This is a genomic window from Scandinavium sp., assembly GCF_036271055.1.
Lineage (GTDB): Bacteria > Pseudomonadota > Gammaproteobacteria > Enterobacterales > Enterobacteriaceae > Scandinavium.
Genome location: NZ_DATBBJ010000080.1, coordinates 1 through 57,671 on the forward strand (window position 1 = coordinate 1; position 57,671 = coordinate 57,671).

Sequence of the window (57,671 nt, forward strand, 5' to 3'; positions counted from 1 at the left end):
CAGAGTCTGGCAGTAGTCGCACAGCGCTTCGGCATCCGGTTCGAAAAATTGTTGCGGATCGGGGAGTGTTTCAACGGTGAAACGCGCAATCAAATGCGGCGGGATAGGCTCGTTGAGCGTCGGACGCAGCAGCGCCAGACAGGCCCCGATCCGGCCCAATAGTGCCAACTTACAGACCGGATCCTCACAGTCAATCAGGGTTTCAGCAAAGCGATCGCAGCAATCGGCCAGATCGGTAAAATCTGTTGCGGCGCTAAAGGGGATGGTGAGTACGTCGCGGTCTTGTGTAAGGCTTGAAGTCATAAGGCGACCTCCGGAGAAAGAGATTTATGACCGCCACAGAGAGGCTAATCTCACGGGTGGCGGGCCGAACGAGGTTAGCCTTACTGGAATCTCCGACCCAGCGCGTCTTACGACGCCCTCGCCCGGCTCACCATAGAAGTGCAGCCGTGCGCACGACACAAAAAAGCGCTAACGCGCCATTGTGTCGTCGAAGATTTTATATCAGGAGGCTAATCCCGACACCTGATTTTGCAGGTGCGAAAGAAGAATACGGCGATAACCGGATATCGACAAGGGTTATTCCCGGAAGGAGGTTCTCATTTTGGGATGTAACTGGGTTTAGGTGTTACATCATTTAAATCAATGAGTTGTGAGTTGTTATTTGGTTTGCTAATGACCTAAAAAGAAGGTGGATGTTTAGCTGTAAAAGAGCTTGTCTGACCGCTAAGAGCGAGGAGCGGATCTTGAAATGTGGTCTCTGCTATGCGGATTTTTATTATTCTTGCTTCACTGGCGGTAGAGATATCCTCGCCTCCGAAATCAATTTCCCCACTGCTTCAAGAGGTATATTCTCTTCGTAGCAGGTCAAAAAGTATTCATATGTAACGTCAGAATAGAAAATTTCAGCAACTTGCCGTAAAGGAGATGTCTCACAAACAGATAATTCCAGATACATGCCATCACGTAGCACATCGCTTCCACGCCTTAGTTCAAACTTAATCTTAGACATATACGAATTTCTTCTTTTCAACGACGCAAAAAAATTATTTCTTTAAAAGCAATTTACTCAGGATGTGGCGGGATAATATTCCGATAACGTTAGTTTGAACTACAAAGCCATTACATGGGTAATCCTGAAATCGTTATGACGCGCTAGCGTACGCTTTTGGCACGGAGCGGACAAGCTAATGTAGATAAAGGTCAGCTTTGAGCCAGAAATGAAAATAACCCCTTACCTTAGATGTAATACCAAGCGGTTAAGAGCTTTAATAAATATGAATTCATATTATGTTTAGAAAGAAAACGAAGGAATCAGGGTTTCTGCCCTAATCTGCTTTATCAGGGGCCCGAATTATCGAGCCTCATTTCATTAACTGACAAGCGTTATGCTTTAGATAGCCTTTTTTATTAACTTCTTAAGATCTTCTTTTGATGGCTGTTCTTTAAGCCTATGAATCATAGCATGACAGTTGGGGCATACAGTAATCAAATCATACTCAGGATCTACATTATATTCTTTATCTATTGTATGAAGTGGTTTCAAGTGATGTACGTGTATGAAACCAACGCCAATTTCGCCATAGACATCCTCAAAACTCATATCACAAATAAAACAATTCATCCCGTGAATTTCAATTGCTTTATTTCTTGCATCTCGGTCTCTTTCGTATGAATTGACAACAACTTGTTTTTTTGCACCCTCAATATATGCGGAGGGGTTGACTATTTCCTCTGGATAAGAAAAATAATCTTGTTTTCTGTTAACAAATTTTAAATATCGTCTCAATGCTGTACCACAGTTATTCACAAAACTATCCGCATAATACCCTCCTGACATTTTGTCAATAATGTTGGAAACTTTTTCCTCAGAAGAAATCGTGCTTCTATTTATATCTATCTGGAGATGTTTTGATACAGAAATCAAATAACGTCTGTAGCTATTTGCACTTTGCCGTTGTAAACCATTGGATACCAAGAAATCTATATAATCAAATTCATGCTCAACCATAAAACCCCCGAGAAATAGTAATCTTAGGCAGATTTAACAAATATTAATCCTTGTACAAAACTGTCATGCTTTTTGAACGCACAGTCACAGGGGCTGATCCTACCATAAGATTAGAACATGCAACTTCCGCTTTTGGCACCAGGCAGACATAACGCCTTTAGATATCAGGCCAAGCACTACGCATAGTGTGTCTCACCCGCAAATCCCGCTCATCCAGCCCAGCAAACCTATTCCCTTAGCCTGTAGCTCCATCCTCACAACTATCGATTGCCAGCTACGCCCGGCAGCACAATCACCGCCGGGCATTGTTGCGTCAGAACGTTTCCCAGTTTTCACCGCTGTCCGTCGCGGCGGCTTTGCGCAACGTTGGGGCCGGAGATGGGGTTTTCAATGCAGAGGTTTCACGTTTCGCTGTACGCTGCGACTGCTGAATATGAAACACCGCCACCGCCTGCGTCAGACGACTCGCCTGCTCTTCCAGCGCTGCCGCCGCAGAAGCAGATTCTTCCACCAGCGAGGCGTTCTGCTGCGTCACACGGTCCATCTCTGCCACCGCCAGGCCCACCTGATCGATACCACGGCTTTGCTCATCAGAAGCCGATGCGATTTCCCCCATAATGTCCGTCACGCGCGTCACCGCATTGACGATCTCATCCATGGTTTCACCCGCGCTTTCAACCAGCGTCGAGCCGATATCCACACGGCTGACAGAGTCTTCAATCAGGCTCTTGATCTCGCGTGCCGCCTGAGCGCTGCGCTGCGCAAGGTTACGCACTTCACCCGCCACGACCGCAAAACCACGGCCCTGCTCGCCTGCACGTGCCGCTTCGACTGCCGCGTTCAGCGCCAGAATATTGGTCTGGAAGGCAATGCCGTCGATTACGCTGATAATGTCAGCAATTTTCTGCGAACTGCTGGTAATGTCGCGCATAGTCTGCACAACGTTATCCACCACTTTACCGCCCTTCTGCGCGGTTTCTGACGCGCTCAGCGCCAGATGGCTCGCCTGACGGGCGTTTTCGGCGTTCTGTTTCACCGTCGCGGTCAGCTCTTCCATGCTGGCGGCGGTTTCTTCCAGCGAAGCCGCCTGCTGTTCAGTACGGGAAGAGAGATCGTTGTTACCCATCGCGATTTCACTCGCGCCGCTGTAAATCGCGTCTGCGCCGTTACGCACTTCGCCAACGGTACGCACCAGCTCACCCTGCATATGACGCAGAGAATCAGCCAGTTGACCCATTTCATTGCTGCCGTGTACATCGATAGGTTTCACCAGATCGCCACCCGCGATGTGACGAATGCTGTCGATCACGCGAGACAACGGCTGGATCAGTGCTTTGTGGATCCCCATCCACACCGCCACGATCACCGCCAGCACCGCAATCAGCACACTGACCAGCACCCAGATGGCCTGGTTGTAGGAGCTGCTGTTGTCTTCCACCGCCAGTTCATAAAGATGATCGTTGAGCGTCAGATAATTGACGTAGGCTTTTTCAAACCCATCCTGATAACCCTGGGTTGGCTGATCGAAGAAGTCGTTGATTTTGCCTGCACCCAAAAGCTGAATAAGCTCCGCCAGCGCGCCGTGGTAAATATCGTAGTTACGCTTGATCTCAAGTACCGCCGCTTCGCTCTGGCGTGGATCGCGTGGCAGCGCTTCATATTCAGCCCAGCGCTTTTCCGCTTCATCCAGCGATTTGCTGGCGATTTGCATCAGATCGGTAACCGTTGCGCCGCTACCAATATGATTCTGATCCATCATGTAACGGATCCCGGCACGGTTGAGGGTGTTACGGGTTTGCAGCAATGCCACCCAACTGCCATTCAGCGTGGATTGCTGCTGGCGAATGGTTTGCAGAACGGTGAAGTTTTCTTTGTCGTGTTTCAGCGCGTTAAAGAACAGGCCGCCGGATGTCAGTTGTAGCAGGCCAAATAAGACCAAAACCAGCACGAGGCTGGTGATAATTTTGATACGGTTTAACATTTTTTCTCTTTCCATTGGGAAGTTGATAGTTAATTCGGCCTGAAAAGGGAAAACTTTAAAGAAATTGAAGGGCCATCACGAAGAAATACCGCATATTCAGTTGCGCGATTGAACGCGAACGTCTACGCCCGTGTCGGGCTGCGGTATCCACGGATTTGTGGTACAAAGTACCATTCTTAATCAATTCAGTGATACTGCCCATGGCCTGGACAATCGACATCATCTCCTGCATCACCGATCGCTTTATGGCGCTGACCGCCACCGAAAAGCGGATCGCCCAGTTTATTCTCGACGATGTTGCCAGCGCCGCAGAGTTGCCGATTGCCGAGCTGGCGCGGCTGACCAATACCAGTCAGGCTTCCGTCACCCGTTTTGCCCGTGCGCTTGGCTGCAAAGATGTGCGTGATTTAAAGCTGAAACTGGCGCAGTCGATGGCCGTTGGGCAACGTTTTATTCTCGATGTGCCAGATCTGGAAGGCGTTCAGGGAATTTACGAATCGATTATCAACGTGCTGGAAACCAACCGCCGCGCGCTTAACGCCACTTCCCTTAATCAGGCGGTAGACTGGCTCAGCAACGCCCGACAAATTCTCGCCATTGGCATGGGCGGCGGTTCAACGATTTGCGCCCAGGAAATGCAGTATCGCCTGTTCCGGCTTGGCCTGCCGGTGGTGAGCCAGAACGATGGCCTGCTGGTGCGAATGATGTGTTCATCGGTGACGCCGCAGGATGTGGTCGTGGCGCTGTCATTGGGCGGGTTTACACCAGAAATTACCGAAAGCGCAGCTATTGCACGTCAGTACGGCGCGAAAGTGATTGCCATTACGCCTGAAAACACGCCACTCGCAGAACACGCTGAACTGGTGCTGCCGCTGCTGGTGCAAGAAAACGACTACATCTTTAAACCAAGCACTTCACGCTACGCGATGCTGGCAATGGTAGATGTTCTCGCCACTGAACTGGCAATGGCGAACAAGGCACAAGCAAAAGACAGGATGCGCCGCATTAAACTGGTGCTGGACAGCCATCGCGGCGGCGCAGACCGCCAACCGCTTGGTGATTAATAATGTCTTATATTCTTGAAGCGTTATAACAGGTCACATCGACTTCAACTTTACAGTCGACCACCAAATCCGCCACGCAACAAATACGTGCCGGTGGATATTCGCCAAAGAATTCACGGAAGACTTTGTTAAACGACTGGAAATAGCGCGAATCGGTGAGGATCACTTTGACGTGCACCACGTCCGCCAGGGTGTAACCCGCTTCGGTCATGATGTCGACGCAGTTCTGGATCGCAATACGCGACTGGTCAACAATGCCGCCTTCAACGACTTCGCCGTCTTTCATTGGCGTCTGGCCGGACACATACAGCCAGCCACCGGCTTCTACTGCGCGGGCAAACGGCAGATGCTGTCCACCCGTGCCGGTTCCACCTTCCACGCCGTAACGTTTAATGCTCATACTTACTCCTTAACAGTGTCCTGACGTCGCAGGAATCGCCCCGCGCGTCCGATAATACGTTTATCACTACCATAACTCATTACGCCGTTGACCATCACCGCCTCAATGCCCGCCGCCGGTTGTTTCGGGTCGGAAAAGCTGGCAACGTCGCGCACCGTCAGTGGGTCAAACAGCACCAAATCGGCGTAGTAACCCACTTTCACCAGCCCGCGCTGTGGGAGCTGAAAACGCGCCGCCGACAAACCAGTCATCTTGTGTACCGCCTGAGTCAGTGGGAAGAGTTGCTCATCTCGACAGTAATGCCCGAGCACGCGCGGGAACGCCCCCCACAGACGCGGATGCGGCATCGGGTCATTCGGCAAGCCGTCTGAACCAATCATCGTCACCGGATAGCGCATTACCCGGCGCACATCCTGCTCGTCCATGTTGTAGTAAATGGCCCCCGCAGGCATCAGCAACGCACCGGCTTCCTGTAGCGTCATCTGCCAGCTTTCGGCAATCTGTTGTAGCGTTTGCCCGGCGACTTCCGGATGCGGCTCCGACCAAGTGATCACAATGTCGAATTCGTCGGTGATTTGTTTCATATCGAGCGTCGATGAGCTCGCCGAATAAGGGTAGCAATCGCAGGAAATATCCTGGTGGTGGCGCATCTTGTCAAAGAACGCCAATGTCTCCCTGGTTCGCCCCCAGTTTTTCGCCCCGGCGCATTTGTGGTGCGACACCACCACAGGCACTTTACCGTGGCGGCCGATGCGAAACGCTTCGTCGAGCGCCTCAAGAATGGGTTCAAATTCAGAGCGCAGATGCGTGGTGTAAATCCCCTTCTCCACCGCCAGTTCTTCTGCAAGCGCCATCACCTCTTCGGTGGAGGCTTGATTGGCACTGGAGTAGGCCAGCCCGGTGCTCAGCCCGAGCGCGCCCTGTTGTAATGCTTCCCGCAACTGCCCCCGCATTCCGGCGATTTCACTTTCCGTCGCCGTGCGGAAGAGGTCATCCATATGGTTATTACGCAGCGCGGTGTGACCAATCAGTGTGCCGACATTCACCGAAGGGCGCGCCTCTTCCACCGCGTGGGCGTAGGCTTCCACTGTGGGATAAATAAAGTGCGGTTTCTCACCCAGCAGGTTCATCGGGTCCGGTACGTCGCCTTTCATGGTTGCGGTCGCCGCGCTGATCCCACAGTTGCCGACAATCACCGTGGTGATGCCCTGGCTGATTTTCGGCAGGTATTCAGGGATGCGGATCACGTTGATATCGTCGTGGGTATGCACATCGATAAAGCCAGGCGACAGCACGCGCCCTTCACCGTCAACGGTGTGTTTCGCCTCAACGCTTAACGCCGGGGCGATCGCCACAATGCGCTCGCCTTCTACCGCCACATCGGCGTGGTATTGCGGTCCGCCGCTGCCGTCCACCACGGTGACATTTTTAAACAGCCAGTCCACCTTCATAACGCCTCACTTTGATTCTGTTCTGCGGACAAGTTAACCATTTACAAGCCACAAAAACAGTGAAAAACTACGCAAAGAAGCTAACAAAAAATGATACTTTTATTCACATCCAGCCTTAAAATTATAAAATATCATTATATTTCACAAGATTATCAGTGATACAAAAACACAACAACTTGCCTACCCGATAAGGAACGTGAAATGAAATACCACTCCGATACGGTTGTCCCTCACAAATCTGCGATCCTCTTTTCCCCTGCCAACGTGCTGGCAGAAGACGTGTGTTTACCCGCCGCCGTCATCAAAAAATCAGCCCTGGAAAACAACATTCGCTGGATGCAGCGCTATGCGGACGCACGCGGTGTGTCACTTGCCCCGCACGGTAAAACCACCATGACGCCGTGGATTTTTCAGGCGCAGCAGCAGGCCGGTTCATGGGCGATTGGCGTCGGCAGCGCCTGGCAAGCCAGCGCGGCGATGGCGAGCGGCGTGAAGCGCGTGCTGATGGTCAATCAGCTTGTCGGTAAAGCGAATATGCAGGTCGTCGCCCAACTGAAACAGCACTACCGCGACACCGATTTTGTTTGCTGCGTCGACAGCGAAGCCAACGCCAGCACGCTCTCTGCTTTCTTCGCCGCGCAGAATTTGGTGCTGGATGTGATGGTCGAGCTCGGCGTGCCTGGCGGGCGCTGCGGCTGTCGTACCACTGAGCAAGGGCTAGCGCTGGCACAAAAAATTGCAGAATTGCCAGGCTTACGCCTGCGTGGGCTGGAGCTGTACGAAGGTGTGTTGCACGGCGATAACCCGCAGCCGCAGGTGGAAGCGCTGCTGCGAGACGCGGCAAAACTGGCCTGTGAAATGGAACGCTACGTCGACGGTGAATTTATTCTGACCGGCGCAGGCACCGTCTGGTATGACGTGGTGTGCAATATCTGGCTGGCGGCTGAAAAACCGCAACAGTGCCGGATCGTCATTCGCCCAGGTTGCTATATCACGCATGACGCGGGAATTTACGACGAAGCCCAACACCAACTGAAAGCCCGCGATAATGTGGCCTGCGATTTGGGCGGTGACCTGGCTTCCGCGCTGGAACTGGTCGCGATGGTGCAGTCAGTCCCGGAAGCCGACCGCGCGGTGGTCAATTTCGGCAAGCGCGACAGCGCCTTCGACGCAGGATTGCCGCAGCCTGTCGCCCATTATCGTCACGGCGAATCGCTGCCGCTCACGCGAGGTGCTATCACCAGCACCGGGATCATGGACCAGCACTGCATGCTGAAACTCGCGGCGGGCAGCGACGTGCAGGTTGGCGATATTCTGGTGTTCGGTACCTCACATCCGTGCCTGACGTTTGATAAATGGAAAACGCTGTTACTGGTGGATGACGCCTACAACGTGCTGGAAGAGCTGGATACGCTGTTCTGATCCTGTGCAATTGCCCGGCGGCACTGCGTTTGCCGGGCCTACAAAACCTGTTTCATCACGTAGGTCCGGTAAGCGCAGCGCCACCGGGCGATGTTTTTCTCTTGTGACCTCAATCACATATTCACTCCCCTTTCGCCGCTCCACAAACCGCTCATTCCAACAAAATACCGCTTAACCGCTTATACAACCGCTCACGGATTTTCGTCCTTCTTCGCGCGCATGGCTCTGGCACCATAGCCGCAGCATCAATACCTCCAGTTGCACTACCAACACTTAACTCATTCTTATAAACGCCAGGTTTTTAACTATGGATATGAAGAAACTTCTCAAACATGTGCCGTGGGTCATCATCGGGATCATCGGGGCATTCTGCCTGTCGGTGGTTGCCCTACGCCGCGGCGAGCACGTCAGCGCCCTGTGGATCGTGGTCGCCTCGGTCTCGGTGTATCTGGTGGCCTATCGCTACTACAGCCTCTACATCGCTCAAAAAGTGATGAAGCTCGATGGAACCCGCGCCACACCTGCGGTTATCAACAACGACGGGCTGAACTACGTGCCGACCAACCGCTACGTGCTGTTTGGTCACCACTTTGCGGCCATCGCAGGTGCTGGTCCGCTGGTCGGCCCAGTGCTGGCAGCACAAATGGGTTACCTGCCTGGCACCTTGTGGCTGCTGGCGGGCGTGGTGCTCGCCGGGGCGGTGCAGGACTTTATGGTGCTGTTTATCTCCTCGCGCCGTAACGGTTCGTCGCTCGGCGAAATGGTGAAAGAGGAAATGGGCCGCATACCGGGTTCGATTGCGTTATTCGGCTGCTTCCTGATTATGATCATCATCCTCGCGGTGCTGGCACTGATCGTGGTGAAAGCGCTAGCCGAAAGCCCGTGGGGTGTGTTTACCGTCTGCTCTACCGTGCCGATTGCGCTGTTTATGGGCATTTACATGCGCTTCCTGCGTCCAGGCCGTGTGGGTGAAGTGTCGGTTATCGGTATCATCTTATTAGTCGCCTCCATTTGGTTCGGCGGTGTGATTGCTCACGACCCGTACTGGGGCCCGGCGCTGACCTTTAAAGACACCACCATCACCTTCGCGCTGATTGGCTACGCGTTTATCTCCGCGCTGCTACCGGTGTGGCTGATTCTGGCGCCGCGCGACTATCTCGCGACTTTCCTGAAAATCGGCGTGATTGTCGGCCTGGCGCTGGGGATCGTCATCCTCAATCCGGAACTGAAAATGCCTGCCGTGACGCAGTACATCGACGGTACTGGTCCGCTGTGGAAAGGCGCGATGTTCCCGTTCCTGTTCATCACCATCGCCTGTGGCGCGGTGTCTGGCTTCCATGCGCTGATTGCTTCCGGCACCACGCCGAAGCTGCTGGCGAACGAGAAAGACGCGCGTCTGATTGGTTATGGCGCCATGCTGATGGAGTCCTTCGTGGCGATCATGGCGCTGGTAGCGGCGTCTATCATCGAGCCGGGTCTCTACTTCGCAATGAACACGCCACCAGCAGGTCTTGGCATCACCATGCCGAACCTGCATGAGATGGGCGGCGAAAACGCGGCAATGATCATGGCGCAGTTGAAAGATGCCAGCATCCACGCGGCGGCGACCGTCAGCTCCTGGGGCTTCGTGATTTCGCCTGAGCAAATCATGCAGACCGCGAAAGATATCGGCGAACCGTCGATTCTGAATCGTGCCGGTGGCGCGCCTACGCTTGCCGTCGGTATCGCACATGTATTCCACAAAGTGCTGCCGTGGGCCGATATGGGCTTCTGGTATCACTTCGGCATTCTGTTCGAAGCGCTGTTTATCCTCACAGCACTTGACGCGGGTACGCGTGCGGGTCGCTTCATGCTGCAGGATTTGCTCGGTAACTTCGTGCCATTCCTCAAGAAAACGGACTCGTTCATCGCGGGTGTAGCAGGAACGGCTGGTTGTGTAGGCCTGTGGGGTTATCTGCTGTATCAGGGCGTTGTTGACCCACTCGGCGGCGTGAAAAGCCTGTGGCCGCTGTTCGGTATCTCTAACCAGATGTTGGCCGCCGTGGCGCTGGTGCTAGGCACCGTCGTACTGGTGAAAATGAAGCGCACCAAATACATCTGGGTAACGGTGGTTCCGGCGCTGTGGCTGCTGCTGTGTACCAGTTGGGCGCTTGGCCTGAAACTGTTCAGCACCAACCCACAGCTGGAAGGCTTCCTGTTCATGGCGAAGCAGTACAAAGAGAAAATCGCCGCTGGTGGCGGGGATCTCACCGCGCAACAGATTGCCAACATGAACCATATCGTGGTGAACAACTACACCAACGCAGGCTTGAGTATTCTGTTCCTGGTGGTGGTGTACAGCATCATCTTCTACGGCATTAAAACCTGGATGAAGGCGCGCGCCATCGACGCGCGTACCGACAAAGAGACGCCGTACGTGCCGGTGCCTGAAGGCGGCGTGAAGACCTCTTCACACCATTAATAATGACCAGCCCCGCACCTGCGGGGCTTTATTCTTATCAGGGTGAGCAATGTTTGGTAACTTAGGGCAGGCCAAAAAATATCTCGGTCAGGCGGCAAAGATGCTGATTGGCATCCCGGATTACGACAACTACGTCGAACATATGCAGACCAACCATCCGGATAAGCCGTACATGACCTACGAAGAATTCTTCCGCGAGCGCCAACAGGCACGCTACGGCGGCGGTGGAGAAGGCGGCATACGCTGCTGCTAAAGGAGAAACGATGACCCCGATTGCAGTCACTTTACTGACCGGTTTTCTCGGCGCAGGCAAAACCACCCTGCTGCGCCACATTCTCAACGCACAGCACGGTTTAAAAATCGCCGTCATCGAAAACGAATTCGGCGAAGTCTCGATCGATACCCAATTGGTGGGCGATCGCGCCACGCAGATCAAAACCCTGACCAACGGCTGCATCTGTTGCAGCAAATCCAACGAGCTGGAAGACGCGTTGTTGGATCTTCTCGATGCCCGCGATCGCGGTGACATTGAGTTCGACAGATTAATTATCGAATGCACCGGCATGGCCGATCCCGGCCCGATCGTGCAGACCTTTTTCTCCCACGAGATCCTCTGCGAACGCTACCTGCTCGACGGTGTGATCGCCCTCGTCGATGCCGTTCACGCCGACGATCAGATGAATCAGTTCACCCTCGCGCAATCGCAAGTGGGTTATGCGGATCGTATTTTGCTGACCAAAACCGACGTCGCAGGCGACAGCGAAAAACTGTGTGAACGTCTGAACCGCATCAACGCGCGCGCACCGATCCACACCGTCACCCACGGTGATATCGACCTGGCGCTGCTGTTCAACACCAACGGTTTCATGCTGGAAGAAAACGTCATTCAGCCAAAGCCACGCTTCCATTTTATGGCGGACAAGCAAAACGACATCTCGTCGATTGTGGTCGAACTGGATTATCCCGTCGACATAAGTGACGTGTCGCGGGTGATGGAAAATCTGTTGCTTGATTTCGCCGACAAACTGTTGCGATACAAAGGAATGCTGTGGATTGATGGTGAACCGAATCGCCTGCTGTTCCAGGGCGTACAGCGCCTTTACAGTGCCGACTGGGACCGCCCGTGGGGCGATGAAACCCCGCACAGCGTGCTGGTGTTTATCGGCGTGCAGCTACCGGAAGAGGAAATTCGTGCGGCTTTTGCGGGGTTGAAACGCTAGAAAAATCCCCCTCTCCTCAGCGAGGAGAGGATTCGGGAGAAATGCGTTTAATCAAAGAGTTCGGCGTGAGTACCGAGATCGGTAAAAATAACCAGATGTTTACTCACATCAATTTTGTAGATCAGTAGGTAATCTCCGCCGATATGAAGCTCGCGGTAACCCTGCATATCACCGCCCAGGGCATGATCGCAGAATTCTGCAGGTAAAGGTTGAGTAGAAAGGATTTGCGCTATGACAGCAACTGCCTGATGCATATCCCGACGACCCGCTCTGTTATACCTTTCCCAGGCTTTCACGAAAGACTTTGTATAATCAGAGCGATAAGGAAGCGGTGCCCGCTTAGCTTTTTCCGTCATTTAAGCTGTCCATTAGCTCATCAACACCGTCGAAGCGTCCGTTCTGGTGCATCATCATCTCATCAGTCTCCTTCATGGCTCTGCGCAATCTCGCTGTCGGTTGGCGCTTAACCTCGAAAGGGATCCCCTCGTTTTGTACAATTTGCTCCGCAAACAGTCGAATCGCCGTGCTCCAGTTAAGACCAATGCTGTCCAGCACCGAGCCTGCACGCGCTTTTAGTTCACTATCAATACGCGATCGGATAATGGAATCCATCCTTCCCTCCTTTACTTTTGTAGCTACATTGTAGCCACAAAAATGCTCACCGCCCAGACAATTGATGAGAAAATGCCCACTTTAAATTTGCTAAAGGCGCAGCGTCGTGGGGATTACCATGGCAACTGTAGGCCCGATAAGCACAGCGCCATCGGGCATTTTTGTTTAGCACTAGAGTAAAGACTCAGGCAACGTCACTACCCACAGCTCGCTGTCCGACTCTGGTTTTTCCAGTGGTTTCACGCCGATCGTTGTGGCAACCACCTTGTCATCTACGGTCAATTTGCCCTGTTCATTCACCCGATAATCTTTCAGCTTTTTCCCTTCGACCGGGTTTTGCAGCGTCGTTTTCACGCCGAAGTCGTTATCGTTTGCCACCGCCAGCGTTTTGCCATCGATCAGCGCCAGACCTTCCGCTTTTTCCTGCTGCCAGCCGAGTTTACGAAGATCGACTGCCAGGGTTTTACTGGCAAGCGTGATCCCGCGCTGCGCCAGTTTCTGTGCGTCATCGAACTCCGGATACTCGCCGGGTTTATCGAACGCAGAAAGATCGGTAGCCTTGCTCAAATCCACTTTGTAGATGTTATTGCGCATGACGTCATTTTTATCGCCGCCCTGTTCGATCAGCAGAATATGATCGTTATCCAGCGCCACGATATCGCCAATTTTGGCATCGCTGTTTTTGCTGTAAACGTCGTCAATTGGGTAGCCATACATCGCCGTCTTGCCGCTAACTGGATCGAAACTCACCAGGCGGGTAAACACCGCTTTCTTCTTACTTTTACCGTCTATATCGAGCGTGCTTTGCACCGCCGCGATAATGCGCCCATCGGGTAGGCGGGTTATCCCCTCAAAGCCACGGTTTGGCTGACGCCACTGGATGATATTTGGTAGACCACCGGCAATGGATTTCTCGCCATCAGCCGCCTGCGGGCCATGCATCGCGAGGATCTTACCGCTGTTGTCGATATTGATGATGAACGGGCCGTATTCGTCACACAGCCAGTAACCGCCCTTGCCGTCCGGCGTGATGCCTTCCACGTCCAGCCCACGGTTATCGCCGGTCAGCTTCTGCAAAGTGTCGCTGAACGCCACTTCGTTCGTCGAGCCAATCACGCCACTTTGCAGCGGTAAACCATTGATATTGCCTTTGTCATCATGCAAAGGGCGGACGTTGCTGGCCTCAGCTTTGCCGTTTTCGACACGCAGAGAAACCAGCAGCGGTGCAAATTCCGGGGTCACAAAAATCTTCGCTTCCTGCTTGCCGATACTCGGCGAATCGGCATTCGGGCCGCGATCAGTCACTGTCGCAAACGTCAGCGCATCGCCCTGTTTACCGGTAAACAGCAGGCCGGAGCCAACCCCCACCGGCAATCCATTAGGAAACGCACTGGCAAAAGCGCCGTTGTAATTGATATGCGAGCCTTCCGGGAAACTCACCACATAGCGCTCGGCGGTGGGTTCAGCGGCAAGTACGGAGAAGGAAAGTGCACTGCTGATGACCAGAGGGAGAAGTTTGATTTTCATGTTGTTAGCACCTTTTTATGAGTGCGTAACACCATAAAAATGGAAAATGACAGAGAGATGACATAATGGTGACGGTTGTTGCTCTCATAACAATCCAGCCCCCTATCTCAGCTAAACCCCATCACATTTCTCCCATGCTAATTTCACCATCACTCCTCCTGCCTAACCGCTAATTCTTGAATTTTCATTGCTCAACCTGTCAATGACTCATAAAAAGCTATCAGTAAACGCGACGAATAATCGCCCCTCACCGTCCGATGAACCATTCAGGGCTATAGTAAACAAATCCCTTTTGATTCACAGGACGTTGGCATGGACCAGGCGGCACTGGCGACGGCAACAACTAGCGGGCACAAATCGCCGAAGACATTTTTGCTGGCAGGGAGCGCGCTCGGCGTGGTATTTGGCGATATCGGCACCAGCCCGCTGTATACCCTGAAAACCGTGATTCTGCTTTCCGGCAACAGCCCTACGCCGGACATTATTCTCGGCCTGCTGTCGCTGATTATCTGGACGCTGATCCTCATCACCTCAATCAAATACGCCGCGTTTGCGATGCGTATTGATAACCGTGGTGAGGGCGGGATCATGGCGCTGATGTCGCTGTTGCAGCATAACGGTAAAGGTCGCGGGCTGATCATTTTCGCCGGGCTGCTGGGCGCGGCGCTGATCTATGGCGATGGGGCGATTACACCCGCAATTTCCGTGCTGTCGGCGCTGGAGGGATTAAAGATCGTCTTCCCCGAAGGCCAACATCTGATCCTGCCGGGCACCGTCGCGATTCTGATTGCGCTGTTCGCCATTCAACCGTTTGGCACGGCCAAAATCGGCATCGTGTTTGGCCCAATCATGACGTTGTGGTTCGTGACTATCGCCGCACTCGGCATTTGGGGCATCGCCCAACATCCGGCGGTGTTGATGGCGATAAATCCCTATTACGGCGTGCATTTTTTGCTGTCGAACGGCTTCGTCAGTTTTCTGGTGCTCGGCGGCGTATTTTTATGCGTGACCGGGGCCGAAGCGCTGTACGCCGACATGGGCCATTTCGGCAAAAAACCTATCTGGATGGCGTGGTTTGGCCTGGTGTTTCCGAGCCTGGTGCTCAACTACGCCGGGCAATCCGCGCTGCTGCTTTCGGGTGCCGATATCAGCCACAACATCTTTTTCCGCCTTTGCCCGTCCGCGCTGCAAATTCCGTTGGTCATTCTGGCAACGCTTGCCACCATCATCGCCAGTCAGGCGATCATTACCGGCGCGTTCTCGATGACTCGCCAGACCATTCAACTTGGCTGGCTGCCGCGCCTGCTGATTAAGCAAACGGCAGAGGACAATTACGGCCAGATTTATATTGGCATCGTGAACTGGCTGTTGATGATCGCGACGGTGTTTCTGGCGGTGTTCTTTAAATCGTCCGATAACCTGGCCGCCGCCTACGGCATCGCGGTATCGCTGACTATGTTGATGACCTCCGGCCTGCTATACGTGGCGATGCGGCGGATTTGGCACTGGAACCGCACCGCCAGCGCGCTGGTTGCTCTTTTGTTCCTGACCATCGACACCTGTTTCCTGATCGCCAATCTGATCAAGGTGCTGGAGGGCGGTTATATTCCACTGCTGTTGGCCGCCGTGATTTGCTCGGTGATGGTTATCTGGCATCGCGGCCACGCCGCCACGCTGCGTTCGCTGAACGATATCGGCATGGATGTGGAGACGTTCTTCGACAAGCTGCACGAAAATAAGATCCCGCGCGGTCCCGGCTCAGCAGTGTTTTTAACCCGCTCGCAAAGCGGCGTACCTCCGGTGATGCGCTGGCACGTCATCCGTAATCGTGCTCTGCAACAGCAGGTGCTGGCGCTGACTGTCACCATTCTCAACGTGCCGCACATTGCTAATGTAAACCGGCTGGTTATCCGCAAATCGGCACCGGATTACTGGCGCGCAGTGGCCTATTACGGCTTTATGGAACGCCCGAACATTCCGGCTTTGCAACACGAAATCAGCAAACGGAACTGCCCGTTTGAACTGGCTGACGCGACCTATTATTTGGGTCATGAAACCATCGTCGGGCGCGAGGACGGGCAAGGCATCGCCAAATGGCAGCGCCGCTGTTTTGCTTTTATGGCGCGCAATTGCACGCACGCGACGCACTACTATCATCTGCCTGGTGATCAGGTGGTGGAAATCAGCCGCCGGGTGGCGATTTAACGCGCAACCTTTGCACTTCACCGCCGTCCCGCTCTATGCTTAAGGCATGGATAAAGTCACTGAACTCAAACGCGCCAAATTGCTGGCGCTCTCATTACTGCTGGTTGCGGCAGTTATTTTCATCACCACGCTGTTCCTGCCACCTGTGCCGTGGGTCGGGGCGTTAAAGGCCATTTCCGAAGCGGCGATGGTCGGGGCGCTGGCCGATTGGTTTGCCGTGGTGGCACTGTTTCGCCGCGTTCCGTTGCCGTTTATTTCTCGCCATACGGCGATTATTCCGCGTAATAAAGACCGGATTGGCGATAATCTCGGCCATTTCGTGCAGGAGAAATTTCTCGATACGCAGTCGCTGGTGAATCTTATCCAGAAGCATGAACCGGCATTGATGATCGGCGAGTGGTTCAGCAAGCCTGACAACGCGCAGCGCGTGGGCCAGCATTTGATTAAGGTGATGAGCGGTTTCCTTGAACTGACCGACGACTCACGTATTCAGGGGCTGCTCAAACGCGCCGTACACAAGGCAATAGATAAAGTTGATTTGACCGGCACCAGTGCGCTGATGCTGGAAAGCATGACCAAAAATAACCGTCATCAGAAACTGCTGGATGCGCTCATTGCACAGCTCATCGCCCTGCTCCAGCGCGAAAGCAGCCGCGAGTTTATTGCCCGGCAAATCATTCACTGGCTGGAGAAAGAACATCCACTAAAAGCCAAAGTGCTGCCGACCGAATGGCTGGGCGAACACAGCGCAGAGATGGTCACCGAAGCGGTGAATACGCTGCTCGATGACGTCAGCCAGGACAGCGCGCACCAAGTGCGTCATGCCTTTGATAAAGCCGTGATGAAGCTTATCGATAATCTGAAAGCCGACCCGGAAATGACCGAGAAAGCTGAGAACATCAAGCGCTACCTGAAAAATGACGAAGCGTTTAACCGTTATCTCGGCGAAATGTGGGCGGATTTACGTCAGTGGCTGAAAGACGATCTGCAAACGGAAGACTCGCGAACGCAGAAACGCATCGCGGAAGCCGGGCTGTGGTTAGGTGAAACGCTGGTCGCTGATAGCGCCTTACGCGCCTCGCTCAACGGGCATCTGGAACAAGCCGCACGCCGTGTGGCACCTGATTTTTCCGCGTTCCTGACGCGCCATATCAGCGACACGGTAAAAAGCTGGGATGCGCGGGATATGTCGCGCCAAATTGAGCTGAATATCGGTAAAGACCTGCAATTCATTCGCATCAACGGCACGCTGGTTGGCGGCACTATCGGCTTGATCCTGTGGCTCCTGTCGCAACTTCCGGCGGTGGTGATGCCGCTGTTTCGCTAAGATTAATAATGGGATATTTCAGGAAGGAGCTTCACGCTTTTTTTTGAAAGTCAGTTGCAGCAAACAGACATAACGGTAGACTTCTTTCCGTGGAGTTTGATTGCCAGAGTACATGCAACATCCAGGGCTAAATTCCCCAGGATGGACAGGCCGCTAACCTGTCAGCATGATGAAAAAGCCGCTCGTTTGAAGCTAATGCCGATCGTTTAAGCGTACTTGAACGATCCTGCCAGTAAGAGACAATCCGGAGTCAGCCCCTGACTCCGGATTTTTTTATGTCTGAACACGATATGGATTTCGTTGTTAATGCCTTCTCGTCTGAGATGAGTGCCTTTTCCCGCTCCATTGAACCTGAGTGGATCCACCAGGCGCTTGCTGCCTGTCAAAAAGCCAGCATTCGTCGCCGTCGTCTCCCCGCAGAACAGGCCGTCTGGCTCATTCTGATGATGGGACTTTTGCGCGATTTATCCATTAAAGATGTCTGTCACCACCTTGATCTTGTCCTTCAGCCTGATGACGCTTATCGCAGCCTTGCCCCCAGCGTACTCACCGCTGCGCGCCGGCGTCTGGGCGAGGCCCCACTTCGCTACCTCTTTCATGCCTGTAATGAAGCCTGGATCCCTGCTGCTCTGGGGAATGATACTTTTCATGGACTTCATATTCTGAGTGTCGATGGCACACTTTTTCGGACACCTGACTCGCCCGAGAATGCAACTGCCTTCGGTTTTATCGAACCCTCCACGGGGGCTTTTCCACAACTCCGTATGGTCGGGCTGATGGCAACCCATTCTCATATGCTTCTGGACGCTGCATTTGGTGGTGTGGCCGAAGGTGAGTTAACGCTGGCTCACCGTCTTATTTCTTCTGCTCCTGACCACACTCTGACGCTATTTGATCGCTGCTATTTCAGTGCCGCTTTTTTCCTTGAATGGCAGCAGGCTGGTACCGCCACGCACTGGCTGACGCCTGTTAAGAGCAAGCTTCGTTATGAAGTTATCGAGCGATACAGTGATTACGACATGTTAATTGAGATGCCGGTTTCTCCGCAGGCCCGCAAGGCTGCACCGCATCTCCCGGCAGTCTGGCGGGCACGGATGGTGAGCTACATCAGTGGCGGAGGTAAGGGAAAAATCACGGGCTTTTTAACTTCTATGACAGATCCTGTTGCCTGGCCGCTGGAGGATTTACTGCGAATTTACTGGACGCGTTGGGAAGTCGAGTTGGGGTACGGGGAGCTGAAACGGCGACAACTGAAAGGAGAGGTCACACTAAGAAGTCGCTTCCCGGAGGGCGTGAAACAGGAGTTATGGGGAGTACTTCTGTCATATAACCTTCTGAGAAAAGAGATGACAGATATTGCAGCAGAAGCGGGAGTGGCCCCGACACGAATAAGCTTCCTTGCGGCGTTAAATATCCTGGTATCTCAGGTGCGTGTATGTGGTAAAGGTGCGACGGGCAATATCCCTAAGCACCTGAAAGCCATGAGGGAAAATGTCAAAGCCTTCGTTCTTCCGGAAAAAAGAAAGCACCGACGATATGATCGTGCAGTGCTTTATATTCCACCTAAATATCCGTTCAGCTACAAGCTCCGGGAGCTTAAGTGAACGGCATTAGCTCGTTTGAAGCGGCTTTTTTGTGCCTGTCATTTGGCAATACAAAACCCGGCACGAGCCGGGTTCAGGGTTAGCAGTAGTCATCGCGTCGAAGGCCGACATCTTTTAGTTGTTCATCACTGAGCTTGTCCAAAGCCCGACGCGTTTGCCGCGCACGCCAGGTTTGCATCACCCAACGCCCCATCAAAACATAGAATTTAAACGGTGCTTTCGCACGATTCTCATGAAATTCCATTAGCCACCTCCGCACGCTATCGATGCTGACATCATCGCCGGGAACAGGCTTTACAATACAGACTCAAATAGTACTTTTCTTTAACATACAGATTGGTTAAAACGGGTTCTGCACGGCGTTTTTTACGCCGATCTGTACTGGTTCACGTATCTGTATGGTGAAGAAAAGGGATACAGCCATGACACGCTATCAGCATCTGGCGAATCTGCTCGCCGAACGCATCGAACAAGGGCTGTATCGCCAGGGGGAAAAATTACCGTCAGTGCGCGCCCTCAGCCAGGAACACGGCGTCAGTATCAGCACCGTGCAGCAGGCTTATCAGACGCTGGAAAATCTCCAGCTCATCACCCCGCAACCACGTTCCGGCTATTTCATCGCGCCGCGCAAGGCCCAACCGCCAGTGCCTGCGATGTCCCGCCCGGCGCAGCGTCCGGTGGATATTACCCATTGGGATCAAGTGCTCACGCTTCTGGATGCTCGCAGCGATAAATCGATCACCGCTTTTGGCGGCGGCGCACCGGATGTCAGCCAGCCCAGCCTAAAACCTCTTTGGCGCGAAATGAGTCGTGTGGTGCAGCACAATACCGCCGAAGTGCTGAGCTATGACGAAATTTCCGGCCGCCGCGAACTACGTGAACAGATAGCCCGCCTGATGCTCGACAGCGAAACGCTGGCGACTGCCGATGACATTATCATCACCAACGGCTGCCATGCGGCGCTCTCTATCGCCCTGCTGGCCGTGTGCGAGCCGGGAGATATCGTCGCCGTCGAGTCGCCCTCTTATTACGGCACGATGCAATTGCTGCGCGGATTCGGTATCAAAGCCATTGAAATCCCAACCGATCCACAAACCGGAATCAGTATCGAAGCGCTGGAAATGGCGCTGGAACAATGGCCGATCAAAGGGGTGATCCTCGTACCGAACTGCAATAATCCACTCGGTTTCATTATGCCTGATGCCCGTAAACGCCAGGTGCTGTCGCTGGCGCAACGCTACGACATCGCGATTTTTGAGGACGATATTTACGGTGAACTGGCGAATGACTATCCGCGCCCGAGAACTATCAAATCCTGGGATATTGATGGTCGCGTATTGCTTTGCAGCTCCTTTACCAAAACCGTCGCCCCCGGTTTGCGCGTGGGCTGGATGGTGCCGGGCCGCTATTATGACCGCGTGCTACACATGAAATACGCCGCCAGTGCCACCAACGTGCCCGCCACTCAAATGGCTGTGGCGGCGTTCGTGCGTGAAGGGCATTACCATCGACACGTGCGCAGAATGCGGCAAATTTATCAAAGCAATATGGAAACCTACACCTGCTGGATCCGCCAGTATTTCCCCTGTGGGATCTGCGTTACGCGCCCTCAGGGCGGTTATATGCTGTGGGTTGAACTGCCAGAAATCGTTGATATGGTTTGTGTGGCCAAACAGCTGTGTGAGCTGAAAATCCAGGTCGCGCCCGGCTCTCTGTTTTCAGCGGCAGGGAAATACCGCAACTGCCTGCGTATCAACTGCGCACTGCCGCCGAACGAAAAGCATCGCGAAGTGATGGAAAAGCTCGGCGAGGCGATTCGGGTGGCGATGGAGTGATCCACAAGAGCATTCAGTCAAAAAACACCATGCCTGCATACGGGTTTTCCCGGCAGGCCGCCAAACGCTGCGCAAGACTGCCGACATGGATTTCGAGCTTATGCCCGTCTGGATCGAGGAAATAGTACGACTCCCCTTCGCTCTTATTCGCTTTCCACACCACCACCTCATGGGCCGCCAACCGCGCGGCAAAACCGTCAAATTCAGCAGACGAAATCGTGAACGCATAGTGGGTGTAATCCTGCTTATCAGTCACCACGCGGTCCACCGACAGGCACAGCCACAAATCACCACAGCTAAAATACGCCCCGTTATCCCAGCGCGCATGCAACCGCAAACCTAAAATGCGCTGATAAAAATCGGTACTACGTTCAAGCTCGGTCACCGCGAGCGTCAGGTGGTTTAGGCCAGTCAGCATACAATCGTTACTCATCAATGCGCTTAAAAACGCAGAGTAGCAGGCTTGATCACAACCTGAATAGCACAAGGTTTCAGCCTGTGATTTCCCGCTGCATACTGGGGGGAATCATTGATAGGGAGGCAAAATGAAGATTGCACATGTGGCGCTGTGGACCCGTGATTTGGACGCGCAAGCGGCATTCTGGCAGCGTTATTTCGACGGCAGGCCGAATCAAAAATACCTCAGCAAAAACCGCCCGGGGTTTGCGTCTTATTTCATCACGCTGACGGATGGCCCGACGATTGAACTGATGACGCTGCCTGAACTGCCGGACGCACCGGACAACCGCGAGTTCTGCGGCTGGGCGCATATCGCGCTGAACGTGGGTGATAAACAGGCGGTTGATGCACTTTCAGCGAAAGCGCAGGAAGAAGGGATCCTGAAAAGCGGCCCGCGTATGACCGGCGATGGCTATTACGAAGCGATTATCCTCGATCCTGACGGCAACATGATCGAAATTGTGGCGGGTTGAAGGGATAGGTCTGATTTATCCTCACTATCCCTTGTTTCCTTTCTGGGGGAATTATTCATTTCCCCAGCGATTGAGGAATTCAGCGATATCGTCGATACGCTGCGGCTTGATACCCGCGTCGGTGGCAAGCTCAAGCTGCGTGCTTTCACTGATTTCTTCGCCACTCATTAAGCGGGTGATCAGCCCCTGGAAGTAACGCGCCAGCGAATCACGCTCGTCATCAGCCACCGGCTCTGCCGCTTCGGTCATGTATTCATCAACGATGTCATAAAACTTCAATGGGATTTCATTGCTCATAGGTCACTCTCTTCGCGTTTCTGTGCAGGACACGCCGTCTGGCGGATTCGCGCATCTTCTCATGATTGGGGTGTGGGGGGGAGTTTTTTGGGGGATGTTGGGGGACTTATGAAGTCGCGCTACGATATGTGGGTGCCGGACGTTTTCATAGTGCATTGCTGAATTGCTGAATAATAGCGTTATAAAAAATATTTATTGCAGTTCGAGATGGTTGAATCATTCGATGATGCAACACTCGATACCGCATCAGAAACGGAAGAAGTGCGCTTAGGGAGATCCGAAATCTCTGCAGGAATAAGGATTATGCCAATCCCATAGCCATACACCTTATTGATTGGTGCCAACGATCGATGTCGTGAAACTGATCTATAAAAACGATTATCTTTCCTGCGCCCAGGCTAGTTATCCTTATCTTTTACAGCTTGCAATAAAGCCTTTAATTACGGTTGGTTACCCAGCCGGGGCTTGTTGCGCCCCTTTTCCATGTAAGCCAAATCATGAGGTCATAAAGGCGCGGAAAGATGAAGAGATGTGCACGATGCAACAAAAAAAGAAGCGTCCTTGAGCGGTGGCTCTCACTCGATAATGAATTCTGCGACGAATGATTATTTGATAGCGACCAGGAAATTAGGGAAAAACGGGTTATCCCAATTAGACGTCAGAAAAATAATAACGAAAGGAAATCGTAGTTCAACATGAAGAATAAAATCGACGTCAGTGTCATTATCCCTGCGTACAACACCGCAGCGACCATTAGTTGTTTAGTTAATAAAATTCTCAGCGAAACTCGCGTTGCTATTGAGCTTATTATCGTCAACGATGGTTCTACCGATAATACCGGCAACATTCTACGTCAAATCAGCGACGACAGGCTTATCCTTATCGAGCAGACCAATCAAGGCGTCTACGCTGCGCGCAATGCAGCCTTAGCTATTCATCGGGGAGAGTGGGTGGTTTTCCTTGATGCCGACGACGATATTGCAGACGATTTTATTGAAACACGATGGCAGACTGCAGTAGCGGCATGTGCCGATGTGATGATTTTCAACGCCTGGCATTGTAAGTCAGGCCACAACCGAAAAGCTGTGCACCGCAAGCAGCCATATGGACAAACTCTGTCCGGCCATGACTGGATACGATACTGCGTGATCCACCGTGAGTGGCCGCATTACCTCTGGCTACAAATAGTTCGGTCATCCTATATAAAGCAACAGTCCCTGCGCTTCCAGGCAGGCAAGAGCCATAAAGATATTCTCTGGACGGTTCATCTCGCGGCAAGCAATGGCCGGTTCTGCATATTGGATGTTAATGATTATATCTATATCAGCAACACAGCCTCTATCACGCATCGGCCTGATTACTACGATATTCGGGCAATGAGCTATGTTGATGTGATCGCGGAGATCATCCGGTTAGCGGAACAAGAACAAAACAAAAAAATAAAGGCGTTTTTGTACAGACATGCACTAGTGGAAGCGCGTCATTTTTTGGGGTTGTACCGCAATCGGGTTCAGGATAAATCGGGCGTGGGAACCAGCTTCAAAGCGTGCATTTCGTTCGCCAGTTTATCCAGAGGCATTAGCAGTTTTAGCGATGTGTTTTTCTTTATTAAGCTGATGGGTAAGCTGTTTTGATGTGATGTGGCGTTGAGAGTTTTAATGGGCGATTTCGCGATAAATGCCTTAATAATGACGAAAAACCAAGCGACATGTGTAACGGGCTACTTCGAGATTCGCATCCAGATAATTCGCCCACCACTGTAACATTAACTTTCGCTCTTACACCTGCCCCAGCGCGTCAAGTACTCCCCTGCTACAGCGGCTGAATGGTGAACATCTCTCAGGCCATTCAGAACCCGTCAAAGATAAAATCGAGAGCATTTTTGATGGTTTGCCTGTGGGAACGAACATCTATCACCGCATCCCCAATCTGCGAAAGCCTGATACTCGCCATTTCGTGCGTCATCACCAGATAATCATTCCCTTCCACATTCAGAGTGGGTGTCAGGCGCTTAACGGGATTTGTTACCAGTTTGCTCACAGGAAACAATGGGATAACTATGCGAGTATGCAGCTCATCAATAATATCGCTCTGCACATCAAGTAAATAGGGATAAGCCTTGCTGTTTCCTTTATTGCGATAAACCACATATTGCATGGTTAAAACGTCCTGTAATCGTCCGACAAAAGGCCATGCTCATCAGTAATACGATTGAGCTCCTGCAAACCCGCTCTGTTTTCAGCTTTCCAGCGTTCAACGCCTGTGGCACTGATTTCCTCTTTCAGTGCCGCGGTAAGCACCGCAGACAGATTGATACCTGCATCACGGGCCTGCTGAAGCAGTGCAGGCTCCAGCGTGACGCTGACTGTCTTTTTATGTCGTACACTCATGCCCGGCATAAAGCCTCCTTAAATTACACGTGTAGTAAACACATGTATCTAGTATGGAGAAGATTTAAGCAAATGGCAATGAGCCACTGTTATCGAGACAACGTCGATGATTCCGATAAATCAGAACATTTTGTCTCGGTTAAATGGCTTGAATCTTGCGGCGAACAAGAGGCAGTGAGCGAGGTTGGTTTCTTCGGTAATCGCAACACGGTGTGTAGGCCGACATCACCAAGGTGGCGACATACCATTGAGATGCTGAAGCGATATTTCGGAAACTGGAGCGTCGAATTTTAATGAGAGAAAAAGCGCGAAAAACCTTGCAAACACTGAATTCCAGACACAAAAAAAGCCGCTCGTGAGCGACTTGATTGTATCTGCATGGTGCGAAGGCCGGACTCGAATTTCACACCCAACAGACTGATATCAATGTGGTTTATAAGCAGGGATAATTAGTTATACCCGCACTTGTACCCACAAGTTAAAATCCGTATAAAAAATAGACATCGCGAGTGGGTATAAAACCATACCAGTAGAACACTGATATGGCTGTCGAAGCAAGATTCAGGCAGGAACGTTTTCTTCAGAGGCAACAACTCCCTCAGGGCAAAGTCAGCTGTCGGTGTAAAACGAACACTCACTGTTACTATGCTAGTTCCCATGGCAAATCTCTGCGTCTATTAACTGGTTTCAGAGTGCCCCCGTTTCTCAATTGTTGAGCGGCCCAACGAATGTCATATTGCCACGTATACAACATATCGCCGGAATCCCTAAGCTCAGCCTCGTAGCTGTCCCATACATACTTTGAGACTTCACGTGGCCAAGCACTACCGCCCCGTTTCTGAAGACACTCGATGATCCATTGTTTCATGCTTTCCCTAGTTACCGTCATATACCCTAGCCTTCACTCGTTGTTCGATATATCACAATACTAGCATTGACTACTTCTGGCACAGGGCGGACATTCTGACTGAACCGAAGGTCCGCTTTGAGCGAGAAGCGGAAGTTCGCAATTGTTCTCACACCTGGTTAAGACATTACTAACATCACGCCGTATGTCAATCAACGGGGAGCAGGTCAAACTTGCTTTCGAGCATTCAATATAACATCATAATTTATTTACAAAAAGCGCACGATGATAGGCGAGATGAGCCTTAAGTGGGCGATCCATTCGTGCCTCCGGCAATCTCATTAATTTACCCTGTAAATGACCGTACTCACTGTTTAGTAACCCAGGGTCGAGGCTAACCCTAAAGTTCTGCTCTATCCAAAGCAGCCCTTTGTCAAATAGCGTGTGTATATCGGTCCTGAGAAGTATTCCGTGCATGGCCTTACAATGCTGGGCACCTGAATAAGGAATTATATGAGCGGCCTCAAGTAATTCAGCGATCGCACAGTCGGTAACTGCACATGCTCGATTGTAGGCATCCAGTAGTCTTTTCCTAAAGATAGGCTGACCTTCACGATCCACAATTTCCCTCAGCACTCTTGCACGCATATCCTCCAGTTTTAACTCAGGACAATCAGTACATTCATGCAAAATCCTTAACCTCTCTAGGAAAGTAGGTTTTACAATCTCTACTGGCGTTTTTCCGTCATCGCCAATATCCCAGACACCGTGTATGTTTGGATCATAAAGAACATAGCGGGTCGCCCTCCCTTTTCCGGTGCGGAAGAGCTTGTCCATATAATGCCCCTGATCGCTAACCATGCTGGTACGGGATGCACGATATCGTGCACGCTGATTATCATTGACGGTGAGCGCCTGGAATTGTGATCGAATTTCATTCAACTTTAGCGGGGCGTTGCTAAAATCAAGCCATTCAATGACCTGTGGAATCGAAACTTCCCCCAGTTGTGTAACGGCATAAACAACTCGGCGTAGCTGTGGCTCTAAAAATTCCGCGGGTATAATATTAAGGCAACTATCTGCTTTCTCCGTGCTTTCAAAATCGTGGTACAGCTTCCATTCAATTCTCTGTCTTCCATAAGTACTTAGACCTGCCCTCGCGGGTTCCCGTAGCTTCATCTCCTGCAAGAGTTCCTGTCTTTCAGGAACGCGGCCTAAACGCTCATACAGCTCATCACAGCAATCCCATATTGCTCTCACCAGGGGACCGTTTGGATATCCTTTCTGCCTCATACTCATCGTATAAACCTGTATGATCTGATAAAAGCCAGTTGTTATTAACCTTTCTACTCAGAGTGAAAAGTTGCGATAGAGTTGAAAGGACTATGATATTAGATTCGAAACGCTAGATATGGTGTATGCCAAGAGAGAGCGGTATTTATAGTCACAGGAGTTGTTTCTCTGAAGTGTAACATCTAATGTTTTGAAAACAAATCTACTATAGTAAAGGCATGAAATTATTAAAGTAGCGCCTTAATTGTATTAAATAGTTTTGCTAGGTAGAGCATTATGACAGGCGTTGCGCTAGCAATTGCTGCTATCGCAGCTAATGCTGTAGCCCTAACTGTACCAGATTGGAGCTTGCTGATTTCTGCATGCCTTCGTGACTGTGTGGAGTATTCGCCGAGTGTTGTAAAAGCTTTACCTGTCGGTCTATAGCCACCATGTTCACCTTTTTTCAGCTCTCCATCCAATACAAAGGATTCGAGTACAAGCTCGAGTTCACGTTTCATTTCTCCTTTCCTCGGATGCAGTTCCCAGCGGAAACTATGGATACGGGTTGCAATTTTTGGTAGGCCATGGTGACTTCCGTCTTTCATATACAGCTCAATAACAGCGTTGAGCACATCCATGCGATCGTTAACACGTCGTTCTTGCTCGTTATACCTTTTCTGTTGCTTCTCTTCCTTCTTGCGGTCTTTCCTTATATCATTGAGGAACTTTCGGCTGGCGACTTTTTCAAGATGATTTAGATCGTTAAAATCAATTCGGTAACCCTGAAAGTAATGTGTACCATATACTTGTTCAGGCGTGATTTCTGAAAGGTAAAGGATAGTTGGGATACAGAATGAATCTCTTTCCTCGCAATATTCTTTCACCTCAAGCTTGTTACCATCCTTCCTAACGAACAAATAGCCGTTGTCTTTTCCTTCTTTACGTAGATAGACTTCATACATGTCGGCGTCTTGCATGGAGGCGCGAGAAAGAGGGATTCTGTCGGGGGTTTTCTTTGCTTCGAAAACTGTAAACCACTTGGTTACTAAATTTGTTCTGCTCCCAAACATATTATCATTCACCTATGAAATGAACCTTAACAGCCAAGCACCGACGAGTAACGATGTATTGATTAAATCACTGTAGTTGCTTCAACGGATAAGAATTAAAGCTACTCGAACCGTCGCTGTAGACCTCAGTAATAATGATTTTTTTACCCTCAACAGCATATTTGACTGTGCTGTCTGCAGGATCATCCCGCCAGCGACCAGTGCTGTCAGGGTTGTCAGATGCCCACATCACTTGATTGCCGATAAGTTTGCACTTGATGGCCCAGCGGGTGCCATCGTTCTGTCGGATATAATGTACGTAAGCAATACCTGACTCGACTTTGTCCAGCTGCATGATTTTGTGGTCACGGCCGAACATCGCCGCTGAAGCAGCCCTACAAACCTGACCCACCGTCACTTCGGAAGCCAGCACCGGTGCAGCAAACACGAGCGGAACAAGAAGCAGGAGTTTCTTCATACGGATCCATCCTTTTGGTTATGTTCATGAATAACGCTTAGTGTATATTTCGGCAACCTCAAGTATTTCTTGACGAGAATTTAGCGTTGCGATGACAGCAGTGACTAACAGGATCCCTGACGTAATCTCAGACACTCCCCGACTGTCAGCCCTGCTCCTGCTGTACATCCTCAGCGTCATACGCGAACAAAACATCGGGCATGAGGCCGGTTTTTTCTACCATCGCCAGCACTGACCGCGTAGAAGCCTCGGAGATGACCTTCATCGCCTCATCACGTATTTCAACGTACGCAGGGTCTTCACGGGGCACAAAAGGCTCCAGGAGGTGGGCAATGGCTTTACCGTTAACAGATAGGCTGAAGGTGCCAGCGGCACGATCCACATTCCAGATGTAGATGAGCGGCCATAACCCCAGTTCGTCGCATTCGGCCTCACTGCGGATCCCCGGCAGGTACACGGGCATCGACAGCTTTTCATCACTCAGCGTCAGCGCGATAAACTGGTTTGCCGTCAGTCGTGGACCTTGCCCGGTCTCAGCGTCAGATTTTTTCTTTTTAAAGAATCCGAACATGGTCTTTCCTTGTTTATGACGAATCGGAGGAATAGTCACTGTCTTACTAAGCGGATTAATCAAAGCGTCACGGACCTCAGCGCAGACTCGCGGTGACTCTCATTCAGCAAAAGTGATTTTTACACGATTCCTGCCGTCAGTAACGCGCGTAACTTATCGCTTTTCGTAGCGAGAGAAGCATGTAATGGCAAACACACTGCTAGCGTGGAGATTGCATTGCCCCTAAGAAATGAGGCATACCCCATCAATTACATTCACAGCACTTTTTGGCTGCTGCTGACTCTGAGCTTATAGATAGTCACTTTTCATAACGTCCTTCCGCCCTCTCCGCCAGATCGAGCATCATAAAGTTTTTTTGAAGTTAGGAGTAACTCAATGGCAGGCCACGAGTGGTTCACGCTGCATTTCAAAAGCGACAATCATGTGAGCGAAAATTGCGTTCAGGGACCCGCCGTTCATGTGGGCCAGATGCCCAACCGTCTTCTTCTTGCTGCTAGCCAGTCCTATCCTGCATACATTTGATATGGCCGCTTTGAGCGAGGAGCGGACATTAGCAATTAGTCCGCAACTGTTGAATGTATTACTAACGCCCCTTTTATCTGCACAAAGATTCCAGAAGACATAAAAATTACTTGTTAATAGCACCAATAAGTATTAACTGAATAAAAAGCTTTAGAATATCATCTAAAGCTTATATTGCACTTTAACATTAATGCAGGACTTCATTTAAAGTTGCATTAAAATTCTTCAAGCTCTCAATGACTTGATCAAATATAAAATCTAAAGCATGGCTATAACCTGATGCCAAAGTAGCACTATCAAAACCAAGACTAGCTAAATGTTCAATGGATTTATTGACTGCTTCATGAGCTTCAGCGTTCCTCAAGTCATTATTTATAAATAGAGCTGCTAACGTATGATTGGATGAATTATAATTTGCAAGTTCATTGGCATGTCTTAGCGCGGATTGCTCTTCATTTTGTTCATTAATAAACCCTGTAAGGTTTAATATTCCTTGCAATAATTTTAGCGTTTGCAATCTCTCAATATCCTTAGCCTTTACACCCATAGCAATACTTAATTTCTTTAATGAACCAGTTTTAATCTTATTAATGATCTCGTTTATAGTCTTGCATCTAGCCAGGAAATCTTGCTCTTGCATATCGATTGAGGCTACATGAGCAAGCTTTTGCAGTACAGGATAGTTTCTAATACCTTCATCATCAAGTTCATCTTTGTTGTATTCAAAAATATCAGAACTCGACAGGGGAACATCTAAAACTCTACCCAGAGATACTAGGTTTTCATTAAGCTCAGCTAGTTCTCTAGCAAATCTAAAAGTCTTAGAAACAATATGCTCATCATCTAATGAATTAGTATCAATAAGGCTTTGGTCTTTCGCATAATCAAACACATGATATATTTCCTTTTCTGGAACTCCTCGGTAAAGCTCATAAAAAGGTATTTTCACTAAGTTTCTACCGACTCTGACACAGTCTCTAAATGCCCATTGCCCGCCATAGCTAGGGTTTGCATGATAGTGATTACCATCAAAAAATGGGATGGCTTCGTATGTCTTATCTTTCTCATATTTAGTAAGAAAAGCATCATCAACATATACGTATTCGCCACTACGATAATCGGTCGCTCGTGACATTGTCATCGGTGACTTGTGACCGGGCCATACTAATGTGTTGACGTCTAATTCAAAGCAAAGCTCTGGCTGAACAGATTGAACAGTTCCCCATGCTTGAAGCAATATCCTATCTGTATGATCAACTATTTCAAATTCAATCCAAGGAAGTTCGATTCTAAAGTGATTAGAACCTGATAAGAGTTCGAGTACCTCTTTAGTTCGTTCGATATAGGCTTCGAAGAAGAAAACTTTTACTCCAACACAACCTTTCATCCATAAATATTTTCTGAGGTAATCATTCCTCATCGTCCATTTAACATCTTTGTTGCTTTTGAAATAATATTCGCTTGAGACATCGCCTTGTGCGACTCCATATGATGGCGAAGAAACCTCATCAAAAATTACTTTTTGTTCATCATCCCCTATGAGTCTTGGTTTCAATCCCAGTTTCATCCAGACATCTTCGGCCAAAAAAAAGGAGTAGTGAAGACTTGATCCCCAAGAAGCTACAATATACCCATAACCGGAGATAGATATATCTGTACCCCAAGCCCCACCTTTCTCTGTGCAGTCCTGCGTGGAAAATGTGACGACACCTTCACAGGATTCACGTAACACACTTAGATTTGCGACATCATCCTCGGGAACTACGGCCATGATCATATGAGTGTAATCATAATCATCTTGATATTTATTTCTTTCGTACCGATGGGTTACAGTAACTTCTCGCTGGGGGTTAGAATTGTCTTCAACAAATAATAGATCCTTTAAACCCTGAGGTATTTGCTCAGCCGGTAAAGGAAGCTTTGATAAATAATCAAGCACTTAATAGCCCTCCGTGATAACCATGAGTTTTTGCTAACACAGTAATCATATCCATTTTGGATGGTTTGTGTCTAACCTACTTTTGTCCGTAGAATCATTGCAGGGCTGTAAAATTTATAAAAACAGAAACTACTATGTACCTGTTGCTGGGTAGCACAGTTATTTTTCAAACTGTCTGCTCTTGGCACTAAGCAGACCCTACATGAGGGAGTTCATCCGCCGAGAGCTGAGCAACTGTTACTTTTCGGGAAAAGGTGAGTTGTGGATCAGGAAATGTTCAATCGAGTCGATTAAACCGGGAGCTAAAGGGAGCGCGGGTTCAGCGTATGACGCGATATTCGCCATGCGATCGTCCGAAGTCACCTCTTTCATAACATGGTTCATATTGGGCAGTATAACCAGCGACGCTTGAGGATTCGCGGCCTTAAGCAGTCTTGCATCCGTTTCTTCCACCTGGAGATCGCGCTGCCCTTGTAGTACTAACACGGGTTTGGAAATACTCGAAATGAGATGACCCGGATTATATGAAAACGCATCGATCAAAAACCCTTGAACCGCAGGATTAAAGAGACTTTGTAGTGCTGGGTGCACATTCGTAATATCGACTCGCCGCCGATGCTCCAGAGCATCAATTATCGGCAGTGCCTGCTTTAATAGCATTTCGTTTTCCGGATTAGCGTTAAGTTGCCCCCTCAACACCTCGCCCATCGGCCTCCCGGGCGTTGCGATAAGAACCACGCCGCACATATCCTTCTCTTGAGCTGAGGCAAGTGCGACTACGCCCCCTTCGCTGTGTCCTAAAACCCAAATACAGGGAGTGTGCATATGACGTCTAAGCACGTCTACCCAGGATCGAACGTCGTCAACATAGTCAGCAATCTTCACCGAATTGGCATCCTTTACGGCCATTGCGCTAGCGAACATTCCACGTTTGTCGATACGAAGCGTCGCAAAGCCTTTGGCAGCCAGGCCTTCAGCAAGAAATCGGTAAGGCGATGCATTCACACCAAGCGGGTTGTTTCCATCCCGATCGGTCGGTCCGGAGCCTGGAACAATAAGAACAACGGCTGTTGGTTTTGAATTCGGGGTAAGTAACGTGCCTTTCAAAGGGCCTTTTGGCCCTGCGGCATCCAGGACAGTTTCGGAAAAGGTCACCGGTACTGCTGCCAGACTCACAAATGGGCAAGCACTCAAAAGGGCAATGGAGGCGGCAATATTCATCGGAGATGTTCCTGTAAAATTCAGCGTACCCGTCAATTTATATTATAAATATGGCCTGCTCTCCAGCGGCATTAGAAAAGTCCGCTGCTGGCACGAAGCGGACTCTAAGTCACCGTTTACATTCATCTTGATAAAGACTATGCCGATGGCAAATGAGTAAGTAACATTTGCCAGATTGCGACAGGTGTCGGGCATGACTTCGCTGCACGCAGAGTTGTTGCAGGTAGAAACTTCATTGATGGCTCTCGTGAAAGAAATTAAAGTTGAGTGGGATAAACAGCGATGTATACGTAGCCGCAACTACCAAGCGTATCGGCTTCGCAGGTGAGTCCGTTGTGGTAAAGCGTGACACAGTGCTGATTCCGTGAAGAGAGTTCTCCGCTGGTGAGCATCAGCTCCAGTTGCTTGAGTATCAACGGAAAGGCTTGATCTAGGTGCAGCGCGTTATCATCGCTGAAAGCACTGTTAAACCCGGCGCGGTCAGCGAGAAAATGCACCCGACTGCCTTCCTGTACCAGACGAGCGCCAAAACAGGGTGTAATAGCGCGTTTAAGCCCCCACTGCTGACAGGCGGGATTCTCCGGTTTGGTACCGGGGTCTGAGTGATTGTTCATTATTGTTCCTGATTAAAGGGAAGGATTAATTGAGAGTGACACTTCTAAGTATGACATAGGGACCATTGCGGTCCTGACGGCGTTCAGCAAACACGGCCAGAACACCGCGTATGTCCTGAACTTCCCGGCCAGCATAATGGCAGATACTTCCAGACCATTTATATTTGCCGGTACAGAAGCGAAACAGCCGGGAGCCCGGATGCTGTCGGTACAAGGCCATTGCCTGACGTTTACTGATGATTTTCATATCCACCCTCGCTCTGCAAACGACACAATGTCATCCTGACCTACAACCAGGTGATCGAGCGTTTTCACATCGACCAATCTCAGCACCTCCTTCAGTTTGTCAGTCATCTGGCGATCGGCATTGCTGGGTTCCGGATCGCCGGAGGGATGGTTATGCGCCAGTACGACAGCTGCAGCATTGAAGCGAAGCGCTGACTTCACCACCTCACGCGGATGAACCTGAACCCAGTTAACCGAACCGGCAAACAGCGTTTCGCTCTCCAGTAAACAATGCTGGTTATCGAGATAAAGCACCATGAACACTTCCCGTTCTTGTCCCGCCAGCAGTAACCGAAGCCAGTCACGGGCAGCTGTGCTTGAGGTAAAGGCTATACCAGGCTGGCGCAAATATTTATCCAGCAGACTGATAGCGCGGCGAATGGTACGTCGGGCATAAGGCGTCATGCCGGTCGTCATCGGGAGTAATTCAGCAGGCGCTTTAGGTAGCGCCGTAAAGGGGAAGAGTTCGGATTGTGATGATACCAGGGATAAAACGGTATTCATGTTCAGTATTCCTCAGTCGATGAGATGCATAATGGCGCTGCATTCTGGATGATTCAGCGCGCAGTCACGTAAGCGATAATAATGCTCAGTCATTGCGTCACACTCGGTGCGACAGGCGTGGTGGCTGTATGTCATCAGACAGGCGACGAGCCCCGCCGCTTCGCGGGTGAGTTCAGCCCCGTTACCGTTCATGCTGTTAAACAGCGTCCATTTCTCTTCGTTGTCTTCATCAGCCTCCGGGGCCATAAACGCGCCCCCGTTGTTTAGCGTATAAAAGGTCCAGATGCCGCCGTGATAATCGGAACACAGACGGTCCATCCAGGCGAAGATTTGGGGCTCAAGTGTTATCCATTGCGGGATGCTGCCAAAGTGCTGCGGCCAGAAGCGGGTACGCTGCTCGTCGGCAACAACAGCGGCGGAAATGGTGAGTTCAGTTGTGGTGTCAGTCATGGGTTTCTCCGGTAATAAAAAAGCCAGCGGTTCAGGCTGGCGGGTCAGGGGAAAAATGAATGCGTGGCAATGTGGTTAATAAGGCAGGCGGCTGAGAGGGCCCTGCAGGATGCCGTAGTCCCGGATGTACGCATTAAGCCCGGTCCCGGCCTCCGGTTCAAAGTTCCAGGCCCGCCACAGCATTCGGCCATCCGCATCGCGCAGAACCAGCCGAAAATGGCTTCCCTGGTCATCCTCTATGAAGATGTTTTGGTATGCCGCGGTGACGTACTCCGCCTGCTGGCGGGTAAAAGGTCCGGCCGGAAGCAGGCTCTGGCCCTTTTCTTTCTGCGCGGTCATGATGCGAGCTCCAGCATGTTTTCAGCCATGACCCAAAGGGCACGATTGAGCTTCACATCCCCATCGATGCCTTTCACTGCGCGGGTATGGGCCCGTTTGCCTTTGGTCGTTCTACCGGACAGACCGCCTTTAATCAGGTTTTCCTGAATACGCTGATACGTGGTCCACAGGTCATTGCTCTCATCCTGCCAGCGGCGCGGCGCAAGAATTTGTGACTCCGTGACCGGCTGATGCTCTTCCCCAAAACGGTAAGTCAGTGCCGCTTTCGCCATCGCCTGCTGAGCAGGTGGCGGTAGCAGGAGTGAATGCATGGCATCGCGCTTCTCCTCCACCTGGTCAAATATTCCCAGCACTTCGTATGCCCCTTCAATGACTTTCTCCACCACGTTGCCTTTGTGCGGCACACGTACTTCTCCAAAACTCTCCCCGCATATCAGCCCGTTCTGACAAACAGCACGAAACAGTCCCGGCAGCATCTGATAGGAGCTGGACCCATCATGACTGTTCAGCAGGATAATTTCCGGCACCTGTTTACCGGTGATTTGCCCTTCACGGCGCAGGCGCAGCATGTGTTTGGTGTGTTCGCGCTTGCCGGGGTCCCGCACACGGGTCTGACAGGCAAAGAAGGGCTGGAACCCTTCGCGCTGCAGATTTTCAAGTAGGGTGATGGTCGGAATATATGAATAACGTTCTGAGCGGGATTCATGCTTGTCTTCACTGAATACGCTCGGCACATAGTGCGCCAGCTCCTCGTGGGTGAGCGGGCGGTCACGGCGAACAAGGTTCACCGCGCCAAAACGGCTGGCTAATTTCATAGTTGCTTCCTTATCTGAAGGCACAAAAGAAAACGCCCCACTCGAATGAGCAGGGCGTCGGGTGTGATGCTGATCTGATGGGGTTTAAGGATTATCGAGGATGAAGATGTTCCGCTTCCCGTTCACCCAGATAACGTTGAGCCGGGCCTGGCCGTCAGCCTCCGTCACGGTGATGTGCTCTGCGGATGACAGTGCCGAATTATCATCGTCAAAGACAATGCTGTTCAGCGCCGGGGTGGATGATTGCTTATCGATGTACCAGAAATCCGGCGTCTGATTCGCCGCAGTCGCCGGGGCATCCGAAGACATCAGAATGGTGTAGCGGCTCATATCCCGGACAAGGTGATAATTCACGGATTTCTCCCGCGAGCCCGCCGGATACTTCGCCATCAGGTAGCTGTCCTTGTGGTCCGGGCCACACCGATGGCAGACCAGATATCCGGCCTCATCTGTAATCAGTCGGGACTCATTCCCGGCGGGTGCCGCAGACACATTGGCGCTCATTGCGAGGCAGGCCAGTATCAGCAACGAGACAATCTTTTGGGTCGTTTGTTTTATTTTCATCATGGTTTCAGCTGTAAGTGAATACGCCCAGGTCAGTGAATATCCGGGCTTCAATAACATTGCAGGTAATACCCTTCTGCCAGAGCGTGTTGCCAAATCGCCAGGTCAGGCTGTCAGCAAACTGCATCGTACGGGGCGTAAACGGGTCTTTATTGGGCCACCACCCCTCCATCTTCTGACCCTGAATGGTGGTCACGCCCTGCTTCAGCTGCGGGCATTTGCCCCGGTTTACATCGATATTTTTTATCTGAATCCGCTCCGTGCGGGCAGTCACAGTGACGTAGACACAGTCATTGCACTCCCAACCACTTTTCTGGATATCGACTTTTATGACGTCATTTTCTGCGCTTACCGCAGATGAGACGAGGCCTGCCATCAACGCCATTACAGCGGCGGCAGCAGAGAACATGTTCATATTGGCTCCTTGTGATGCGACAGGTGCGCTGTCGCGCTGACTCAGTGAATGTGTGCCCGGGGATTTTATAAGCGGGTTTTTCGCCTGGATAATGAAGATATCCGATCGGGTCGATCGAGAATTTCGATCGTGTATGAACGAAAAAACTTATCGAAATGTGAGATGTACGGAGAAAGTCAACCGAAGAAGAAGGACCAGACCGTGCGGGCGGCGCGGGCCACGGTATGCGTCACGGCCTGAAGGGCCGAGCGGGCAACCTGCGGCAGCTGGGCCAAATCAATGATGCGATCAATAACCTCCACGACCGCCTCGCCAAAGCCGGTGCGGGCGCTGCTGATAACGACTTCAGTGCGATAGCCGGTTTGAAGGTGCGATACCAGCGGGCTGCGGGCCTGCTTTGGGAGACGGGTAATCATGGCCTCCACCAGGCGCGAAAGCCGGTAACGCCCCCTGACGGAGATGGCCAGCACATCACGCTCAGCAATTCCCAGCTGGCGCGCGACAGCCTGTTGTTTCTGAGCAATATGTTCAGCCTGCAGCACTGAGGGTTGCGCGGAAGACCAGTTCCATTGCTCTGCCGGTTCGGTCTTGTCCGCCTGATTCAGTACCCATATCAACGGCGGCAGCGGCCCGTTGTACCCGGTAAAAACGGTCTGATAAAACTGCTCCTCTACCGAGAAGGCGCGGTCATCCGCCTTTAACACCCACAGCACCATATCAAGCTGTGGCATCAGTTCCTGATAAAGTTCGCGGTACTCATCATCACGTTGCAGGCTTTCTCCCACACCGGGCAGGTCAATCAGCGTCAAATAGTGAGAGCCAAAGCGCAGACGAACCCGTTGAGGCTCACGGGTACAGGCTTCAACCGCGTTAACAGCACAGACTTCACTGCGAAACAGCGCGTTACAAAGCGACGATTTGCCGACGCCAGTTTTGCCCATGATGCCAATCACCGGTTCGCAGGTAACAAGCTGGTCCAGCTCATGGATTAAGGACTGGCGTAAAGAACGTGGATAGCGCCGCAGGTGACGGCGAATCAGGGCATAACCTGAAGGTTTTTTCATGGCAGATTCCAGATAGCAAAAAGGCCATCCGGGTGGATGGCCTGTTGAAGTGATACGGAAGGGAATTCAGTAAGATGATATATAACTGTAATTTTTTTAGTTTTTATCTTTTAGCTGCGAGCAGCCCCATGCTCTCACACCAGAAATTGAGCGCATGCTCAATCTGAGTGAACCCAGGTAACTCAGGAACAATTTCGGATTATCCGAGCTAATTTTAAAATTAGCCGTACCGCCACAAAGGTCATCGAAAATGAATGATCCGCTCTGACACTCGACATTACCATCCAGTAGTGCATGATTACCCTTGCAAAAAACCTTGTTGCCCAATTCAAGATTATAGTTGAACACCACCGGGTAACCGTACCAGCCTTCTTTCAGGCTCGCCTTTTCAACCGAACGTATCCATAAATCGCGCAGGCATTCCGCAACTTTATCGGCGCCAGTGCTCCCGGTTATGTAAAACAGCATATAAATATAGGGTCGGTTTACACGCTTTTCGTTGCACATTAGCCATGAATACCCGGCAACGCACTTCCCATATTTAAGCACCCGCATGTGGTTCAAAAACAGCTTCAGAGCAAGATGAACCTTCTTTGAATGCTCAGCACCTCTGTCGTCATGATAAGCAGTCTTCCCATCCAGCGGTGTTATCACAAAAGAGAATTTCAGAGCCTTGACCGAGCCGTCAGCAGAAAGATTCTGGAATAATGTCGTAAAGGATTTACCGATGCTTTTGGCCTGGCGAGCTGAGTAGTAGCTGTTCATTTTTAAAACATACAAGTTATGTAAATTAACATACATGTTATAGCTAAATCATTATAAGTCAATGCATTAGCCCTTGGCAGCTTTTGCGCAAAATTTATACAGCAAGGTGGCTATCGGCGGGGAGGTTCTCTACCTCCATTGGGGCCTTAAACAACGATGGATTTACCTTTTCGGCGGTTCATCAGCCTGAAGGACGAGCGTTTAATTAAGGAATAAAATGATATTTTATAGAGAAGCACTTTCATAACTATTCCCCCTTCTCACCGGACCAACACCACGAGTTAAGTAACCAGTACTGTACTGAGATTACAATGCCGCTCACCTGCATCCCATTTCAAAACTGACGCCAATGTCCATTCCCATGACGATTACACTCACATGGAGAACCAGACATGTCATACCGCGACATTAACGATATCAATCTTAGCTATGTTCAGCACCCGACCCTGAACCGAAAGCTGCGACGTCATCAGGATCAATTATTTGAGCGTTATTCCAAGCTGCTGATGCTACGGGTGGACTTCTCGTATCTGCAGGACAGTGATTCCCATGGTGAGGGCGATATTCACTCTACAGTGGCCGATATCACCTTACTGATTCAACGTAGCCAAGATATTAAGGGGCTGGTGGGCTACGCATGGGTACTGGAGCATACCGAGCGACATGGTTTTCACATCCATGCGGCGTTTTACCTCAATGGTCAGAAACACCGCCGTGCATGGACCGTCTATGAAACGCTCAGGGATACCTGGAAATACGTGACATGGGGAGAAGGACATACACACCGGTGCGAGCCCAGGGAGGAGTACAGAGCACGGGGTGAATGGGTAACGCCCTACGACGACATTAAGGGCCGCAAGAGTATGCAGTACATCTTGAGCTATCTCAGCAAGCAGGAGCAGAAGACTTTGGGCGTTATCTGCCAGTTAAGTGACATCCCTGCTCCACCGGCAGCGGGCAGACGGCGGAAGGTCAGTTAAAAAATACGCCAGTGCCTCATCGTTTGAAGGAGTCTGCGTTCCCCATACCTGGCTCCTTCTCCCATTCACTCAAGGAGAAAAACGATGACAACTGATTACAACGTTCTTAACGACCAACTGGTGACGATGGCGTTTATCACCCAGCTCACAGGCCTGACGGACAAATGGTTTTATTTCCTTATAAAAAACGGCGAGTTCCCGAAGCCCATTAAGCTGGGCAGAAGCTCTCGTTGGTTGCAAAGCGAAGTAGAAGCCTGGCTACAGCAGCGTATCGACCAATCCCGCCAGTGATATCAAATCAAACCTTACCTCCTCTCATGTTTATCTGAATTCCCCCACAGCATACTTGCCAGACTGCCTGACATAGGCGGCTTTCGCCTGCGTGCTGTATGGCGAAGGTCCCTTACTATGAAACTAAAGATGCTTATTGAATCGGCACAACGAGAAGCATCGTCATGATGCAATTCCGTGCCATTGAACACGCCATCACCGAAGACGGTGAGTGGGTGACGCCAGAAGAACTTCCTCTGGATTATCGGGGACGACTGCTATGCGATTCCTGTCATGCCGAGGTTGTTATCGAGGAAGATAGGTCAGGGAATGAGATGTTTGTTCACTCCCGACATAATCGCAGCGAAAGAATCAAAAATCAGAGCTGCCGCTACGCAATGCGTCAACCTAAGCAACCAGCATCGACAAGCGCCGGTCACAGACGAAAACAACCACCTGCAGGTTACGCTGGCCTACGAGGTCCTTTGAATACCCGAAGAGGACTATGGCGATGCAATCAATGTGAACGTTCCTACTACGGCAGCAAGAAATGCCCCCATTGCGGCGAGTGGGTTTATACGATATCGCGCTAGCCAATTGCCAGAGGTCTGGCGAATCAGGAGGGCATATGCATTCCGCTATGCTCAGATCTATTGCCCTCCTGCCCAACCGAGATGTAACTGCTGACAATGAACATCATTCACTTCTTCTCGGCCTGTCAGTTCGGAGCTGCCCATACAGTCTCCCTTTGCGGACGTGGTCCATGTCTGGCAACGTGCTGATGCTGGTGGCTACTGCGCTGATACAGACGCATTCTCAAGAGCATTCCATTTAGCAAAACGCTCGTTTTCATGGACTGACTCCGTGGACATACCTATCGCTTAACCACACTTGTTATCGATCGGCGCCAACGATCAATATCGAAAAACTGATCTATCAAAACGATTATCTTTCATGCGCCCTGCCTGGTTATCCTTGTCTTAACTTACTCGCAGAAAAGCCTTTTATTACGGTTAGTTATCTAGCCGAGGCTTGCTACGCCCATTTTCCATGTATCCCAAATTACGAGGTCGCGAAGACGCGGAAAGATGAAGAGATGCGCACGTTGCAACAAAAAAAGAAGTGTCCTTGAGCGATGGCTCTCACTCGATAAAGAATTCTGCGACGAGTGCTTGTTTGATATCGACCAGGAAATCAGGGAAAGACGGATTATCCCGATCAGAAGGCTTAAAGATGACGATGAAGGGAAATAGTTACTCGTGATGAAGAATAAAATCGACGTTAGTGTCATTATCCCTACTTACAACGCCGTTGAGACCATTGGTAATCTGGTTAATAAAATCCTCAGCGAAACCCACGTGGCTATTGAACTTATCATCGTCGATGACGGTTCTACTGATGGAACAGCCAACGTTCTTCGTCAAATCCATGATGACCGACTCATTCTGATCGAGCAGGCCAATCAAGGTGTCTATGCTGCCCGAAATACTGCTCTAGCCTTGCACCAGGGAGAGTGGGTTATACTCCTTGATGCGGACGACGATATAGCAGATTGGTTCATTGAAAAAAGATGGCAAGCAGCTAGTGCGTTGCAGGCCGACGTCATGATCTTCAATGGCTGGCATTCTGATGCTGACCACCACCATCGAAGAGCAGTCCATCGAAAGCAGCCCTATGAGGCTACTCTCTCAGGTCATGAGTGGATTAGACACTGTGTTACACGCGGTGAATGGCCGCATTACCTGTGGCTGCAAATGGTCAGGTCATCCTATATCAGACAGTATTCACTATGCTTCCAGCCCGGCAGGAGCCATAAAGACATTCTGTGGACGGTTAATCTTGCGGCGAACAATGGCCGGTTCTGCGCATTGGATGTTAAGGACTATATCTATATCAGCAATAAGACCTCTATCACGCATCGGCCGGATTTCTACGATATTCGTGCCATAAGCTATGTTGAAGTGATCGCGGAAATTACCCAGCTAGCGGAACAGGAACAAAACAAAAAAATAAAGCTATTTTTGTACAGACATGCGCTGGTGGAGGCCCGTCACTTTTTGGGGTTATATCGGAAAAAGGTTATGGATAATTCCAGCGTTAAAACCAGTTTCAACAAAAATATATCCTTTGTCAGTTTATTCAAAGGCATTAGCAGCCTGAGTGACATATTTTTCTTTATCAAGCTAATGCGTAATATTTTATAGCGTGCATAAAATAATGCTCTGTTGGCACCGTCTAACCTTCTTAGTGCAAGACAATTGTAGTCCTAAAGCTACAAAATATTGCCGTATGTCATCACCAGGTAACATCTCTAAAGCAATGTTACCTGGTGGTGTCTCGAAAATTAACCTGGAAAACGATACTTGATAATTACAACTGACGTTGTTCCAGGCTGGAATATATCGTTTTAATTTCGCTTTTTAAACTTTCGCCACGGTATACCATCGACGTATCGTATCGTTGATACTTCTCATCGCGCGTAGCGCTAAACCAGTTAAAGGAACCGACGCAGAGCAGCCCCTCATCACCAATCACTATCTTACTGTGAACACGGTTAACCAGCTTCGTCGTGATGCCCATTTCATTCAACCTTTCCACTGCTTCATTTAGGCGCTGATGTTTCTCTTTGCGCTTTTCAAAATCTGCATGCTCTGTATTAAACGTTTTATCCGTTACTACAGTGATATCAATACCACGGGCGCGCGCCTGATACATCGATGCCAGAAAACCTGTTTGTTCCAGCTTTTGCCAGGTGAGCCACGGAGAAACAATAGTAATGCTCTGATTAATAGCGTCAAAAGTCTGATTCAGAAACGCATCATGTTGCTCCACCCCGTGTAGGGTTGAAATCTGCGTTTGCGAGGTATTTAAATCCCGGCGCTCCTGATACTCAAACTGCAATGCATTATCAGTGGAAGCAAACAGGTATTTCGCCAGCAATCCCCGTGGTGACGATCCGGGTTGGATCTCAAACAGATCCATATCACCAAATACCAGGAAGCTGTCTTTAGCTCGTGAAACGGCAACGTTCAGCATGCTGCTGTCGCTGTCAATAAAACTGCCATCTTCATGCTTTGAATATACAGGTGAGAAAAGCACAATAGCCCTTTCCGCCCCCTGCAATGAATGTACAGTACCGACTGTCAGCGAATTTTCATCGCCACTACAATTAATATCCAGCTTACATAATGACGATTTAATCGTACTGACTTGTGCCGAAAATGGGGTAACAACCCCCACTACTTTATGTAAAGGTTCGCCATAATGATGCTCGATTTCCTCTTTGTGCGCAGCAAGCCACGCAGCTATAGTCTCAGCTTCAAAGGCGTTATAACGGCTTCCTCCATTGGCCTGCATACCTTTACCATCAATATGCAAATATCCCATTGCAGGAAATATTGTCTCTTTTTCTTCACCTCGTTTGGGCTGCAACTTTCCGTGATAACAGAGGGTGTTACAGTAGCCAATGATGTTATCGAAGCAACGACGGTGTTCGTACAGGTACATCCCTCTAGCAAAGTCCGGATCATATTGATAGCGCGAATTAAACTGAGCGACCTTCATGACACTGCCAGATGCAGCACTCTTGCCTGAGTCACACACCAGGGCATAAGATTCGGTAAGTTCTTCTTGAGTACCACCAGGAAGGATGTTCTCCTCAACCATGTTGCCGATATCAATACCGGGCAAGCTATTCCAGATAGGCGCAATCTGTTCTGTGTCGCCAATCACCAGGGCTTTCTTCGCCAGTGCGAAAGAAGCTGCCGCAACCTCAGGCAACACCTGCCCCGCTTCATCGACAATCAGCAAATCGGCAAAGTTATATAAATAGCCATCATCAAACTTCTTGCCACCAACATGCTCCCTGATGAGCATATGGTGAGGAAGCATAAAGCAGGTCATCACGACACAAGGGGTGAGCTTCATTCTACGCAGCCAGCGGGCTTTAATGGCCTTCGCCCCTTTGAGACCTTTTTCTTTTTGAAGGTTATCGATAGCAGCCAAATCCATCAGCCACCGGCCTTCCCAGTAATGCGTCGCCAACAGAAACACCGGGAAACGGAGCTGTGTATCTGCAAGCTCATCGGCTTCGCACAGACTCAGCTCCGCCTCGCTTTGATTCCCCAGCGAATGGGTAATCTCGCGCCAGCGTATGGCAGCTTCGTTTTCACGTTGGTAAACGTCCTCAGCAAGTTCGATCTGCTGCTGATACTCAGCCTGCTCTTTAAGCGCCTGAGCAATCAGACCATCGATAAATGCATCAACGCCATCAGGCAGAGAACCCTGGAATGATGTCATTCTTTCGCCAAACGTAGCCTCCAAAAACAGCTTCATTTGATAGTGACGCTTAATACTAACGGCGGGAAGCCAGGAGAAGAGAGCAAACATGATCGACTCACCGGCTCGATATTGTTCCCACTGTTTTTTGCCCTGCGTTAATAGCGAGATTTCATTTGTTCTAGTGAGCAGTAACGTTCTCTTATCTTGAATATACTGTTCGAGATCGTCACTGATGGCATGCCGCTCCTGACGGATTGCGTTAAGGTCATCCCAAGCAGGTTCAATTTGCTCAAGCTCTGCAGAGAGTTCAACCAAATGCTGATGCAGGAGATCCACAACCTGTTCAGGTGAATGACATTCCTTATTCGGAAAAGCTGCCCTTGCCTTTTCAAGGAAGAAGCACCGGGCATCTTCAACATATTCAAGGGATTCAACACGGTTAAAAAAGTCTTCCGTCTGGTATTTTTTTACCGCCTCGGCTCTCCGTCCCGAAGACGGGAAGTAAGCGCCAAAGCTTTTTACTTCAGGTAACCAACGCCCAGCCATAGGCCCAGTGCCGGTAGCAAAATCTTTACCGAAGGCTTCGATAATGTTGGTAACGGCCTGATTGTTGGTTGATGTCGCAATCACCACCGGCGGTTCGGTTTTGTTTAAAGCCGCTCTCGCCCACTCAGTAGCAATGATTGAGAGAACCAGAGTAGTTTTCCCGGTTCCCGGAGGACCGTTCACGGCAAGAATATCGCCCGGCTGTTGAGTGAGATAATGGCTAAGGGCATCGCGCTGCGCCACAGCCAGCGGAAATTTATCACCGGAATGCCCCAGACGCTCACTGAACATGGCATTACTGGCTAGGAGCGGCTCAACAGAAGACTTCTCTTTCGCGGCAAAGCGTGCCAGTAATGGCACCTCTTTTTTACACGACAGCAGATGATCGTACATAGGCAGGATATGAATACTGGCACCGCCAGACTGGTTGGCTTTAATAATGTAGCCATAACCGGCTGGTTCATATTGCTCAGGTGATGCGAGCCATTTGCCAGCAACATATTTTAAAAGTTCATTTGCATCTTTAAGGTACTTTTGCCACAACTGCTGATAACGAGCATATCGTTCCGCTCGTTGTTCATCAGTCTCCCCACACAGCTCATCCTCATTACTGGGACCAAAAGTGATTGAATCATGCGTGGTTTTGTATCTGTCATATTCCGACATTTCACCAATAGAAAAGGTACCTTTAGGGAGAGGTTCAAGCAGGTCACGGGGAATGGTGGCAGGCGATGCGGGGAATAAAAAGCCTTCGCGGTTCAACAGTGCGGAAGTCACCAGAGGCGTAACTATACCTGGTGCGCCTGCCGTACGTTCCTTGCCATGCTTTAACAGGCGGATCCATACCTGCGGCCGTAACAACACCTCGACGGTTTTAACCTGCTCGTCTTCGCCCTTGAAGAACGATTGCACGATCTCTTCACCCAACCTTCCCTGATCGACATCCATCCATTGCGTGAATGAATCTTCATCTTTGCGCTCAAATGCCCCTTTTCCAGACTCGGCATCAGCTAAGGTATTACGCCAGTATGAAGTGAATCCTTGAGTATTAATATCCATTCACTATCCCGCAGCTTAAGTAAAATTATTGATTTCTTTGACATAAAATTTTCTCATGGCGAAATATTGTCCACAATACGAGTGGGATCGCAATAATTTGTTTGTGGCAGAATTGTCTATCGCAACGGGTCAGGCTACATTGATAGCATACAAAAAATGTTAAGGAAGCTAACAAAGAACCCACATAACTCATTGTTTATTAAAACAAATAATGATATAAGTATCGATGAGACCTCACAATGTTAGTTCTTTTTTAATGATTACAGGTTAAAATCTCATAATTAAGTAATTGCATTAGAACGGGCATAAACTAACCATGAATCCACATTCCTTGGTAAAGAAAAAAGAGCTTGGAGCTTACTACACTCCAGCAGAACTCAGCCAAGTGCTAGCCAACTGGGCGATAGAGTCTTCAAGTGATCACATCCTAGAGCCAAGTTTTGGTGGTTGCGGTTTTTTTGATAGTTGTATATCACGGTTAGTTAACTTAGGCTGTAACTCTCCAGCAAAACAACTATTTGGAGTAGACATAGATCCGCTCGCTTTTGATATCCTCAGCCAAAAATTTGGAACAATCTTATCTATAGAAAATCGTTTCATACAAAACGATTTCATAAAAGTAAAACCAGAAGATTTTATTACACCTACATTCGATACTATAATCGGAAATCCACCATATGTTTCTATGCACAATATGACAGAAACACAAAGATCATCCTGTGAAAAAATATTACACAATTCACCATTCTCAGGACAAACCATAGGAAGAAATGCAAGCCTTTGGGCCTTTTTTTTGTTACATAGCCTTTCATTTTTAAAAACCAGTGGTCGTGTTGCATGGGTTTTACCAAGCAGTGCATTACATGCAGATTATGCTAAAAAATTAATAGATATATATAAAAAACATTTTGATACAATTAAAATTGTAAAATTAGCTGAGCGTTACTTTCGTTCTGAAGGAGCAGAAGAAACTTCCGTGATATTAGTTGGTAGTGGATTCAGTACAACTGAAGTTAAGATTTGTAATTTTTCAGTATATTCTGTAGATGGAATTTCTGATCTAGATATAATTCTAAAAAACGGAAATGAGAAGAATAGTCATAGTGATGAAAATTATAAATTAGCGTTTATTTCAACAATAATAAAAGACACATATAAGCAACTAAATTCATCTACTTTCTCATACCAATTAAATGATTTTATTGATATTAAAATCGGTATGGTTACAGGTGCAAATAAAATTTTTATTGTAAACAAGGAAATATTAGAAGGAAATAATATTCCTGCAAGTTGTGTTAAACCTGTAATAGGGCGGTTTTCCTCACTTATTGGGATCAGACACACAAAATCTAGGCAGCAGATGATTGAAAATCATAACCATCGTGTGTTTCTAGTAAACCCATCTTTGGAGCAGATGGAGGCCAAAGATTGCAATGTCAAAAAATATTTATCTCAGCTTCCATATTCAGAAATATTAAAAAATAGGACGTTCAAAAAAAGAACCTATTGGTTTTCGCCCGATGATAACATAATCCCAGATGGTTTTTTATCATATATGATTCACTTAGGCCCGAGATTGGTTATTAACCAAGCAAAGGTTAACTGTACAAACTCAATACACAGAATCTTTTTCCGTAAAAAAACCACATTAAAGAACAAATTAGCAATATCTTTAACACTCTTATCTACCTACTCACAATTCTCAGCTGAAGTTGAAGGTAGAGCTTATAGTTCAGGAGTATTAAAAATAGAACCTAGTGCTGGAAAAAGAATAAAAATTCTACTTAACGATCATTGTATAAATTTATTAAATGATGTATTAAAAAATGTTGAACATCATATAAAAAATAATGAGTTACATATAGCAACAAAAATCATTGATAAGGCATTGATACAATCTGGATTATTAACTCAAGTGCAATGTGATGTCTTATCAGAAGGTCTTTTATTCTTACGAAAAGAGCGATACAAAGGTGTGAGAAACTTCGATGAACAATGAAAATGAACTCAAGAAACAGTTGCTCAAAACAATTACCGTCTCAAAAGATGGTGCGCTACTTATTAATGATAATATCGATTATGATCGCTTAATCGAACTCTCAGAAAAAATTTCAGCTTTTGACAAAGAGAATGTTCGTTTCTCGGTTGATGCAAAGTTAGTAGAACGCTTAGGTGAGCAACTTGTAGCAAAAAAAACAACCGCATTGAGTGAGTTGGTCAAGAATGCTTATGATGCAGATGCTACAACCGTTTTTGTAGAATTCATTGGAACTGAGGAGCCAGGGGGAAAAATCAACATTCAAGACTCAGGGAATGGAATGAATTTTGATGAATTAATCAATGGTTTCATGAAAATTAGTACTGCAGATAAAGCAGAAAACCCTGTATCCCCTTCATATTCCCGCCCCAGAGCAGGTAAAAAAGGGATTGGAAGATTTTCTGCGCAAAAAATAGGTTCTTCATTAAAAATAATAACGAAAAAAAAGGATGATGACTTTTATACATGTATTGATATTGATTGGGATCTATATTCTTCTGGACAATCAATACAAACAATTAAGAACAAAATCACGCATGATCATACCAATGATTATAATTTTCAGCATGGTACTCGGTTGGAAATTGGTAATGTAAAAGAAGCATGGACAGACAATAATATCTCTACTGCCTTTCATTATCTATCTAACATTATAATGGTCAGACCAGCTGATGGTAATTTAGATCCTGGCTTTGATGTTAAATTCAATTTTATTGACAAATCAGGTAAATTGACCGATTTTATTTTAGATGATAATTCTGTATATTTTTCTTCCGCTGATGTCAAAGTCACAGCAGAAATGAAGAAAGGATATTGTTTAATAGATATCAAAGGTATTAATAACCCCAAGCTAGACAAACAATTAACGATAGAAGAGTATTATTTTGAAGATCTTTTAGAATGCGGTTATAGATTAGAGCTACATTATTTTGGATTGTCACAAGGAGATCCAAAAATTAAATATTTGAACGGTTTCTTACGTTCCAACGGAGGTATAGTACTCTATAGAAATGATTTCTATGTTGCTCCCTATGGGGAAAGATTCAATGACTGGCTAAGTTTAGATGAATCATCTAGACGAAGAGTCATATTACCCCCACACTCCAATACAAACTTTATTGGTGGCGTTTATGTCTATGACCCTGCTGGTAATAAATTTGAAGAGACATCATCACGCGAAGGTGTACTTGAAACAGAGAGCTTCAATCACTTAGTTGAATTAACAAAAAATATTGCTATAAAAGTTGCTTCTCATGTTGCTTCTGAAAAAGGAAGAAAAGTCACTGCTTCTCAAAAATATGAAAAGTCTAAGCCATTAAAAGAAAAAGTTGAAGAACAATTTGCAAATCTAAAAAATAAAATTATACAAAAAAGCGAATTAAAAACAACCCATCAAAGTGATGATAACGCTATTCAAACTGTTCATTCCACTGATGAATATCTAAAATTGGATAATGAGATTGAGCAAGAAATAATCACCTTTGATAATACCCTAAAAGAATATGTTAATGAGCAATTAATGTACAGAGTATTATCATCTATGGGGCTTGCTATTTCTGAATTCACTCATGAAATACAAACATATTTAACTAACTTAAGACTCAATAGTGTCACTCTTTTAAAACTTTCAGAAACTAATCCAGAAATATTAGAAATTCAGGGTGAGCTTGAGACTAACTTATCAATGCTTGTCGCGTATACTGACTTCTTCGATGGAACAATGCGAAGTAATTCCAATCGTGAAAAAAATCACTACGAAATAAGGCAAATCATAAATAAATTTTATAGTGCCATGTCACCAACGATTCAACGTAGGGGATATAAATTTGAATCGAAATTCGACTCATGGGATATATGGACAAAAAAACTACATATTTCAGAATTAATGTCTATTTTAATAAATTTATTTACAAACTCAATTAAAGCAATTCAAAGAGCTAACCCAGAAAAGGGTAAAATTCATCTTGATGTAAAGACAACTGAAAATTATATTACTATTAGGTTTGAAGATAATGGAGATGGAATTCCTGAAGATAAATGGGCTGAGATATTTAGGCCGTTATACACTACAGAAATACCTGCGAAATCTTATTCATCTGAAAATCAATATATGAGAGGCATGGGGCTAGGTCTTTCAATAACGGAACAAATCATTACAGAGTTAGACGGAGAAATATCCGTTACCTCACCTTCTGAAGGTTACAAAACTTGCATTAAAATAATACTGCCTAGAGCTAAAGAATCGGAGATTCCTGAAGATGCCTACTAAATATCTATATATTGATGATGACCGCTATGAAACTGTGAGAGCATATATAAATACGCTCGAAGCACAATCTGATGAAAAATTTAAAATTCACCATCGACAAGTTATGAATATAAAAGATGTCGTGAATTTAATAAGAGAAGAAGGATTTAAAGGTGTTATAATCGATCAGCAATTAACAGCGGAAAGTGATGATAATCTTAAAGTAGATTATTTTGGTACTACCTTGGCACAACACCTTAGGACAGTAATGGCAATTGGTGAAATAGCTGTCATGCCTTTAATTTTACTATCTAATGAAGAGAGGATTGTTGAATCCTTTACTCCTGATGATTCTTCTCATGATCTTTTTGATTATGTAATTAAAAAAAACAAATTAGCTGATCGAGGAATTCCTAAAAAAGCAGCAGAAGCCTTAAATGAATTAATTCATGCTTATAAATTAGCAAATGAAGTTCATAATAAAAATGGGGAAGATCTTCACGATAATAGCATTATGACTATTTTGGGGATAGATGAGGCTAAATTTGAACAAGTCGATAAAAGATTCATTGATTTCATAAAAGCAAAATCACATGATACTCATGCTGTAGTAAGTGCAATTTACTCAACATTAGTTCGCAGTGCTGGAATGTTAGTTACTGAAAAGATGTTGTTAACGCGTTTAGGGATAGATCAAAGCACTTCAGCCGACTGGGAAAATTTAAAGTCACGTTTTGACAATTGCTTATATAAAGGTATTTTTAGTACAAAAAAACGTTGGTGGTTTTCTTCAATAGAAGATTGGTGGTTTTCAATATCTCCAGAAAATCCTATACTTCAATCTTTAGATGTGAATGAGCGAGTTGAAATATTAAAACAGAAAACGAATCTAGTGGGTTTAAAGCCAATAACTTTATCGTATAAAGGAAACCAAAGCAGTCACTTATGGATAAATTGTGTTGCTACAGATGTTCCATTAGATCCGTACGATGCACTGAGAGCTAGAGATCCTGATCTAAAACCATGGGAACAACCTAAATATTTAGACCTTTTAGCAGTTCTCGAAGGTAAAACAGGTAAATACAGTGTCCATATTGAGGATAGAACTAAACGTTTAACACTGAAGGCGAGGTTAAAACCAGATGCCTAGTCCTCTAGAACTTGCCCAAGATTTAGAAAGAATTGCCGATATCTTAATGGAAGAAAACTTTATCTATAATCCTAGCCCATTGAGGAGTGTGAGAGATCAACTTAAAAGAAATCCGAAAAAATACTCTATAAATGGATTGATTTTCCACAGCGTAAATGGTGAATATGTCAGATCAGGGATATGGGATAAAAGCCTAGATGTTAAAATGAGCGGCCAAGTAGATATTAATGGCGATGATTTTGTTTATTCAAACGTCTCCAAGATGGTCATTGATATTGAATACTCCTGCCTTAAGGAAGAGGATGTATCCGAATGCAAAGGTTGTTGGCATATGGACTACCATGTTATGCCCGGGAATCCTCCATTATATATGCACCCAGATTATCACTTACATCACGGCGGAAAAAAGATTGCCGAACTGAATAATTTTGGCGATTTAGTTATTCTTGATACACCCAGAGTGATGCATCATCCCCTAGATATTATCCTAGGGATTGATTTCGTAATATCTAATTTCTTTTCAGAACGAGAATGGCGAAAACTTCGAGCTAGGAAAGAATACCACTGTATAGTAGAGAAAGCTCAAGAAAGCTGGTGGAAAGATTATTACTCTACTTTAAGTTCCTATTGGGATAGCAAAAACAAATCAACAAGAAAAGATCTGGATGCTGTTATTTCAGCAAAAAAATTAAACCCTCATTTCATATGAGATTAACTAATCAGGGAATGGGTATACATCCACTCCCTGATTCTATTTTGAAGCAACTAATAAAATACTGTATAATGTAATTTATAACTTTCAGATTCACTATACATTCGTTTTTATTGATACTTTATGTTTTATCAAAATCAAATGGGCTTACTGCTACCTCCCTGTTCGTATCCAGATAATCCGCCCACCACTGCAGCATTATCCTACGCTCCCCAAGATGCTCCGCCTTATGGATGTAAGCTGCCCGAACAGAGCTACGCTCCTGATGGCTCATCTGCCGCTCTACAGCATCCCTCGACCACAATCCCGATTCAATCAAAGAACTACACGCCATAGTCCTGAAGCCATGTCCACATACTTCCGTTTTCGTGTCATAACCCATCACTCGCAGAGCCTTGTTAATCGTATTCTCACTCATCGGCTTACGCAGATCGTGATCGCCCACAAAGATCAGCTCTCGGTTTCCATTCATGTTTTTGATCTTTTCCAAAATAGCTAAGGCTTGCCGCGACAAAGGAACAAGGTGAGGCGTCCGCATCTTTGAACCACGCTGTGAATGTTTAACACCGTCCAGCGCTTCACGCTCACCGGGGATCGTCCACATGGCCGTTTCAAAATCCACTTCTGACCAGCGAGCAAAACGCAGTTCACTCGAACGAATGAAGACCAACAAAGTGAGTTCAACAGCTAATCGAGTTAAGGGTCTGCCAGAGTAATGATCAATGCGGTGAAGTAATTCGGGAATACGTTCAAGATCTAGAGCCGCACGGTGCTTTCTTTTCGCCGTAGCAACCGCACCGGCAATCTCTTGAGCGGGGTTGTAGTCGATTAACCCACTCTGCACAGCAAAGCGCATAATCGCGGTAGTACGCTGCTGCAAACGAGCAGCGACTTCGAGACGCCCGGACGACTCCACCGCTTTGATGGGGACAAGTAGATCCCGTGTCTTCAGGTCAGCAATGTTCCGCTTACCGATGGCAGCAAAGAGATTATCTTCGAGACTTTTCAAGACACGAGCACTATGTGCTGAAGACCATTTCTGATTACTGGCGTGCCACTCTCTGGCGACCACTTCAAACGTTATCGCTTCCTGCTGTTGTTCTACCTTAACAGCTTTCTTGTTCTCACTGGGATCGACACCATTAGCTAACAGCTTACGGGCTTCATTCCGGCGTGCCCTGGCATCTGCCAGCGAGACTTCAGGGTATTTCCCCAGCGCCAGCATCTTCTCTTTTCCGCCGAAGCGATAACGAAGTCGCCAGTATTTAGAACCGTTAGGGTGAACCAGCAATACCATACCGTCACCATCAGTGAGCTTATAGGCTTTTGCTTCAGGCTTAGCCGAACGAACCTTCACATCACTCAGAGCCATGATGAGTATCCTTTCAAGGGTTCTGTGTGGGTACAATCATTATCGAACCGGGATATACCCGCAGATGTACCCGCAGCAGTAAGTTGATGTAGATTGAATCAGGTTGACTTAGGTTGAGTGAAAAAGCGAGGAAAGCCTTGCAGATACTGGATTTCAGGCACAAAAAAAGACGTCCGTTGACGTCTATTGATGTTCCGATGGTGCCGAAGGCCGGACTCGAACCGGCACGTATTTCTACGGTTGATTTTGAATCAACTGCGTCTACCGATTTCGCCACTCCGGCACGGAAGGGATCTGCTGATAGCGGTTGGGATTATACCTGTCATCTGCCGTCATGCAAGCGGCGTTCATGCTTGCGTCGGTTAAGTGCTGAAAATTGCAGCAGCGAGCTATTTTGGGTCGATTTCACTCACACTGGAATGCATCCAGAACGCTCATCTTACTCAGCCAAAAGAAGCACAACGCTCAGATATCTCAGACAATCCTCCCCTCTTCCCCGTGCATCCTGCCCCCTTCTGCTAAGCGCCGCGCAGCGCCATGCTCTACACTTCCTGTTCAACACCATAATGAGGGAAGTGCGATGTCCATCATCAAAAGTTACGCAGCGAAACAGGCGGGTGCAGACTTGGAAGTGTGGGAGTACGACGCGGGCGAACTGCTGCCAGAAGACGTTGAAGTGCAAGTGGACTACTGTGGGATCTGCCATTCCGACCTGTCGATGATCGACAACGAGTGGGGCATGTCGAGCTATCCGTTAGTTGCGGGTCACGAAATCATTGGTCGTGTGGCGGCGCTGGGAACGGCTGCGCAGAGCAAAGGCCTGAAAGTGGGTCAACGCGTGGGTGTGGGCTGGACAGCGCGAAGCTGTGGGCATTGCGACGCGTGCATCAGCGGTAACCAAATCAACTGTCTGGAAGGCTCGGTGCCGACCATTATGAACCGTGGCGGTTTTGCCGATAAACTACGCGCCGACTGGCAATGGGTCATTCCGCTGCCAGAAAGTATTGATATCGAAACGGCTGGCCCGATGCTGTGCGGCGGGATCACCGTCTTCAAACCTCTGTTGCTTAATAACGTGACGGCGACCAGTCGCGTCGGCGTGATTGGCATCGGCGGTCTGGGGCATATCGCGATTAAATTGCTGCACGCCATGGGCGCGGAAGTGACGGCGTTCAGCTCGAATCCGGCGAAAGAGAAAGAAGTGCTGGCGATGGGTGCAGGCCGCGTGGTCAACAGCCGTGACCCGGAAGCGCTGAATGCGTTGGCTGGGCAGTTCGATCTGATCATCAACACAGTGAGTGTCGATCTGGACTGGCAGCCGTATTTTGAAGCGCTGGCATACGGCGGCAACTTCCATACCGTCGGCGCGGTGATGAAGCCGTTGCAGGTGCAGGCCTTTACGTTGATTGGCGGCGACCGCAGCATCTCCGGTTCTGCCACCGGTAACCCGTCTGAACTGCGCAAGCTGATGAAATTTGCCGGGCGCAGCAAAGTGGCACCAACCACCGAATTGTTCCCGATGTCGCAAATCAATGAAGCACTGAAACACGTCCGCGAGGGTAAAGCCCGCTATCGCGTGGTGCTGAAAGCAGACTTTTAAGTATTGCTGAGTGACGTATTGCCCGGCGGTGCAACACTTGCACCGCCGGGCATTTTCATTTAAGCGTTCGGCACGCCCGGAATCACTTCGGCGCTCTCTTTTTGCTGCGACGCATGTTCTTCTTTCGCTTTTAAACGATCCCACGCGCGGAAGAACGGATAGTAAATCACCAGCGAAATCGCCAGATTCACCCCTTGTAGAATGGTGCCGGAGACATGCCCGCCAGTCGCCAGATAACCGCTGAGGAAAATCGGTGTGGTGAACGGCAGCGCTATGCCCGCAGGCGGTGCAACCAGCCCGATCGCCATCGCGGTATAGCTGACAATCACCAGCAGCACAGGCGTCAATATAAACGGCAGGAAGAAGTACGGGTTCATTACCAGCGGTATACCAAACACCATCGGTTCGCTGATGTTAAACAGCGCGGCGGGTGCGGCGATTTTCCCGAGCTGTTTCATCTGCGCGCTACGGCTGCGGAACACCATAAAGATAACCAGCCCTAACAGCGCACCCGTTCCCCCTGGGGCAATCCACAAATCATAAAACTGCTGAGTGATGATGTGCGGAATAGGCAGGCCGTTCTGGAACGCAGTCAGGTTCTCCGCCATGTTCGATAGCCAAACGGGCTGTATGAAGACCAGCACAATCGCATCGCCATGCAGGCCGAGCGTCCACAGAATACCAATCAGAATAACCGAAATGATCATGCCTGGCAGCGTGCCACCCACGTGATGCATCGGGATGCCGATAAGTGTGGCGATCATGCTATTAATATCGCCGAACGGTGAGGCTTCTACCGCCAGACGCAACGCTAACACTACTGCCAGTACGCAGAAACCCGGCACCAGCGCGAGGAACGATTTTGCCACCGCAGGCGGCACGCCATCCGGCATGCGGATAACCAGATTACGGTTGGCGACGAAGCGATAAATCTCGGTGGAAAGCAGCGAAATCACAATCGCCACAAACAGCCCCTGGCTGCCCACGAAATTGATCGGAATAACGCCCTTTACCACTTCTGCCGCGCCTTGAACCGGCGTAAACAGTGTGTTCTGCGGAATGGTCATCACGAACGCCACCAGCGACATCGCCCCGGCGGTGAGCGGGTCAAGCGTGCGGTACTTTTCCGCCAGGCGGTAGGCGATGCCGAAGCTCGAAATCAGCGCCATGATGTCGTAGGTCGCCTTTACTGGATACAGCATCTTATCGCGCCAGACATCGCCAAACAGATGGGTCATCAGATCGGCGTAGCCCGGCACTGGCAGGTAGGCGAAAATCAGGAAAAACGAGCCAATCAGCATAAACGGCATGTTGAGAATAATGCCGTCACGGACCGACAGGACGTGCTTTTGCCCGGCGATTTTCAGCGCGACGGGCATGACATAGCGTTCAATGAGCGTTGTTTTTGACATTTGTAACCCCGTCTCTTGCGTTAAAAAATCGTTATTAATTAAATTGCGGTAACCACTGGCGATTCAGGGTTAACACTTCTTCCAGCAACGCCTGCGCGTCGGTCACGTTGCCCACTAATGGGTTGGTGACCAGCGCCAGCAGCGCACTTTCACGGCAGCCATGAACAGCCGCTTCAATCGTTAAATGCTCGAACGCTTTGACCTGTTGGGTCAGGCCATTCATTGCCGGAGGCAACGGACCAAACGCCAGCGGGCGTGCGCCTTGTGCGTCGATTATGCTGTTGGTTTCCACCACCGCGTCATCATCGAACCCGTGAATGGCACCGTTGTTGCGGGTATTGACCACCATCTCTTTACCGAGGTTGTTGTGGATGGCGTTGATCAGCTCCACCGCCACTTCGGAATAGTACGCGCCGCCACGGAAGCTCAACTGCTCTGGTTTTTCATCCAGACTCGGGTTGGCGTACAGTTCAAACAACTCCTGCTCGACTTTCATCACCTGTTCGGCGCGCGTGCCCTTGCCTTTCGCCGCTTCAATTTCGTCAGCCAACATCGCTGGCGTCAGCCAGAAATAGCGGTGATACGGACAAGGAATGGCATTCAGCGCTCGCAGGAAATCAGCAGGCCACGGCAGCTCTTTGATGTTGTTCATTGACAGCGCATTGCCATCGCACAACATTTCAATCACCTCAGCCGTCACATCTTTACGGTCCCGCATCACTTTGTGGATCCATACCATGTGGTTCAGCCCGGCAAAGCGCAGATTAAGCGTGGATTCATCGGCATCGAGCATTTTGCCAATCATGTGCTGCATGTTGATCGGCACGTTGCACAGGCCGATGATTTTGGCTTTGCTGTAGCGGCTGACCGCCTCGGTGACAATCCCGGCCGGGTTGGTGAAGTTGAGGATAAAGGCGTCGGGAGCCAGTTCTTCGACTTTACGCGCCACTTCCAGGATCACAGGAATAGTACGCAGCGCTTTAGCAAAGCCACCGACGCCTGTGGTTTCCTGGCCCAAAAGGTTGTATTTCAGCCCTAACCGCTCGTCCTGCGCTCGCGCCGCCAGTTGCCCGACACGCAGTTGCGTCAGTACGAAGTTCGCGCCACGAATGGCATCATCCAGCGTAAAATGGACGCTCACTTTGACGTGTTCGAGCCCTTTGTGTTTGAGCATGCGCTCGGTCAGCGCGGCAATAATGCCCACTTTCTCGCGTCCCGATTCCACGTCCACCAGCGCCAGTTCCGTCACCGGAAGCTGCTCGTAGCGCACGATAATCCCTTCAATCAATTCTGGGGTGTAGCTGCTACCACCGCCGATGACGGCGATTTTCAATGCTTGCATGATGACCTCGTTTTCGGCACACAGAAGCCCACGCGTGAACGCGAACGTCACGCGAAAGTGCCAGTCAGATTAAAAAAGGAAAATCAGTGAGCGATCAGGGCCAGGGCTTTGTCGAGTACCGCCGCGCCACGCATCATACCGTAGTCGGCCATGTCGATAACCGCAACGGCTTTACCTTGTGGCTCGGCAATGGCGGAAAGGCGGG

Annotated in this window: 54 protein-coding genes, 1 tRNA gene and 2 pseudogenes (1 of these 57 running past the window's edge); 21 read left to right on the forward strand and 36 right to left on the reverse strand. The window is 49.0% G+C overall.

All coding sequences use genetic code 11. From position 1 onward, the window contains the following. The 3 genes from VH187_RS17780 to tsr form a co-directional block, all read right to left on the reverse strand. A partial coding sequence (locus VH187_RS17780) for a hypothetical protein (RefSeq protein ID WP_329702791.1) occupies positions 1-303 on the reverse strand: 303 nt, incomplete at its 3' end. Positions 304-1,393: 1,090 nt separating this feature from the next. Beyond that, complete coding sequence (locus VH187_RS17785) at positions 1,394-2,011, reverse strand: HNH endonuclease (protein ID WP_329702792.1); 618 nt, start codon at positions 2,009-2,011, stop codon at positions 1,394-1,396. A 313-nt stretch (positions 2,012-2,324) separates the two neighbouring features. Beyond that, the gene (gene tsr, locus VH187_RS17790; RefSeq protein WP_329702793.1) at positions 2,325-3,992 is read right to left on the reverse strand and encodes a methyl-accepting chemotaxis protein; all 1,668 of its coding nucleotides are present in this window, start codon (positions 3,990-3,992) and stop codon (positions 2,325-2,327) included. A 200-nt stretch (positions 3,993-4,192) separates the two neighbouring features. On the opposite strand from tsr, the gene VH187_RS17795 reads away from it, so the two are divergent. After that, positions 4,193-5,056: a MurR/RpiR family transcriptional regulator gene (locus tag VH187_RS17795; RefSeq protein ID WP_329702794.1), complete on the forward strand. Its 864-nt coding sequence runs from the start codon at positions 4,193-4,195 to the stop codon at positions 5,054-5,056. A gap of 7 nt (positions 5,057-5,063) precedes the next feature. Here VH187_RS17795 and VH187_RS17800 read toward each other — a convergent pair whose 3' ends face one another. Together VH187_RS17800 and VH187_RS17805 are read right to left on the reverse strand one after the other, a co-directional pair. Beyond that, positions 5,064-5,456, reverse strand: a complete 393-nt coding sequence (locus tag VH187_RS17800; protein ID WP_329702795.1) for a RidA family protein — start codon at positions 5,454-5,456, stop codon at positions 5,064-5,066. A 2-nt stretch (positions 5,457-5,458) separates the two neighbouring features. Further along, complete coding sequence (locus tag VH187_RS17805) at positions 5,459-6,907, reverse strand: N-acyl-D-amino-acid deacylase family protein (RefSeq protein ID WP_329702796.1); 1,449 nt, start codon at positions 6,905-6,907, stop codon at positions 5,459-5,461. Between the two features lie 201 nt (positions 6,908-7,108). On the opposite strand from VH187_RS17805, the gene VH187_RS17810 reads away from it, so the two are divergent. The 4 genes from VH187_RS17810 to yjiA all read left to right on the forward strand — a co-directional run bounded on the left by VH187_RS17810 (position 7,109) and on the right by yjiA (position 12,010). Then, a complete protein-coding gene (locus VH187_RS17810; protein WP_329702797.1) occupies positions 7,109-8,329 on the forward strand; it encodes an amino acid deaminase in 1,221 nt (406 codons plus the stop codon). Positions 8,330-8,636: 307 nt separating this feature from the next. Continuing rightward, a complete protein-coding gene (locus VH187_RS17815; protein ID WP_329702798.1) occupies positions 8,637-10,790 on the forward strand; it encodes a carbon starvation CstA family protein in 2,154 nt (717 codons plus the stop codon). 49 nt (positions 10,791-10,839) lie between these two features. Beyond that, positions 10,840-11,043, forward strand: a complete 204-nt coding sequence (locus VH187_RS17820; protein ID WP_329702799.1) for a YbdD/YjiX family protein — start codon at positions 10,840-10,842, stop codon at positions 11,041-11,043. Between the two features lie 10 nt (positions 11,044-11,053). Next, the gene (gene yjiA, locus VH187_RS17825; protein WP_329702800.1) at positions 11,054-12,010 is read left to right on the forward strand and encodes a GTPase; all 957 of its coding nucleotides are present in this window, start codon (positions 11,054-11,056) and stop codon (positions 12,008-12,010) included. A 47-nt stretch (positions 12,011-12,057) separates the two neighbouring features. On the opposite strand, the gene VH187_RS17830 is transcribed toward yjiA, so the two are convergent. The 3 genes from VH187_RS17830 to VH187_RS17840 all read right to left on the reverse strand — a co-directional run bounded on the left by VH187_RS17830 (position 12,058) and on the right by VH187_RS17840 (position 14,149). Continuing rightward, positions 12,058-12,366, reverse strand: a complete 309-nt coding sequence (locus VH187_RS17830) for a type II toxin-antitoxin system RelE/ParE family toxin (protein ID WP_329702801.1) — start codon at positions 12,364-12,366, stop codon at positions 12,058-12,060. Further along, positions 12,350-12,622 (reverse strand): type II toxin-antitoxin system RelB/DinJ family antitoxin, encoded by a 273-nt coding sequence (locus tag VH187_RS17835; protein WP_329702802.1) that lies wholly within the window; start codon positions 12,620-12,622, stop codon positions 12,350-12,352. Before VH187_RS17835 ends, VH187_RS17830 begins: the two co-directional genes overlap by 17 nt. A gap of 171 nt (positions 12,623-12,793) precedes the next feature. After that, complete coding sequence (locus VH187_RS17840; RefSeq protein WP_329702803.1) at positions 12,794-14,149, reverse strand: esterase-like activity of phytase family protein; 1,356 nt, start codon at positions 14,147-14,149, stop codon at positions 12,794-12,796. A gap of 312 nt (positions 14,150-14,461) precedes the next feature. Here VH187_RS17840 and VH187_RS17845 point away from each other — a divergent pair, with 312 nt between their 5' ends. From VH187_RS17845 to VH187_RS17855, 3 genes are all read left to right on the forward strand, one after another. Continuing rightward, positions 14,462-16,354 carry a potassium transporter Kup gene (locus tag VH187_RS17845; RefSeq protein ID WP_329702804.1) on the forward strand — a complete coding sequence of 631 codons (1,893 nt, stop codon included), beginning with the start codon at positions 14,462-14,464 and terminating at the stop codon, positions 16,352-16,354. Between the two features lie 46 nt (positions 16,355-16,400). After that, positions 16,401-17,681, forward strand: coding sequence for a DUF445 domain-containing protein (locus VH187_RS17850; RefSeq protein WP_329702805.1), 1,281 nt, complete (start codon positions 16,401-16,403; stop codon positions 17,679-17,681). 275 nt (positions 17,682-17,956) lie between these two features. Then, complete coding sequence (locus VH187_RS17855; RefSeq protein ID WP_329702806.1) at positions 17,957-19,285, forward strand: IS4 family transposase; 1,329 nt, start codon at positions 17,957-17,959, stop codon at positions 19,283-19,285. A 79-nt stretch (positions 19,286-19,364) separates the two neighbouring features. Here VH187_RS17855 and VH187_RS17860 read toward each other — a convergent pair whose 3' ends face one another. Further along, entirely contained in the window at positions 19,365-19,529 is a 165-nt protein-coding gene (locus VH187_RS17860) for a DUF1127 domain-containing protein (RefSeq protein ID WP_329702807.1), read from the reverse strand. Between the two features lie 178 nt (positions 19,530-19,707). Here VH187_RS17860 and VH187_RS17865 point away from each other — a divergent pair, with 178 nt between their 5' ends. Further along, positions 19,708-21,120, forward strand: coding sequence for an aminotransferase-like domain-containing protein (locus tag VH187_RS17865; protein ID WP_329702808.1), 1,413 nt, complete (start codon positions 19,708-19,710; stop codon positions 21,118-21,120). Positions 21,121-21,133: 13 nt separating this feature from the next. Here the strand turns inward: VH187_RS17865 and fos are convergent, their stop codons facing one another. After that, positions 21,134-21,538, reverse strand: a complete 405-nt coding sequence (gene fos, locus VH187_RS17870) for a fosfomycin resistance glutathione transferase (protein ID WP_329702809.1) — start codon at positions 21,536-21,538, stop codon at positions 21,134-21,136. 127 nt (positions 21,539-21,665) lie between these two features. On the opposite strand from fos, the gene VH187_RS17875 reads away from it, so the two are divergent. Then, on the forward strand, positions 21,666-22,052 hold the full coding sequence (locus VH187_RS17875; RefSeq protein ID WP_329702810.1) for a VOC family protein: 387 nt from the start codon (positions 21,666-21,668) through the stop codon (positions 22,050-22,052). Positions 22,053-22,103: 51 nt separating this feature from the next. On the opposite strand, the gene VH187_RS17880 is transcribed toward VH187_RS17875, so the two are convergent. After that, a complete protein-coding gene (locus VH187_RS17880; RefSeq protein WP_329702811.1) occupies positions 22,104-22,349 on the reverse strand; it encodes a DUF2543 family protein in 246 nt (81 codons plus the stop codon). 695 nt (positions 22,350-23,044) lie between these two features. Between VH187_RS17880 and VH187_RS17885 the strand changes: the two genes are divergently transcribed. Next, positions 23,045-23,983 carry a glycosyltransferase gene (locus VH187_RS17885; RefSeq protein WP_329702812.1) on the forward strand — a complete coding sequence of 313 codons (939 nt, stop codon included), beginning with the start codon at positions 23,045-23,047 and terminating at the stop codon, positions 23,981-23,983. Positions 23,984-24,197: 214 nt separating this feature from the next. On the opposite strand, the gene VH187_RS17890 is transcribed toward VH187_RS17885, so the two are convergent. Next, on the reverse strand, positions 24,198-24,506 hold the full coding sequence (locus VH187_RS17890) for a CcdB family protein (protein WP_329702813.1): 309 nt from the start codon (positions 24,504-24,506) through the stop codon (positions 24,198-24,200). A gap of 2 nt (positions 24,507-24,508) precedes the next feature. Next, positions 24,509-24,748, reverse strand: coding sequence for a type II toxin-antitoxin system CcdA family antitoxin (locus VH187_RS17895; protein ID WP_001118105.1), 240 nt, complete (start codon positions 24,746-24,748; stop codon positions 24,509-24,511). Positions 24,749-24,829: 81 nt separating this feature from the next. Between VH187_RS17895 and VH187_RS17900 the strand changes: the two are divergent. After that, positions 24,830-25,033, forward strand: a pseudogene (locus VH187_RS17900) (nuclease); the annotation flags it as partial. A gap of 811 nt (positions 25,034-25,844) precedes the next feature. Here the strand turns inward: VH187_RS17900 and VH187_RS17905 are convergent. From VH187_RS17905 to VH187_RS17985, 17 genes and pseudogenes are all read right to left on the reverse strand, one after another. After that, positions 25,845-26,885, reverse strand: a complete 1,041-nt coding sequence (locus tag VH187_RS17905; RefSeq protein WP_329702814.1) for an HNH endonuclease — start codon at positions 26,883-26,885, stop codon at positions 25,845-25,847. A gap of 221 nt (positions 26,886-27,106) precedes the next feature. Further along, positions 27,107-27,943, reverse strand: a complete 837-nt coding sequence (locus tag VH187_RS17910) for a hypothetical protein (protein ID WP_233426941.1) — start codon at positions 27,941-27,943, stop codon at positions 27,107-27,109. 55 nt (positions 27,944-27,998) lie between these two features. Next, positions 27,999-28,388, reverse strand: coding sequence for a hypothetical protein (locus VH187_RS17915; protein ID WP_000735025.1), 390 nt, complete (start codon positions 28,386-28,388; stop codon positions 27,999-28,001). Positions 28,389-28,533: 145 nt separating this feature from the next. Further along, a complete protein-coding gene (locus tag VH187_RS17920) occupies positions 28,534-28,959 on the reverse strand; it encodes a hypothetical protein (RefSeq protein ID WP_047173248.1) in 426 nt (141 codons plus the stop codon). A 709-nt stretch (positions 28,960-29,668) separates the two neighbouring features. Beyond that, entirely contained in the window at positions 29,669-31,420 is a 1,752-nt protein-coding gene (locus tag VH187_RS17925; RefSeq protein ID WP_038256620.1) for a hypothetical protein, read from the reverse strand. A gap of 237 nt (positions 31,421-31,657) precedes the next feature. After that, on the reverse strand, positions 31,658-32,641 hold the full coding sequence (locus tag VH187_RS17930; RefSeq protein ID WP_329702815.1) for an alpha/beta hydrolase: 984 nt from the start codon (positions 32,639-32,641) through the stop codon (positions 31,658-31,660). A gap of 149 nt (positions 32,642-32,790) precedes the next feature. Next, positions 32,791-32,877 (reverse strand): annotated as a pseudogene (locus VH187_RS17935) (TA system toxin CbtA family protein); the annotation flags it as partial. A 21-nt stretch (positions 32,878-32,898) separates the two neighbouring features. Beyond that, positions 32,899-33,255 carry a type IV toxin-antitoxin system YeeU family antitoxin gene (locus VH187_RS17940; RefSeq protein WP_108419157.1) on the reverse strand — a complete coding sequence of 119 codons (357 nt, stop codon included), beginning with the start codon at positions 33,253-33,255 and terminating at the stop codon, positions 32,899-32,901. Positions 33,256-33,280: 25 nt separating this feature from the next. Next, complete coding sequence (locus tag VH187_RS17945) at positions 33,281-33,502, reverse strand: DUF987 domain-containing protein (RefSeq protein ID WP_032680445.1); 222 nt, start codon at positions 33,500-33,502, stop codon at positions 33,281-33,283. Beyond that, positions 33,499-34,044, reverse strand: coding sequence for a RadC family protein (radC, locus tag VH187_RS17950; RefSeq protein WP_329702816.1), 546 nt, complete (start codon positions 34,042-34,044; stop codon positions 33,499-33,501). Before radC ends, VH187_RS17945 begins: the two co-directional genes overlap by 4 nt. A 12-nt stretch (positions 34,045-34,056) precedes the next feature. Then, on the reverse strand, positions 34,057-34,494 hold the full coding sequence (locus VH187_RS17955) for an antirestriction protein (RefSeq protein ID WP_329702817.1): 438 nt from the start codon (positions 34,492-34,494) through the stop codon (positions 34,057-34,059). A gap of 75 nt (positions 34,495-34,569) precedes the next feature. Then, on the reverse strand, positions 34,570-34,833 hold the full coding sequence (locus VH187_RS17960; RefSeq protein WP_108419160.1) for a DUF905 domain-containing protein: 264 nt from the start codon (positions 34,831-34,833) through the stop codon (positions 34,570-34,572). Further along, positions 34,830-35,648, reverse strand: coding sequence for a DUF932 domain-containing protein (locus VH187_RS17965; protein WP_108419161.1), 819 nt, complete (start codon positions 35,646-35,648; stop codon positions 34,830-34,832). The genes VH187_RS17960 and VH187_RS17965 overlap by 4 nt, the downstream gene beginning before the upstream one ends. An 84-nt stretch (positions 35,649-35,732) precedes the next feature. Beyond that, on the reverse strand, positions 35,733-36,215 hold the full coding sequence (locus tag VH187_RS17970) for a hypothetical protein (protein WP_329702818.1): 483 nt from the start codon (positions 36,213-36,215) through the stop codon (positions 35,733-35,735). Between the two features lie 4 nt (positions 36,216-36,219). Beyond that, positions 36,220-36,627, reverse strand: coding sequence for a hypothetical protein (locus VH187_RS17975; protein WP_058781950.1), 408 nt, complete (start codon positions 36,625-36,627; stop codon positions 36,220-36,222). Positions 36,628-36,803: 176 nt separating this feature from the next. Next, positions 36,804-37,691 (reverse strand): GTPase family protein, encoded by an 888-nt coding sequence (locus tag VH187_RS17980; RefSeq protein WP_329702819.1) that lies wholly within the window; start codon positions 37,689-37,691, stop codon positions 36,804-36,806. Between the two features lie 96 nt (positions 37,692-37,787). After that, on the reverse strand, positions 37,788-38,456 hold the full coding sequence (locus VH187_RS17985) for a hypothetical protein (protein ID WP_329702820.1): 669 nt from the start codon (positions 38,454-38,456) through the stop codon (positions 37,788-37,790). Positions 38,457-38,848: 392 nt separating this feature from the next. On the opposite strand from VH187_RS17985, the gene VH187_RS17990 reads away from it, so the two are divergent. The 4 genes from VH187_RS17990 to VH187_RS18000 all read left to right on the forward strand — a co-directional run bounded on the left by VH187_RS17990 (position 38,849) and on the right by VH187_RS18000 (position 41,910). Next, the gene (locus VH187_RS17990; protein WP_019106748.1) at positions 38,849-39,436 is read left to right on the forward strand and encodes a YagK/YfjJ domain-containing protein; all 588 of its coding nucleotides are present in this window, start codon (positions 38,849-38,851) and stop codon (positions 39,434-39,436) included. A gap of 84 nt (positions 39,437-39,520) precedes the next feature. After that, positions 39,521-39,727: a helix-turn-helix transcriptional regulator gene (locus VH187_RS17995; protein ID WP_023296957.1), complete on the forward strand. Its 207-nt coding sequence runs from the start codon at positions 39,521-39,523 to the stop codon at positions 39,725-39,727. A 167-nt stretch (positions 39,728-39,894) separates the two neighbouring features. After that, positions 39,895-40,299 (forward strand): DUF7828 domain-containing protein, encoded by a 405-nt coding sequence (locus VH187_RS23490; RefSeq protein ID WP_414713990.1) that lies wholly within the window; start codon positions 39,895-39,897, stop codon positions 40,297-40,299. Positions 40,300-40,968: 669 nt separating this feature from the next. Further along, positions 40,969-41,910 carry a glycosyltransferase gene (locus VH187_RS18000; RefSeq protein ID WP_329702871.1) on the forward strand — a complete coding sequence of 314 codons (942 nt, stop codon included), beginning with the start codon at positions 40,969-40,971 and terminating at the stop codon, positions 41,908-41,910. A 166-nt stretch (positions 41,911-42,076) separates the two neighbouring features. Here VH187_RS18000 and VH187_RS18005 read toward each other — a convergent pair whose 3' ends face one another. After that, on the reverse strand, positions 42,077-45,592 hold the full coding sequence (locus VH187_RS18005; RefSeq protein WP_329702821.1) for an AAA domain-containing protein: 3,516 nt from the start codon (positions 45,590-45,592) through the stop codon (positions 42,077-42,079). A 316-nt stretch (positions 45,593-45,908) separates the two neighbouring features. Between VH187_RS18005 and VH187_RS18010 the strand changes: the two genes are divergently transcribed. The 4 genes from VH187_RS18010 to VH187_RS18025 are packed head-to-tail and all read left to right on the forward strand — an operon-like array spanning position 45,909 to position 51,737. After that, positions 45,909-47,591 carry an N-6 DNA methylase gene (locus VH187_RS18010; RefSeq protein ID WP_329702822.1) on the forward strand — a complete coding sequence of 561 codons (1,683 nt, stop codon included), beginning with the start codon at positions 45,909-45,911 and terminating at the stop codon, positions 47,589-47,591. Next, the gene (locus VH187_RS18015; RefSeq protein ID WP_329702823.1) at positions 47,581-49,899 is read left to right on the forward strand and encodes a sensor histidine kinase; all 2,319 of its coding nucleotides are present in this window, start codon (positions 47,581-47,583) and stop codon (positions 49,897-49,899) included. Before VH187_RS18010 ends, VH187_RS18015 begins: the two co-directional genes overlap by 11 nt. Next, positions 49,889-51,028, forward strand: coding sequence for a hypothetical protein (locus VH187_RS18020; RefSeq protein WP_329702824.1), 1,140 nt, complete (start codon positions 49,889-49,891; stop codon positions 51,026-51,028). Before VH187_RS18015 ends, VH187_RS18020 begins: the two co-directional genes overlap by 11 nt. Beyond that, entirely contained in the window at positions 51,021-51,737 is a 717-nt protein-coding gene (locus VH187_RS18025; RefSeq protein WP_329702825.1) for a hypothetical protein, read from the forward strand. The genes VH187_RS18020 and VH187_RS18025 overlap by 8 nt, the downstream gene beginning before the upstream one ends. A 124-nt stretch (positions 51,738-51,861) precedes the next feature. Here VH187_RS18025 and VH187_RS18030 read toward each other — a convergent pair whose 3' ends face one another. Together VH187_RS18030 and VH187_RS18035 are read right to left on the reverse strand one after the other, a co-directional pair. After that, positions 51,862-53,112: a tyrosine-type recombinase/integrase gene (locus VH187_RS18030; RefSeq protein ID WP_329702826.1), complete on the reverse strand. Its 1,251-nt coding sequence runs from the start codon at positions 53,110-53,112 to the stop codon at positions 51,862-51,864. Between the two features lie 198 nt (positions 53,113-53,310). Continuing rightward, positions 53,311-53,395: transfer RNA gene (locus tag VH187_RS18035), tRNA-Leu, on the reverse strand. A gap of 297 nt (positions 53,396-53,692) precedes the next feature. On the opposite strand from VH187_RS18035, the gene ahr reads away from it, so the two are divergent. Continuing rightward, on the forward strand, positions 53,693-54,712 hold the full coding sequence (gene ahr / locus VH187_RS18040) for an NADPH-dependent aldehyde reductase Ahr (protein ID WP_329702827.1): 1,020 nt from the start codon (positions 53,693-53,695) through the stop codon (positions 54,710-54,712). 59 nt (positions 54,713-54,771) lie between these two features. Here ahr and celB read toward each other — a convergent pair whose 3' ends face one another. The 3 genes from celB to VH187_RS18055 all read right to left on the reverse strand — a co-directional run. After that, positions 54,772-56,124 (reverse strand): PTS cellobiose transporter subunit IIC, encoded by a 1,353-nt coding sequence (gene celB, locus VH187_RS18045; protein WP_329702828.1) that lies wholly within the window; start codon positions 56,122-56,124, stop codon positions 54,772-54,774. A 34-nt stretch (positions 56,125-56,158) separates the two neighbouring features. Beyond that, on the reverse strand, positions 56,159-57,466 hold the full coding sequence (locus VH187_RS18050; protein ID WP_329702829.1) for a 6-phospho-beta-glucosidase: 1,308 nt from the start codon (positions 57,464-57,466) through the stop codon (positions 56,159-56,161). A gap of 83 nt (positions 57,467-57,549) precedes the next feature. After that, positions 57,550-57,671, reverse strand: the 3' portion of a protein-coding gene (locus tag VH187_RS18055) for a PTS sugar transporter subunit IIB (protein WP_329702830.1). The gene runs 187 nt beyond the window's last position; the window shows 122 of its 309 coding nt (coding positions 188-309); its start codon lies off the right edge, out of view; the stop codon is at positions 57,550-57,552.

Excerpts from the sequence above, each read along its gene's own strand:
- VH187_RS17785 (WP_329702792.1), bottom strand. The coding sequence starts at position 2,011 with ATGGTTGAGCATGAATTTGATTATATAGATTTCTTGGTATCCAATGGT.
- tsr (WP_329702793.1), bottom strand. The coding sequence starts at position 3,992 with ATGTTAAACCGTATCAAAATTATCACCAGCCTCGTGCTGGTTTTGGTC.
- VH187_RS17795 (WP_329702794.1), top strand. The coding sequence starts at position 4,193 with ATGGCCTGGACAATCGACATCATCTCCTGCATCACCGATCGCTTTATG.
- VH187_RS17800 (WP_329702795.1), bottom strand. The coding sequence starts at position 5,456 with ATGAGCATTAAACGTTACGGCGTGGAAGGTGGAACCGGCACGGGTGGA.
- VH187_RS17805 (WP_329702796.1), bottom strand. The coding sequence starts at position 6,907 with ATGAAGGTGGACTGGCTGTTTAAAAATGTCACCGTGGTGGACGGCAGC.
- VH187_RS17810 (WP_329702797.1), top strand. The coding sequence starts at position 7,109 with ATGAAATACCACTCCGATACGGTTGTCCCTCACAAATCTGCGATCCTC.
- VH187_RS17815 (WP_329702798.1), top strand. The coding sequence starts at position 8,637 with ATGGATATGAAGAAACTTCTCAAACATGTGCCGTGGGTCATCATCGGG.
- VH187_RS17820 (WP_329702799.1), top strand. The coding sequence starts at position 10,840 with ATGTTTGGTAACTTAGGGCAGGCCAAAAAATATCTCGGTCAGGCGGCA.
- yjiA (WP_329702800.1), top strand. The coding sequence starts at position 11,054 with ATGACCCCGATTGCAGTCACTTTACTGACCGGTTTTCTCGGCGCAGGC.
- VH187_RS17830 (WP_329702801.1), bottom strand. The coding sequence starts at position 12,366 with ATGACGGAAAAAGCTAAGCGGGCACCGCTTCCTTATCGCTCTGATTAT.
- VH187_RS17835 (WP_329702802.1), bottom strand. The coding sequence starts at position 12,622 with ATGGATTCCATTATCCGATCGCGTATTGATAGTGAACTAAAAGCGCGT.
- VH187_RS17840 (WP_329702803.1), bottom strand. The coding sequence starts at position 14,149 with ATGAAAATCAAACTTCTCCCTCTGGTCATCAGCAGTGCACTTTCCTTC.
- VH187_RS17845 (WP_329702804.1), top strand. The coding sequence starts at position 14,462 with ATGGACCAGGCGGCACTGGCGACGGCAACAACTAGCGGGCACAAATCG.
- VH187_RS17850 (WP_329702805.1), top strand. The coding sequence starts at position 16,401 with ATGGATAAAGTCACTGAACTCAAACGCGCCAAATTGCTGGCGCTCTCA.
- VH187_RS17855 (WP_329702806.1), top strand. The coding sequence starts at position 17,957 with ATGTCTGAACACGATATGGATTTCGTTGTTAATGCCTTCTCGTCTGAG.
- VH187_RS17860 (WP_329702807.1), bottom strand. The coding sequence starts at position 19,529 with ATGGAATTTCATGAGAATCGTGCGAAAGCACCGTTTAAATTCTATGTT.
- VH187_RS17865 (WP_329702808.1), top strand. The coding sequence starts at position 19,708 with ATGACACGCTATCAGCATCTGGCGAATCTGCTCGCCGAACGCATCGAA.
- fos (WP_329702809.1), bottom strand. The coding sequence starts at position 21,538 with ATGCTGACTGGCCTAAACCACCTGACGCTCGCGGTGACCGAGCTTGAA.
- VH187_RS17875 (WP_329702810.1), top strand. The coding sequence starts at position 21,666 with ATGAAGATTGCACATGTGGCGCTGTGGACCCGTGATTTGGACGCGCAA.
- VH187_RS17880 (WP_329702811.1), bottom strand. The coding sequence starts at position 22,349 with ATGAGCAATGAAATCCCATTGAAGTTTTATGACATCGTTGATGAATAC.
- VH187_RS17885 (WP_329702812.1), top strand. The coding sequence starts at position 23,045 with ATGAAGAATAAAATCGACGTCAGTGTCATTATCCCTGCGTACAACACC.
- VH187_RS17890 (WP_329702813.1), bottom strand. The coding sequence starts at position 24,506 with ATGCAATATGTGGTTTATCGCAATAAAGGAAACAGCAAGGCTTATCCC.
- VH187_RS17895 (WP_001118105.1), bottom strand. The coding sequence starts at position 24,748 with ATGCCGGGCATGAGTGTACGACATAAAAAGACAGTCAGCGTCACGCTG.
- VH187_RS17905 (WP_329702814.1), bottom strand. The coding sequence starts at position 26,885 with ATGAGTATGAGGCAGAAAGGATATCCAAACGGTCCCCTGGTGAGAGCA.
- VH187_RS17915 (WP_000735025.1), bottom strand. The coding sequence starts at position 28,388 with ATGAAGAAACTCCTGCTTCTTGTTCCGCTCGTGTTTGCTGCACCGGTG.
- VH187_RS17920 (WP_047173248.1), bottom strand. The coding sequence starts at position 28,959 with ATGTTCGGATTCTTTAAAAAGAAAAAATCTGACGCTGAGACCGGGCAA.
- VH187_RS17930 (WP_329702815.1), bottom strand. The coding sequence starts at position 32,641 with ATGAATATTGCCGCCTCCATTGCCCTTTTGAGTGCTTGCCCATTTGTG.
- VH187_RS17940 (WP_108419157.1), bottom strand. The coding sequence starts at position 33,255 with ATGAACAATCACTCAGACCCCGGTACCAAACCGGAGAATCCCGCCTGT.
- VH187_RS17945 (WP_032680445.1), bottom strand. The coding sequence starts at position 33,502 with ATGAAAATCATCAGTAAACGTCAGGCAATGGCCTTGTACCGACAGCAT.
- radC (WP_329702816.1), bottom strand. The coding sequence starts at position 34,044 with ATGAATACCGTTTTATCCCTGGTATCATCACAATCCGAACTCTTCCCC.
- VH187_RS17955 (WP_329702817.1), bottom strand. The coding sequence starts at position 34,494 with ATGACTGACACCACAACTGAACTCACCATTTCCGCCGCTGTTGTTGCC.
- VH187_RS17960 (WP_108419160.1), bottom strand. The coding sequence starts at position 34,833 with ATGACCGCGCAGAAAGAAAAGGGCCAGAGCCTGCTTCCGGCCGGACCT.
- VH187_RS17965 (WP_108419161.1), bottom strand. The coding sequence starts at position 35,648 with ATGAAATTAGCCAGCCGTTTTGGCGCGGTGAACCTTGTTCGCCGTGAC.
- VH187_RS17970 (WP_329702818.1), bottom strand. The coding sequence starts at position 36,215 with ATGATGAAAATAAAACAAACGACCCAAAAGATTGTCTCGTTGCTGATA.
- VH187_RS17975 (WP_058781950.1), bottom strand. The coding sequence starts at position 36,627 with ATGAACATGTTCTCTGCTGCCGCCGCTGTAATGGCGTTGATGGCAGGC.
- VH187_RS17980 (WP_329702819.1), bottom strand. The coding sequence starts at position 37,691 with ATGAAAAAACCTTCAGGTTATGCCCTGATTCGCCGTCACCTGCGGCGC.
- VH187_RS17985 (WP_329702820.1), bottom strand. The coding sequence starts at position 38,456 with ATGAACAGCTACTACTCAGCTCGCCAGGCCAAAAGCATCGGTAAATCC.
- VH187_RS17990 (WP_019106748.1), top strand. The coding sequence starts at position 38,849 with ATGTCATACCGCGACATTAACGATATCAATCTTAGCTATGTTCAGCAC.
- VH187_RS17995 (WP_023296957.1), top strand. The coding sequence starts at position 39,521 with ATGACAACTGATTACAACGTTCTTAACGACCAACTGGTGACGATGGCG.
- VH187_RS23490 (WP_414713990.1), top strand. The coding sequence starts at position 39,895 with ATGCAATTCCGTGCCATTGAACACGCCATCACCGAAGACGGTGAGTGG.
- VH187_RS18000 (WP_329702871.1), top strand. The coding sequence starts at position 40,969 with ATGAAGAATAAAATCGACGTTAGTGTCATTATCCCTACTTACAACGCC.
- VH187_RS18005 (WP_329702821.1), bottom strand. The coding sequence starts at position 45,592 with ATGGATATTAATACTCAAGGATTCACTTCATACTGGCGTAATACCTTA.
- VH187_RS18010 (WP_329702822.1), top strand. The coding sequence starts at position 45,909 with ATGAATCCACATTCCTTGGTAAAGAAAAAAGAGCTTGGAGCTTACTAC.
- VH187_RS18015 (WP_329702823.1), top strand. The coding sequence starts at position 47,581 with ATGAACAATGAAAATGAACTCAAGAAACAGTTGCTCAAAACAATTACC.
- VH187_RS18020 (WP_329702824.1), top strand. The coding sequence starts at position 49,889 with ATGCCTACTAAATATCTATATATTGATGATGACCGCTATGAAACTGTG.
- VH187_RS18025 (WP_329702825.1), top strand. The coding sequence starts at position 51,021 with ATGCCTAGTCCTCTAGAACTTGCCCAAGATTTAGAAAGAATTGCCGAT.
- VH187_RS18030 (WP_329702826.1), bottom strand. The coding sequence starts at position 53,112 with ATGGCTCTGAGTGATGTGAAGGTTCGTTCGGCTAAGCCTGAAGCAAAA.
- ahr (WP_329702827.1), top strand. The coding sequence starts at position 53,693 with ATGTCCATCATCAAAAGTTACGCAGCGAAACAGGCGGGTGCAGACTTG.
- celB (WP_329702828.1), bottom strand. The coding sequence starts at position 56,124 with ATGTCAAAAACAACGCTCATTGAACGCTATGTCATGCCCGTCGCGCTG.
- VH187_RS18050 (WP_329702829.1), bottom strand. The coding sequence starts at position 57,466 with ATGCAAGCATTGAAAATCGCCGTCATCGGCGGTGGTAGCAGCTACACC.